Consider the following 57,671-nt stretch of genomic DNA (forward strand, 5'->3'; position numbering starts at 1 on the left):
CATATAAATCGTTGAGAACGAATTGATTTCAGCAAAATCGGAATGCTTTTATTCCAATGATTGCAGTGTCATAGTGGGGTGTTTAACGGTAAATGGCGCTCTTTGCGGGCTGGAGAGTACCCATAATTCACGTTGACCATTCTTCACTAATCAATCAATAGCTCTGCTACTCGGCATGCAGGGCTACGGCGGGTTGTACGGTAGCGGCCTGCCGGCTGGGAAATAAGGCGCAGAGCGTAACCAGCAGGTAGATAACCGCTACCGACACCCCGATAGCCGTCAGGTATACCGACGACTTGAGGTTGAACACGTTCAGCAGCGGAAACTGCCCGGCCAGTAGCAGCCCCAACACCAGCGCAAAAGTAGCCAGTACCCACATCTCCCCCACAAATTGCCGTGAAATACGACGCTCCGTAGCCCCCAGCGCCCGACGCAGCCCGATTTCGCCCCGGCGTTTGGCAATGCTCACGTTCAGCACGCCGAACAGACCCAGCGCTACGTTGATGAGCAGAAAACCACTTACGATCAGGAAGATAATAACGGGTACCAGCGCGATATTGTGCTGATTGGTCCGCTGGTTTTCGAGGTAGGAGACTTCTATGGGCCAGCCTTTGGTGAGCAGACCCAGATCGCGGGTCAGTTTTGCCTCGAAGCCGGCATCGGTGCCGGGCTTTACTTTCAGCAACATAGACCGGGTATAGTTCCGATCCGGGCCTTTGTTCATCTGAAAAAGACCCGGCAGGTTTTCCTGGTACTCACCCCGGGGTTTGAAGTTGCCGACAATGCCCACAATCGTGAAGTAGTCAGCAGATTTGCGCTTATCATCAACCCCGCCGAAGGCAATCTTCTTCCCCAGAGCGGGCTCGTCGCCGAAGAGTGCTTTCTTCAGGGGCGTGTTGATAACCAGCGTGCGGGCGTCGGGCAGCTCGTCTGACTTATCGAACCAACGGCCTTCCAGCACCGACACGCCGAGGGTTCGGGGCATGTCCAGATCGGTCCGGAACTGCTGAGCCAGCGTAGTTGCCTTGTTGTTGGTCACATCGCCATTCGATGAGTTCATGGTAAAAGGGATATTGTTGCTGAACATCGTAGCAGCTTCTACCTGCGGATACGACAACACCCGGCTCTTGATCTGCTGCATGATGTCACCAACGGTTGAGTCGGCCTCTCCGCGGGAATCGAACCCCAGCGACCATCGGTTTTTGTACTCGAAACCAATCGGTTCCCGGTAGTTCTGAAGATTATACACAATCAGGCTGGTAACGCCGAACAGAACCAGAAACGAAGCCAGAATCTCTACGATAATCAGCAGATGGCTTCCTTTCTTATTCCACATAAGTCGGATGATATGACGTAACATAGGAATGAGCGATTGAGTGAATGAGTGACTGAGCGATTGAGTGAATGAGTGGTTGGTGATTGAGCGAATGGGCGATTGAGTGGTAGATTCACTAACTCAACCACGCATTCACTCAATCACTCATTATACTTTTAACGCGTCGGCGATGGGGAGTCGGGACATGCGGAAGGCGGGGGCTACCCCCGACAGTAAACCGAAGATCAGACAGATCAGGATGCTTACGGCAAAAACGGTGAGGTTGAGCGTCAGATCGGCCCTGGCAATCCACCCACTCTGGTTGATGTAGGCAATAATCAGCGTCGACAGCATCAGTGCAATGGCTCCGCCGATGAACGTAATGAACAGGTTCTCGACAATGAACTGCCCGACCAGCGTTCTGACGGGCGCGCCGAACGCTTTTCGGATACCGATCTCAGAGGCCCGCTCCATGATCCGGCTCACGTTCAGGTTGACCAGGTTAATGGCCGGCAAGGCCATGAACAGGAGCATGAACAACCCCACTACGGCGTAGAAAATACCGCTGACCGACCGGTCGAAGAAGTTACGGAGCCAGGTACCCAGATACGTTTCGGCGCCGGTTTCGATGATGCTGAACCGGAAACCGTTCGATTCGTTCGGCAGCGGAATCTGGCGGATCGCCTGATCGTATTCGGCCTGAATGGTCGACATATCGGCCGGGTCGCGGGCCAGGATCAGGGCCGAATAACCTCCTGAAAAGCCTTTGCTTAGATCGGGCCGGTGGGTGGCCGTAGCGGGCAGGTACAAGTCGGCCGACGTAACGGGCCGGGTGACGGGTACCCCCCGCACCACCCCGATAATTCTGAAATCGCGGCTGTCCAGGGTGAGGTATTTGCCTACCACGGGCTGGTCGGTTTCGCCGAAATACTGTTTCTTCAGGTTGTCGGTAATGACCATGACGTTGTCACCCCGTTTCAGGCTCTGTTCGTCATAGGGTTTACCTTCTACGAAATCGAAGTCAGTAACGGTCCAGAACTGGGCGTCGGTATGCTTGATGCGGAGTTCGATACGTTTGTTGTTCACATACGTATTGGCGAACTCGAACAGGGTAGTAAGCCCCACAGCCTCTGGCGTTTTCAGCGTTTTGACGTATCGCTGCATAAACTCGTAGCTACCCGGACTTTTGTTGTGCGACTGCTGGAGTGAATCGCTGAGCGAGATCATCTGGATATACAACAGCCGGTTGCGCCGGTTTTCGGGGTAGTGGCTCCCGATGAGATGATCCAGAAACGAGGTGATCACCATCAGCACGGTCAGCGTCAGGCTGATACCAAAGAGCGTGATGAAGGTATAGAACGGGTGGCGCAGCAGGACCTTCCAGGCTATTTTTATGTAGTTCGTGAACATGGCTTTTTTTGAGAACTGGTACGTGATAACCGATGAGCAGTGCGGTGCGTGTTTATCGGCCCTCGTTCACCATCAGCAGACTATCGCCGACCATGGCCCCGTCGAAAAGCCGGACGAGCCGGTGGGTTCGTTTGGCCATGCTTTCATCGTGGGTAACCATGACGATGGTGCTGCCATCGGCGTTCAGTTGCTGCAGAATGGACATGATCTCATTGCCCATGGCGCTGTCGAGATTACCGGTCGGTTCGTCGGCCAGAATGATGGCCGGCTGACCAACAATAGCCCGCGCAATAGCGACCCGCTGTTTCTGTCCGCCCGACAGCTGGCTCGGAAAATGCTTCATCCGGTTGCTGAGCCCTACTTTTTCCAGGGCTTGCCGGGCCAGCTCCCGACGCGACGGGCCGGTTTCGTCGCCTTTCCGGTACAGCAGCGGAATCTCTACATTGTCGAGCACCGACAGATCGTTGATCAGGTGGAAGCTTTGAAAAATGAACCCGATCTTCTGATTCCGAAGGCGAGCCAGGTCCACATCGCGGTACTGGGTTACGGGCTGTCCGCCAATTTCGACCTGCCCCGTGCTGGGTGCATCGAGCAATCCCATCAGGTTCAGCAGCGTCGATTTTCCGCAGCCGCTGGGCCCCATGATCGACAAAAACTCACCCGCCCGAACGGTCAGGTTGATGTTGGTGAGGGCCAGCGTCTCGATCGTGCTGGTGCGGTACACTTTTTCGATGTTCTTGAGGGCAATCATGGGCTTTGGTGTTTATTGAATTTTGTGTCCAGCTTCAAAGTCGTACAGCGTAAGCAGCCGCAGCGTGTAATAGGCCTGCCAGTAGTCGCGCAGGGCCAGGATGGCATCGCGCCGGGCCCGGTCTTTATCCTGAATGGCAATGCCCAAGTCCGTAACCGTGAGGTCGCTCAGCTTGAACCGTTCCTGCGCAATCTGGTAGCGGCTTTGCGCAATCTGATCGGCTTCGGCGGTTAGTTTGACCTGTTGGCGGAGCATGTCCAGCAGGGTTACCTGGGTGTAAATCTGTTGTTCGAAGGTACGTTTGGCCTGCTCAACCGTTTGTAGGGTCAGCTCCTGATTGGCACGGGCGGTTTCAGTACGGGCGCGGGCCCGCCCCCACGTCATGACAGGCACCGTAAACTGAATCTCGACGAACTGGCGGTCCTGAGGCCGCACGTAGACATCGCCGGGCCGGTTACCCCGATTGGTCAGACCGAAATCGGCGTTCAGCGTGGCGTTCAGGCCGTTTTCTTTCCGGGCCTTCTCCATATCGCGCTCGGCTTCCAGCAGCTTACGCCTGAAAGCAATGGCATCGGAGCGGTTGCTGAACGCCTGCTTCAGCGCCAGTTGCAGGTCTACCGTAAAATCACGCACCTCAGTGGGTATCACCAGCTCGAACGGACGGGGCCGACCCGCCATAGCCGGGCCGTTTTCTTCTTCCCGGCTGTTCATCAGCGTCCGCAGTTTCAGCGACGCAACTTCGGCCGTTTGTCGGGCCGAAGCCAGATCTTTCCGGGCGTTCAGCACGCTCAGCTGCAGCTGCAGCAGGTCATTGCGCGATATTTTGCCAAGCTCAAGCTTGTGGCGGGCAATGGTGTAGAGGGTATCGTTGTTGGCCCGGTTGGTTTCGGCAATCTGCAGGTTTACCTGCGCTACCAGCAAATCGAAATACAGGCTGGTTGCATCGAGGGCTACCTGCTCCAGGGCTTCAATATATTGCTGGTTGCTTTCGGCATAGCGCAGCGGCTCGGTCCGGCGGTCCCACTTCATGAGGTTGAAACGAAAGAGCGGCTGGCTCAGACCGATGGCGAACGGTATGCCGTTGTAGAGGGTCCTTCGGTTCAGAAAATCATCGAACCGCTGAAACTGCTGTTGCACATAAATCGATCCGCCTGTAAACGGAATGTTCTGACTCAGCGACAGGTTAAGCAGCGAGTTATTGTTCGATACAGGCTGGAAAGCAATGGTACCATCGGGCTGTACGACCTGAACAAACGAACGGGTAAAACTCGGCAGCGACCCATCCAGGCTCAGCTGAGGCCGAAAATCGGCCAGAAACGACCGGTATTTCCAGTAGTTGGTTTTTTGCTGCGTGATGGCCTGTTTGCTGGCTATCGACTGATCCCGGGCTATCGTCACCACCTCACCCAACGTTAATTTCAGCGGCTGTGCAGCGCCCCCCGTGACTGCTATCACCAGCATAAGCAGGGTAAGCTGCACAAGCCGGCATACCCGCAAAGCCTCTGCGTACAGGCCATACACACCGTGGTCTGTACCTATTCCTTCACCATGGTCCGTGTCCTCACGGACCACTCGTGCGACAGCAACAAATTCATCCGGGCGAGTGGTCCGTGAGGAACGCAATGACAATCGGGGTGCCAACCGTACAGACCTGCCTCCTCCCGCTGAAACAAAGGTAGTTTTCATGATCAGTTGGTAGCGGGGTTGATGGTTAGCTGCTCCACGTGTTCGTACTCGCTCAGGTCGGTGATGATAACCCGTTCGCCGGGGCGCAGGCCGCTCTTGATCTCGACCCAGTCGAAGTTGGTTAGCCCGATTTCGACGTCACGTCGGCGCGCCAGCTGGTTTTCGTCCAGCACGTAGACGTACTGCCGGCGTTTGCCTTTGAAAGCCGGTCCATTGGCCACACGCACAGCCCGGGCGCTTCGGTTGGTGACGATAAATATGTCTACCTTCTGATTGGGGCGAAGGGATGCGTGGCGGTTGTCATCGAGCGCGACCGCAAACCGAACCGCATCGTTCTGAACCGACGGCTTGATCTGAGTGATCACGCCCCGCAGACTCAGTTCGTTGATACGCACGATAACCGGCAACCCTACCTGAAGCTGATCGGCATAAGCGTCGGAGCAGGAACCCTCGACCCGAAAGCTACCCAGATCGGCCAGCTTGGCCAGCATATCCCCTTCGTTGACCGACGACCCTATCGTTTCATTGACCCAGGTCAGCACCCCGGCCCGGTCGGCCACGATGTCGGCCTGCCGCAACTTCTGCGACAGAACTTTCAGGTTGGTAGCCTCGATGCTGGCCTGTAGCTGCGACTCCCGCAGGCTGGCGCTCATCGACCGGCGGTTATAGGCCAGGTCGTTTTCCAGCTGTTTCTTTTCCAGCTGAGCAATGCGCAGTGCGTTTTCGGCGCGGGTAACGTCTTCCGGCGTGCGGCCACCTACTTTCAGTAACCGCCGGGCATCGTCTACCTCCGCACTGAGCCGGTTAATGTTGAGTGATTTGATCTGGTCGTTGATATCCGCATCGTACAGGTTTTTGTCCAGCTTCATCCGTAGCTGATCGATGCCATTCTGCTTCAGCGACAGCTGATCCTGCAGCTTTTCGTATTCGATCTGCGTCAGTGACTTGTCGAGTTCAATGATAGGCTGGCCGGGCCGCACCCGCGCGCCGGGCGTCAGCAGCACCCGCCGAATGCCGGCCCGGATGGGGCTGGTAATGATTTGTTCATAAGCCGGAATAATCTCGCCGGTAGCGTTCAGCGTATTTTCGACCGGGCCTGTCTGCACAACCGCCGTCCGAATCCGGGCCGCATCGACCGATGTTTTAAGCAGCGCGCGCATGCCGATTACCCCCCCCGTCAGACCAGCAGCAACCGCGAGGCCAAGCAACCAGTTTTTTCGGCGGGAACGGGCAACGACGTCAGAGGCTAAAGCGCGGTCCATAGAATAAGCGTACAAGAGTTCGCTCTTTGTACTACCAACGCCGTGCCATCAACTAATTTCCTAACAAACAGCTATTTATCTAAAATTCAACCAAACCAATCCGTGCGATTTCGCACAGGTTGTGCGGTCTGTCAAAGCCTGCTGGCTAGTGGCGCTGGTTTGCCGTCCAGTAGCCGTTGCTTCAGCCGCCACGCCAGTCGTTCGGGCCAGGTAAAGCGCTGCCAGCGAACAGCCTGAAAAGGTGTATCTACCGCACCAAAACTCCGGTAAAAATCCACTATAGCTGGTTTTTCGGGACTTTCGAAGTCGAACCAGCCCGGCGAAGCCTCTCCGGCATAGTACCGGATGACCCGATCGATCAGCAGGGTCCGGGCGTTGCCGCGCCGACCTACCGGGCTAGCTGCGTTGAACAGGTAGATAACCCTGTTACCCTCCCGAACAAAGAGCGCTCCCGCTTCTACATGTCCATCGAGCTGCGCGTAGTACAGCTGGGCGAGCTGACGAGCCCGGAGTGAGTCGTAGAGTGCACCCAGAAGAGCATACGCCCAATCGCCGACCCCACCCGCTATAGTATCGGCATGGTAGGTTCGGAACAGCCGCAGCAACGGCTCCAGGTCTGTTGAGCGGGCGATTGTCCAGTTCATCTCTTCGGCCCGACGCAGATTCCGCCGACGGTCTCGGTTGTAGCGGCTGTAGATCGTTTCGTAACCGGCCGACAAATCGAGCAAATGTGTGGTCAGCAGGCGGATCGGCTCGGTAGGCCCGGGCCAGGTAGCCCCTACCCAAACATGCAGCCCTGAATTATACCGAAACTGCTCGTAAACCGCCCGGTAGAAGGGTGTCGGATCAACCGTCGGGTCGGCGCTGAACAGGCCCAGCAGCTGGCAGAATAGCGGCTGGTGCAGTACCCAGCGGCCGTATTTCCGACGCTGCGGCACCGGCAGCACCGCCCGGTAACGGCCTTCTTCGCCCGGCAGTACCCATCCGTCCCACCGCCAGTCGGGGCCGGGCAGTACCGCATCCAGATACCACGAGTACCCGTACACAATCCGCTGGGCCGACGCCATGACGCAGGCATCCCACGCCCGGGTATCGAGCTGATGGCGACGATAAAATTGAGGATACGGCGTAGTCAAGGCGGCACAGGCTAGCGACCGGGTCGCAGAAGCGACCGACCTATATCAACCCCCAACTTACGAATGATTACTTAAACTGCGCCTTCAGCTTCTCAACCACGTCGCGGTGTTCGGCATGTTTGGCTACCAGATCGCTGATGGTCTGAACGGCGTGGATGACGGTGCTGTGGTCGCGACCGCCAAAGTGGTACCCGATGGACTTGAGCGAAAGATCCGTTTTCTCCTTGGCCAGGTACATGGCCACCTGCCGCGGATGCACCAGTTCGCGCTTGCGGCTTTTGGCTTTCAGATCGGCAATGGTGACGTTGAAATAATCGGCTACGGCCTCCTGAACGGTATCGATGGTAACCTCGCGCTCCGAGTCGACCACGATGTTGCGGAGAGTTTTCTTGGCCAGTTCAAGATCGATTTCCCGGCGGTTCAGCGACGCCTGCGCCATCAGGGATACGATGACCCCCTCCAGTTCCCGAACGTTGGTATTGACGCTATGGGCCAGGTACTCGATAACGGCATCGTCGATATAGATCCCTTCGGCCTGGAGTTTCTTCTGGATAATGGCGATGCGGGTTTCCAGGTCGGGCGTTTGCAGATCGGCGGAGAGGCCCCACTTGAACCGCGACAGCAGCCGGTCTTCCAGCCCATCGAGCGCACGCGGAGCCCGGTCTGAGGTCATGATGATCTGCTTGCCCGACTGATGGAGGTGGTTGAAGATATGGAAAAAGATTTCCTGAGTTTTCTCCTTCTTCTGCAGAAACTGCACGTCGTCAATGACCAGTACATCGACCTGCATGTAAAACGCCGTGAAGTCGCGAATACCGTCTGACCGGACAGCGTTCAGAAACTGGTTCGTAAACTTCTCCGACGTAACGTACAGTACAAACTTGCTCTGGTTGTTATTCTTGATGTAGTTACCGATAGCCTGCACCAGATGAGTCTTCCCTAGTCCTACGCCCCCGTGAATCATCAGCGGGTTGAACGACGTGATGCCCGGCCGTTCGGCTACGGCATACCCCGCCTGCCGGGCCAGCCGGTTACAGTCGCCCTCTACGTAATTGTCGAAGGTATAGGTCGGGTTGAGGTACGAATCCAGCGTGAGCGAATCGAGGTCTTTAAGCTGGAACGGACTTTTGAGAATATCGGGGTTAACGTTGTCGGGCTTGGCCGTCTGGGGCGACTTGGTCGTCGGCACGTTCACCGTCAGCGGCCGGTTCTTTTCGTCGCCTTTGTCAACGATGATCGAGTACTCGAGCTGCCCGTCGCGACCGATGGCCGTGTCGAGGGCTTTCCGGAGGGCATGTACGAAGTTCTCTTCGATAAACTCGTAGAAGAACTCGCTGGGTACCTGAATGGTCAGCACGTTGCCGTTAAGCCGGAACGGAACAATCGGTTCAAACCAGGTATTGAAACTGTGTTCGGGCACGATCTCCCGAATGACGCTTAGACAGCGGTTCCAAACCGTTGTTAATTCGCGTTGCATATTAGGCTGGGTCGTTCCGTTCACGGGGTACTGACTGATTACGGTGGTGTCGCTCAAAAAAGGGAGACAAATGTAGGGATTTATCCGGCCGGATACCCCGCCCCCCGCTACGTTTTTTTCGTCGGCACACTCTGCCCCGCCAGCTCCCGCTCCTGTTCGTTAAGCTAAAGTTACGCTTTACCGCCAGAACGTCAACGGCATACGCTAATCCCTTTGAATAATGCAAACCCACGAGGCCGCTGGCCCCTATCAAAGCGGTTTTGCCCCCGAAAAGAGAAAGTGCTACTTTTACATCGTATCGTTATCGATTTTGTATGGAGCCGCTCCCTAGCCATGTATTCCCAGCCACCAGCAAAGCCGACTGGCTGGCCCAGGTTCGGAAAGAACTGAAAGACGAGTTCGCCGATGAGAGCCTGCGCTGGACCATCGACCCGGTGGCCCCAGACAACGGCCTCACAGTCGACGCGTATTATACCGCCGACGACCTGACCGGATTGCCGCTGGCTACCATTCAGGAGGCCCAGCACCAAACCAACCGCGTCGGCTGGCTCAACGCCCCCGAGTATCACATTACCGACCCAGCGAGCCAGTCGGTCACGCTCCGCGATGCGTTGACGCGCGGAGCCGATGCGCTGCTCCTGTCGCTGCCCGAAGACGTCAGCCAGACCGACGGGAACCTGGCCCGGTTGCTGCATGGCATCAAACTCAGCGATACGCCGGTTTATTTCCGGCTGTCGGGCAGTCCGGTTCCTTTCCTCAACAGCCTGCGTCCTATGGCGCCTTACCAGCTCAAAGGCGGACTACTAGCTACAGCCTCCGTTGAGGAAATTGTTGAAGCCACCCGACTGACGGCCGACTCGCCCCAGTTCAGAACCATCAGCATTGGCAGCCACGATTTTCATAATGCTGGGGCTTCCGCCGTTCAGGAGCTGGCTTTCACCCTGGCGCGGCTGGCCGATCAGTATAAGGCACTCCTGGCAGCGGGGTTATCCCTTGACCAGCTGGCGGCCCGGACGCTGCTCTCAGTATCGGTGGGCACCAGCTACTTTGTCGAAATAGCCAAGCTGCGGGCTTTGCGGGTACTTTGGCTCCGGCAAATGGCCACCTACGCCGACACCGGGTTTCCGGGTCCTCTGCTCCTGGCCCAGACATCTACCTTTTACGATGCGGCCGTTACGCCCTATACCAACCTGCTCAGGGCCACTACCGAAGCGATGGCGGCCGTCATTGGCGGCTGCAACGTGCTAACTGTTCATCCGTACGACACGGTTTTGAAGGCCCCGGGCGAGTTCAGCGAGCGAATTGCCCGCAACGTGTCGATTCTGCTGAAAGAAGAAAGTTACCTCGACCGGGTGGCCGATCCCGCTGCGGGTAGCTACTACATCGAGACCCTGACCCACCAGCTTGCCGGGCAGGCCTGGTCTTTATTCGGCCAGGTACAGGCCATGGGGGGCTTTCAGACAGCGATGGAAACCGGTTTCGTTCAGGCCGAAATTGATCGGGCGTATCAGGCTAAGGTCGAAGCCGTTCGTGGCGGTAAGGTGCTGGTGGGTGTAACGAAGTTTCGGTTCGACGACGATACGACCGCCGAAGCCGCTGCTCCCCCGGCTGGCCTTCCCCGTTCGACCGGACTGCCCGACCGCCGACTGGCCGCCGAGTTCGAGCAGCCATATCAGTAACCTTAACTAACCATGGCAAAACGCTGGACAGAACGCCTGGACTCTTTTACCCGCGCGGTTGGACAACTCCGCTCCGCAGCAGCAAAAAACGACTATACTGAACTTGAGCGCGCCGGTCTGATTCAGGTGTTTGAATACACCTTTGCGCTAGGCTGGAAGCTGATGCAGGATTACTGTCGGGAGCAGGGTTTCGAGGTTAACTCCCCGCGCGAAGCCATACAGACGGCACTGGTCGCCAGGCTGATTACAGAACCTGATGGCTACGAGTGGTTAGACGCCCTGAAGCAACGTAACTTACTGGCTCATACATATGATGAGCAGCGCAGTCTGGAAGCGGAAGCGCTCATCAAACAGCGGTATCTTGTCATCATCGAGCGTTTATACGAGACATGTCAGCAGCTATAACATTTGGGTTACGCGACTCGGATCTGGCCTATATGCGTGCGTTGTTTCAGCAACATACCGACATTGAGCAGGTATGGATCTATGGCTCCCGCGCCAAAGGGACCAACCGCCCAGGCTCCGATATCGATCTGGCCCTGACCGGACCGGCCTTACGACCCGAAACCGTCCGTCAGGTGCATTTTGAGCTGGAAGAAGACAGCCCCATGCCTTTCTTCTTCGATGTCGTACACTGGAATACAGTTGGCAACGAGAACCTAAAGAACGAAATTCAGCGAACGGCACAGCTTCTGTACCAACGTCCTTCCTAAGAATATGGAACCTACTCTCATCAACATACCGTCTTCAGCGTCACCGGCCAGCCCGCCAGCCTTCACTACGGCCGAAGGCATCCGGCTCAAGCCCCGCTTTACCGTTGCCGATATCGCCGGCCCCGATGGGCAACTGGCCGACCATTTGTCCTACGCAGCGGGTATACCGCCGTTTCTGCGGGGGCCCTATGCCAGCATGTACGTACGCCAGCCCTGGACCGTACGGCAATACGCCGGTTTCTCAACGGCCGAAGCCTCGAACGCCTTCTACCGCCGAAATCTGGCAGCTGGTCAGAAAGGGCTATCGGTCGCCTTCGACCTCGCCACCCACCGAGGCTACGACTCCGATCATCCACGCGTAGTCGGCGACGTCGGGAAGGCGGGTGTAGCCATCGATACGGTCGAGGACATGAAAATCCTGTTCGACCAGATACCGCTCGATCAGATGTCGGTCAGTATGACCATGAACGGCGCCGTGCTGCCGGTTATGGCGTTTTACATCGTAGCCGCCGAAGAGCAGGGGGTTCCGCCCGAAAAACTGTCGGGGACTATTCAGAACGACATCCTGAAGGAATTCATGGTGCGCAACACCTACATCTACCCGCCCGAGCCTTCGATGCGGATTGTGGGGGACATTTTTGCGTATACCAGCCGCCATATGCCCCGGTTCAACTCCATCAGCATCAGCGGCTACCACATGCACGAAGCGGGTGCCCCGGCGCATCTGGAGCTGGCCTATACCCTGGCCGACGGGCTGGAGTACATCCGCACGGGCCTGCGGGCCGGTATGGGAATCGACGAGTTTGCGCCCCGGCTCTCGTTCTTCTGGGGCATCGGCATGAACCACTTTATGGAGATTGCCAAACTACGGGCCGGGCGGCTTCTGTGGTCAAAAATCGTGAAACAGTTTGCGCCGAAGAACCCGAAGTCGCTGGCGTTGCGGACCCACTGCCAGACGTCGGGCTACAGCCTGACCGAGCAGGACCCGTTCAACAACGTAGCCCGCACGACGATTGAAGCCCTGGCGGCTGCACTGGGGGGTACCCAGAGTCTGCATACCAACTCGCTCGACGAAGCCATTGCGCTGCCAACCGATTTCTCGGCCCGGATTGCCCGGAACACCCAGCTCTACCTGCAGCACGAAACCGACATTACCCGCGCCGTTGACCCCTGGGGCGGGTCTTACTATGTAGAATACCTGACCAAAGAACTGGCCGAGCGAGCCTGGGCCCTCATCGAAGAGGTAGAGCAGCTGGGCGGCATGACCAAAGCGATCGAAACCGGTTTACCCAAGCTTCGCATCGAAGAGGCAGCCGCCCGCAAACAGGCCCGCATCGACGCCGGGAAAGACGTCATCGTGGGCGTAAACCGCTATCGGCCGGCTTCCGAAACCGAAATCGAACTGCTCGAAGTCGACAACAAGGCCGTTCGCGATGCGCAGATCAACCGGCTGAACCAGGTCAGGAGCAGCCGCAATAACGAGCAGGTCAGTGCCGCGCTGCAGGCCATTACCCGGGCCTGTCAGCCAGACGCCAGCCAGCCTGCCCAGACCGACACTAACCTGCTGGCCCTGGCCGTTGAAGCCGCCCGGCACCGGGCCACCCTGGGCGAAATATCAGACGCTATGGAAGACGCATTTGGCCGACACAAAGCCACGATCCGGGCTATATCGGGGGTTTACTCCGCCGAAGTTTCGGACGACGAGAATTTCCGGATGGCCCGCCAGATGGCCGATCAGTTTGCCGAACTCGACGGTCGGCGCCCCCGCATTCTGGTGGCGAAAATGGGGCAGGACGGCCACGACCGGGGCGCCAAGATCATTGCTACCAGCTTTGCCGATCTCGGCTTCGATGTCGACATGGGTCCGTTGTTTCAGACACCCGCCGAAGTAGCCCGGCAAGCGGCCGAAAACGATGTGCACCTGGTAGGGGTGTCGAGCCTGGCCGCTGGTCATAAAACCCTGGTCCCCCAGCTCATCGATGAACTCAGACAAATTGGCCGCGATGACATTATGGTCATTGCAGGCGGGGTCATTCCGGCGGCTGACTATCAGTACCTCTACGACGCGGGGGTCAAGGGTGTTTTCGGGCCGGGCACGGTTATCTCGGTAGCGGCCCAGAAAATTCTGACGGAGCTGATGGCTACGTAGCCGCTTCGTCGGCCGGCCAGTAAAGCGTGAAGGTAGCCCCGACGCCGGGCTGTCCGTCGGCGGTGATGATCCCACCGTGATGGTCCATGATACGCTGGCAAAGTGCGAGCCCCGTTCCGGTGCCGGCGGGGGTGTCGCCAGTACTGTTCAGCCGCTGAAACAGACCGAAAATCTTCTGGTTATAGACTGGATCGAAACCCATACCGTTATCGGCCACCGTAAGCCTGTGGCAGGTAGCCGACTTGATAGCGGCCTCTGTAGGCACCTCGCTGGACGAAACTTTGCCGTAGGTGATCTGAATCACCGGTTTTACGTCGGGTCGGGTATACGTAAGCGCGTTTCGGAGCAGGTTTTGCAGCAACTGCCCGAACATGAACTCCACGACCGATACAACAGGCAGCGGATCGGTTATAAGGGTTGCTTGCTGCTGCCCGATAGGCTCCTCCAGCTGGTTTTGAAGCTGAGTCAGTAACTGGTTCAAATCCACCAGCTGACGCGGGCGGACCACCAGATTGGTACGGGCGTAAGCAGCCAGGTTTTTGATCAGCGCCTGCATCCGTTCGGCGGACTGCATCGACCGGTTAAAATAGGTCTGCCCTTCTGTCGAGAGCCGATTTGCCTCGCGTTCCAGAATCAGGCTGTTGAACATCCGGATTTTACGCAGCGGCTCCTGCAGGTCGTGGCTGGCCGCAAAGGAAAAAGCACTCAGTTCGGCGTTGCGCTTCTCAAGCTCGCGGTTTTTTTCGGCCAGTTGGCGGTTCAGGTGCTCCAGATGCAGTTCCTGCTGCTTGCGGGCGGTGATGTTCATATCGATCCCGAACACGCCCAGCGGCTCACCCTTCTCATTATGAATAATACGCCCGATGGTGTGGATAAAGATTTCCCGGCCCAGTTTGTCGTAGCGCCGGTACTCCATCTCCAGATCCTCCCCGTTCAGCGCCCGCCCGATGGCACTCTGAAGAATAGGCAGGTCATCGACGTGGGTGGTCTGGGCCACACTGTCCAGGTCTACCTCTATCTCGCCAGGTTCGTAGCCCCAGAACAGATACATCTCGGGACTCCACCGAATCCGGGTATCGCCAAAGTACCACTCCCAGCTGGCCATACCAGCCATGCGCTGCGCCTGACTCAGCTGGGCCTCACGCAACAGCAGTTTCTCACGAATAGCGCGCTGCGATTCATCCGAATCAGTATCGGCGGGAACAGAATTAATGGGCATACTCTTCATACACAGCAACCGGCCATACACAGGCTCATCAAAAGTACTCCCTTTTCCGGCCGTGACTCCCAGTAATATCAAATAAAACTGGCTTAGCTAATTATCTACACAAAACTCACCAGTTGGTATGAAAAACAAGCCAGCCCGTAAACTGTTTACGCGTAGCCAGGCCGGGCGCAGGCAGCCATACGCTTACCGACGGCCCGTTTGCCTGGAGCCACAAAAAAAACTGGGTACCTGACCAGCGAACCGGTCTGATACCCAGCATATGTACAGCGACGAAACTTAGTACTTGTTCAGAATCGAGTCGGGCAGGGCTTTGACGTCAAGTCCGGTTGCTTTCATCAACGCGGCCCGGTTGTTCTGCCCGTCTACGTAAGCCGGGTTAACCACCATAGATCGGTTGTAGTAGTACGAAGCCAGCTCGAGTTTTTGCCGGTTGTTCTGCGCAAAACCTTCGCCCTGATAAATCACGCCCAGGTTATTATAGGCAGGAGCATAGGCATTGGCCGCCCGAATGGTCTGCTTGTAGTAATACTTGGCCGAGTCTACGTTAGGCGTAATTTTCTGGAAGACGTAAGCCATCGAGAAGTAAGCTTCGCCGAAGTTGGGGTAGATACGGGTCGACTCCTGCAGGTGGTCAAGCGCCCAGCGGCCGTGTTTGTTGGCCCGGGCAATGTTACTATCGATCAGGGCCTGTCCTTTTTTCACCTGCTCGAGCGTTGGCTTGGGCTTGATGCCGTTCACGGCATTGGCAATGGAGTCGGCCTTGGCCCGGTCTTTCAGTCCTTTCTCGATCCATTCGTTGGCCACGTGACGCTGTACCTGACAGCTGGTAGGCGCGTAAGGCAGGGCCGAGTTGAACAGCACGAAGTTATTCTCCCAGTCGCGGTTGCGCTCCACGGTTTTGAACGAATAAAGGCCGGCCACTACCGCCATGAGCCCCAGCAGGGACGCATAACGAACCGGTACGGGCTTGCCATCCGTTGGCTCAGCGCCAGCAGCCCCCCGCACCAGCAGTTTTTGCAGCGCCCATACCAGCACGAAGGCAAAGCCCATAACAGCCGCATAGGTAAACCGCTCGGCAAAAATGCCGCCCCGCATCCAGATAAAGCCGAGTCCGGGCGCCATGGTAACAAAGAACCAGAAGATACCGAACCCCCAGAGCGTGCGCTGAACGAAGCCGCGCCAGGCCAGCACCAGCAGACCGATCAGCGAGAAAAAGCCCGCCCAGGTCATTATATCGCCTTTGCTACCCGACGGAATTACGTTGAACGAATAGTCGTAGACCAGCGGATGCGGCAGCGCGAGCAGCCGGATGTAGTACAGCAGGAATTTGAACGTGGTCGATTTTTCGGTCTGCAGAATCTTGTAGGGGTAGTTGGCCCAGTCAACGGGGGGCGTACCGCTGAGCGTACCGATCATCTTCTGTTTCTGGTAGAAGAACAGAGCCGCCACGATCAGAAACGGCCACAAACTGATCAGCGACTGCCAAACGTTTCGGCGGGCAAACCAGTACTGCATGGCCGGAATCAGGGCCAGGCTTACGATAGACGACTCTTTGGAAAGGAACGCGAAATAGAGCGAGGCACAGGCCAGCCCCAGCCAGCTTCCGGACAGGGCGCCCATGATAATGACGCCCATGATACCGCCTGCCGTGCTGCCAAAGGTATTGACCATCAGACTACTGCCGATTACCCAGCCAGCAATCACCGAAAACAGGCCCAGCAAACCACCCAGCGGCCAGTCAGAAACAGGGCCTTTGAACCAGAGCGATTCGGTCGATTCGAGATGTTTCCAGTACGAGAGCAGCATCAGGCTGATGAACAGAAAGCTCAATATCTCGTCGCGACCTTTGATGTTGGCCACGATCTCCGTATGAATCGGATGCGCGATAAACACCAGCCCGATCAGGAACGCGATAATGGTTTTTCGGTCGAGCCATTTCTGTAGCAGCACGCCCAGCACCAGGCCGGTCAGCGCATAGAGCCCGGTATTGATCATATGGCTGATGTTCGGATCGTCTTTGAAATACTGCTGCTCAAGCGCGAACGTTATCAGCGACAGCGGGCGGTAGTAGCCAAGGGATATGTTGCTGAAGTGCCAGAACTCGGTCCGGAGCAGGTCCGGAATACCGGCAAAGCCTTTTTTCACGAACAGGTTCTGCCCGATAGCGGCAATATCATCGAGCGCGTACTGATGACCGAAGGTATTTACGTAAAGAACCCCACCAAGCAGGGCCAGCAGGACGGGCGGCCACCAGGCTACCCGACGTTTACTGATTGGCAGATCGGAAGTCGACGACTCGGCCAGACGCGTGGCAGCTGGCCGGACCGACGACTCGGCCGTCCGTACCGGTGCCGTCCGTATAGAACTGGTGGCGGGCGCTGGGGCTGGTTTGGGGGCCACCGGACGGGGGCCGATGGGTTGCTTTTTTTTGGCCATAACAGCAGGGTACTGTCTTTATTTTAGGTCAATTTTGCGGCTCCATAAATTTACTCGCTAGAGTAAGAAGAAACCGGTTACGTATATTCATTGTAAAGTTCCGCAAGAATGTCAGCAAAATCAATTCAGGTGATACATCAGCTCAGAACTATTGCGCTTCTGGTAAGCATAGCGGCTACCCTCAGCGCCTGTCGTGGCATTCGTACACCGGCTCCGCAGGCGGCTGATCTGCTCAGGGCCGACAACCTGGCCCTGGGCAACCCCAGCGCGGCCTCTACCGCCGACCCGGACAACTACCTGCTCGCCAAACGTCAGTACACTCTTTCGTATAGCCGCAGTCGGGGCATAGCGAACTGGGTAAGCTGGCACCTCAACCAGTCCTGGAAAGGAAATGTCCGCCGAACGGATGAGTTCAGACCCGACCCGACCCTGCCTGCTGGCTGGTATGCTGCCCGCCCGGCCGATTATACCAACACGGGCTTCGACCGGGGACACCTGTGCCCCTCCGACGATCGCGACGCGACCCCGGAAGATAATGCGGCTACCTTTCTCCTATCCAACATCGTGCCACAAGCCCCGCGCCACAATCGCGAAGTCTGGCGATCGCTCGAAGAATATGAACGGCAACTCATAGCCGACGGTAGCGATGTATATGTTCTGGCCGGTACCAGCGGCACCGGGGGCACCGGCAATAACGGGTATGCCAGCTCGCTGGCAGGTGGAAAGCTGACCGTTCCGGCCGCGCTCTGGAAAATTATCGTCGTGGTTCCGGCCGGGGCTGATAAAACATTTCAGCTTACCACGGCTACGCGGCTGATTGCCGTCACAATCCCCAACACCCAAACGGCAGCCGACAAACCCTGGCGCGCTTACCTGACCTCTGTCGATGCGCTGGAACGGCTGACCGGGTATGATTTTCTGTCGGCCGTACCGACCGATGTTCAACAGGTTATCGAAGCCCGAATCGATAGCGGAAGCCTCTAACAAAAAAGCCCGGCTACTCAGCCGGGCTTTTTTGTTACGCCAGTGTTGGCACTGCCGGCACCTCCTGCCGAAGCGGTATGCGCTGGGTTCTGTATTTGAGAAGCGCGATCGCGTCCTGATCATCGGCAAACGTATTGTTCAGGTTGACCATGTGCGCGGCCAGCACATCGTAGCGCCCCCGCATGAGCAGAAAGAAAATCTGCAGAAAATCGAGCCCGTCGAAAACGATGGCCCGGTGCTGAGCGTACTTATCGATTGTTTTCTGGAAAAAAGTCGGGTGTTCGGTCCAGTGCATGGCGGGCCGGACGTGGTGGCTGATGTGGTACCCATCGTTCCAGCATTTCTTGTTATACTTCACGTTGATGCAGGTAATGCTGTTTTTGTAGGCATTCCCCGGGTCCTGCCCGTCGACGAAGGCGTGCTGGGTCCAGTTGCCGAGCATGGCAATCAGCCGGTAGATCACCAGCGGCAGCAGGAAGACCATCACCGTTGCCGGCCAGTTGATAAAGCACAGTCCAATGCAGACGATCGCAAAAATAGTTTCGCCGATCAGTGCCCGCCTGGCCAGCTTCGGCCGGTTTTTCCAGCGCAGATAGGCCAGCAGGTCGTATACACCCCGCACGAAAAACTGTCCAAAATAGGCCAGAAAGCTCCGGAAGCTATCCCGCTGGAACATCATCGTGCTGCTTTCGTCATCCTCCAGGTTATTTTCCGGATGGTGCATGCCTATGTGGTGGCTGTAATAGGTTTCGGGGGTGTGGCCGAAGAAAGGCGCCACGATCCAGGGCAGGTAGTTATTGAGCCAGCCGTATTCCGGTTTGAAGAAAGGGCGGTGACTGGTGCAGTGGAGCATCAGCCCGAACGGCCCTTTGAACATGAAGTTACTGATAAAAAAATGGACCGCAGCGGCCGCCCACCACATCCAGCTGAAGAGCGGGAGCAGAAAAAGCGACACCGCCAGCGGAATGAGGGTAAAGGTGATGCGGAGGGTCAGGTAAATGAACGGCAGATCGCGTTCGTCTTTGATATACTGGAGAAAAAAACGATCGACCTGGTTGTAGGAACGGCTCGTAAAAACAGGGTCATAGATAGCGTTAAGAGTTTTCATCGAAGCGGTATAACGTACAAGATTACTACTTGTAAAAAAGAGCCTGACAGTTTCAATTGCTGTTACGACAATCGAAACTGCCCAGGCCCTCTGACAATTATAACGAAAAAATACTAATTAGATTGGACCAGGTCTATTTTTTTGCAACTGCGTGACCGCCAAACTCATTACGCAGGGCCGCCACTACTTTACCCGTGAAGGTATCATCCTGAAGCGACCGATACCGAGTGATGAGCGAGAGGGCGATAACGGGCGTTGGTACGCCGAGATCGAGCGCCGTTTCGAGGGTCCATTTTCCTTCACCCGATGAGAACATACGGCCCTGAATTTCGTCGAGCCGGGCGTCTTTCCGGAAGGCGTTTTCGGTTAGCTCCATCAGCCAGCCGCGAATCACCGACCCGTTGCTCCACATGCGGGCCACGGCCTCGAAGTCGAAGGGAAACTGGCTCTTCTCCAGCACTTCAAAACCCTCGGCTATGGATTGCATCATGCCATACTCGATCCCATTGTGGACCATCTTGGTAAAGTGTCCACTACCCGCCGGGCCGGTATACAGATAGCCATTATCGACCGAAATGTCGTTGAAAACGGGGTGGAGCGGTTCAATTACGTCAGCATCGCCCCCGACCATAGTACAGGCTCCGTTGAGTGCGCCGTTGATTCCGCCACTGGTACCACAATCCAGATACCCGATGCCTTTTTCTTTCAGATAGGCATGCCGCCGGATCGAGTCCTTGTAGTGCGAATTGCCACCATCAATGACCGTATCACCGGCCTGCATGACAGCCAGTAGCTGCTCAATCACATTGTCGATCAGGGGACCGGCCGGAATCATCATCCATAAGACGCGCTTTTCAGGCAGGGCGTTATAAAGGTCCTGAAGGGAGGTAACCCCCTGCGCTCCAACCGTCGTGATCGCTTTTGCCAGGTCCTCGTTGATATCATAGCCGACAACCGTATGTCCGTGTTTCACTAAGTTACTGACGAGATTAAATCCCATCTTGCCTAAGCCAATGAATCCAATATGCATAACTACCAATGGTTTGAGCGGTCAAATTGGCGATTTTTTCCCAGAGTATGGCCCCAACTACCGACAGTTTTATGCAATCAACTCCTGAGCAGTCTTAGTTTAACCCATAGTCTAATCTATTCACTATATCTGCACTCCCATTTTTATATACTATAAATAAATAAAAGTATATTTATTCGATAAAATAACATAAAACTAATTTTTAATATAAATAATGCAACTAGTAGTAATTATTTACTATCTAGGTTACAAAAACAGCAATAATCATACCTATTCCAGAATGTTTCTAATTAGATTTGTTGGACAATTTCTCTGATTACTAGCCCATTTAAATGTTTATGAGGTATCTTTTCCTACTTTGTACTATTTGTTCCTTTACGCTATGTGCATCATCAACAAACGCCCAGCAAACGGCGGCAGATTTCTTCAACGAAGGTGTTACCAAGAGTAATGCTAAGGATTACACGGGTGCGTTACAGGCGTTCACGTCGGCCATTATTCTCAATCCTGAAAATGCTCCCAGTTATTACAACAGAGCATTGGCCAAAATCAGCCTGAACGACATCCAAGGCTCTAACCTTGACCTCGACATAGCGCTGGACCTCAATCCCAGCGATGCCAATGCGTATCTCTACCGCGGCCTTAATCGGACCCGTCAGGAGGATTTCCGGGGCGCTATGCAGGATTTTAACCGGGCTATTGAGCTGAGTCCCAACGATGCGCTGCTCTACTACCAGCGGGGTCTTTGCCGCCTGCAGATCAATTATATCAACAGCGCCCTGTCTGACTTTAACAAAGCGGCCGCCCTGGCGCCTACCGACGTCAATATCCTGACGGCGCGGGGCAACTGTAAGATGCAGCTCAACGACAATAAAGGCGCCCTAGCCGATTATAGTCTGGCCCTCGAGAAGTCACCCAACAAGACACAAGCACTGGCTGGACGCGGTTACGCCCGTTACAAAATCGATGACCTCAAAGGAGCCATGAACGATTTTAACCGGGCGCTGGAAATCAGTAAGGACGATGCTGAACTCTACTATCGGCGCGGTCTTGTCAAAGGTAGATTGGGTGATTTCGCTAATGCGGTTCTCGATTTTGACAAAACAATCTCGCTGGCTCCCAATCATTTTAAAGCACTGTTTAGCCGGGGTTTTTGCAAGAGTCGGCTCGACAGCCCCAAGCAGGCAGTAGCTGATATTGACAAGTCGATCGAGATGGGCAATCTGACAACCCAGACCAAAGCCTATTACAGCGAATTTATCACAGCCAGTACGCTGCCTCTGCTGAACTCAGTCGTGCAGGATCGCTACAAAGTCACCGAGCTGGCTGAAGACCGCTCCGATGCGTATCTGGTTAGAGGTATCTTACGTAACTCAACGGGTGAAGGGAAATCGGCACTGCAGGACCTTAACCGGGCGGTTGAACTCAGCCCAACCAACGCTGAAGCCTATTTTGTACGGGGAGTTGTCCGCTCTTCGCTCGGTGATCAGAGAGGTTCTTTGATCGACTGTAACAGCACGATCAAACTGAACCCGCGCCATCCTGAAGCGTACTACCTGCGGGGAGTTATTCGGTATGACTCGGGCGATGAGCAAAACGCCTGTGTTGACCTGAGCCGCGCCGGTGAACTGGGCTATGTTCAGGCTTACAAGATCATCACCGAAAAATGTAATACGCAACGCCCCACGGCTATGCGTTGACCCGGTCACCTGATTCAAGCTACTAAAGCCGTGACAGGGTCACGGCTTTAGTAGCTTTAGCACGAGCCAGGCCAGGCCTACGCCAAGAACCGTTCCGACGGCGTCGGCCAGCGCGTCGTAGAGGTCATATGACCGATGAATGAAAGGCATCAGCCCCTGATACACTTCGATCAGGTACCCATAGGCAATGCCCGCCATGATGACCCAACCGGACGATCGGCCCGAGAGTCGCCACAACAGGCCGAAGCCGACAAAAACACCCGCGTGTATCCATTTATCCTTGTTGGTCAGATCAGGAATGCCATTCCCCGGTAATGAGCAGCCAATAAATATGGCCAGGCTCCAGCCGAGCGCCAGAAACTGCATGATCCGGTAGCGATTGAGTACAACATTCATCGGGACAGACGATTGACGGTCAATAAGAGGAATAAGCCAATCAGGCTAAGCAGGTATACTACGTTGCGCGAATCGATCAGCCCCCGGCCCAGAGCCCGGTACTGTTCGTCGAGTGCAAAATAAGACAGATAATAAGACAGGCCGCCCAACACCGACAGACCCGCCAGCGCCGATAGGCCGACGTACAGCAGGAAGCAGAAGAAAACCCCCAGCACAAACGCCACAACCTGGTTGTCGTTGAGCGACGAAGCCCACACCCCTACCGCCACAAACACACCACCCAGCAACAGCAGCCCGATATACGACCCGAACACGCCCGCCGAATCGATATTCCCCACCGGCGCCCCAAGCTGGTACAGGGTTACGTAATACAACAGGGTCGGGAGCAACGTCAGCGCAACCAGTAGCCAGCTCGCCAGGAATTTACCGCCAACCACACCCCAGCGGCTCACCGGTTTGGTTAGTAGCCACTCCAGGGTACCGCCCCGCACCTCGTCGGCAATCGAGCGCATGGTTATGGCCGGCACCATAAACAGCATCACGTAGGGCGTCAGGTTGAAAAACGTACCCAGGTCAGCATAGCCGCTTTCGAGCAGACTCGTGTCCGGAAAAACCCACAACAGCAGGCCAATAGCCGCCAGAAAAACGCCCATGATGATATAAGCGATCGGCGACGAGAAGAATTGATTTATTTCTTTGCGAAATATGGCCAGCATGGCGGGTTACTCAAACGGATTTGCCTTGTTCCGGCGGATGAAGGCAGCAATGATCAGTGACAGGATAAAACCCAGTACGACTGACCCGATAATCCCGAAAACAAACGTCAGACCGGGACTCTGAAACATTTGCATGAACTCCATCTGCTGATCGATCTGATCGTCAGACAGGCCGCTGTCTTCCAGTCGTTCGCGGGCCTGGTCCATCATCCGCTCCATAACGCCCGAATCGATTACTGTGGTATAAAAAACCGAAAACAGGCTCGATAGCAAGCCCGATACGGCCGCGGTCAGCGTGCCCACGCTTAGCCCTTCGCCGTAGCTCATGAAACCGCCGTTCAGCGTTCTAAAATCGCGCATGGCCAGCGTGATACCGACAATACTCAGCAGGTAGGTGATAGCACCCAGTCCGGTGTTTCCGATGTTATCGGTCAAGAACAGAAAGAGCGAATACAGAATCAGGGCAATACCGAGTAGGCCACCCCATTTAAGGGCCACGCGGGCGGGTGATGGTTGATCAGTCATGGTGTTATGGTTTAAGGATTCAGAACGCTATAGTCCTGTTTGCGGAAGATAAGCGAAATGATCAGCACGGGCAGCACCGCCAGCGCAGTTTTCTTGGTTAGCTCGTCGGGCAGCAGGACGCCGGGCTGCATGGACGTTACTTTAGCCCACTGTTCGTTGAACGTTTCGGGGCCAAACTGATCGACAATCTGCTTCTTGCCTTCGAGCAGCAGTTTTCTGGAATTGGCGACGTACTCGACCCATACCGCCGGATCAACGTAGCTCACGAACAGGTAAATCAGCCAGCCCGTCAGCAGGGCAGCGGCTGTATTCAGCACGTAGCCGATGGTCAGCCCTTCCCAGAGGTGCATATGGCCCTGACCGATATTTTTCCGGTAGTACCAGACCGTTCCGACCAGCATGATGATATGAATACCGTAATCCAACACCCGAACGTTGCCCAGCGCCGGTACTCCCAGTGCGTACAGAGCCAGAAAATACACAAAGCACAACACACCTGTTATCAGTCCGGCCAGAAGCGGGATTTTCAGGAGCGGATGGCTGAAATAAGCGAGAATGCTTTTCATAAGATGGAATGGATCAGGCCTTGGTAAACAGACCCTGATGAACGATACCAACCACCCGACTGGCGAAGGTATGTCCAAAGAACGGCGAATTTCTTGATTTTGAGTGCGTTTGGTCGTACGTCCAGGCACCGGATGGGTCAAAGAGCGTCAGGCTGGCGGGTTGCCCTTCGTCGATCCGCAGGGGCTGAAGCCGCAAAATCTGCCGGGGCCGGGTAGTCAGCTTGTCGATGATCTGTTCGATGGACAGGCCCCGCTTCTGCGAAAGGACCGATACTACGGCCGTTTCGAGCCCGATGATACCAAAGTCAGCCTGGTCGAACTCCAGGTTCTTGCTCTCCGCATCCTGCGGAGTATGATCCGATACAATGGCATCGATGGTACCGTCGGCCAGGCCAGCCCAGAGAGCGGCTACATCATCGGCCGGGCGGAAGGGTGGATTCACTTTCAGATTGGTATCGAAACCAGCCAGGGCCGAATCGTCGAACAGCAGCTGGTGGGCGGCTACGTCGCAGCTGATGCGTGCCCCCTGCGCCTTGGCCTGCCGGATCAGCTCCACCGACCGGGCCGTTGAGATGGTCGAGAAATGCAGTACAGGCGGCAGGGACCCGGCCTCATCGGTCGCAGGTTCGGTGGCCATTACGTAATCCAGCAGCCGCAAATCGCGCTCGATCATCAGTTCTTCGGCCAGGGCCGGTATGCCCTTCAGGCCCAGCAGGGTACTCTGAATGCCTTCGTGCATCTGCCCGAACCGGGTCAGCATCGTTTCTTCGGGCCGGTTCATGAGTAACCCGTCAATGGGCTGCAGGTACTGGAGGGTCTTGAGCAGCAGATCCGGGTTCTGCAAGGGATGATGCCCGTCAGAAAACGCAACCGCTCCCGCATGGTGCAGGTCGAGCATGTCGGTAAAGTCCTCGCCGGCTGCTTTTTTGGTAATCGCGGCAATCACATGAACGCTCACCGGCTGCCCCTCGGCCATGCGCCGAACGTAGCCCAGAGTTCCTTTGCTATCTATAGCGGGCTGGGTGTTGGGCAGTAGCGCAATGTCAGTGAAGCCACCGGCGGCTGCCGCCCGGCAAACGCTGGTCAAGTCTTCTTTATGCTCGAAACCGGGATCCTGAGCCAGTACGCGCAGGTCGACCCAGCCGGTCGATACGTGCAGGTTATCGGCTTCCAGTACACGTACACCGTCCTGGGCCTCCAGGTTTTCGCCGATTTGCCGAATCAGGCCGTTTTCGATCTGAATATCGCGCAGCTGGCCATGAAAAGGTGAGGCTGCATCAACAATACGGGCGGAACGAATGAGAAGTTGCATACAATGTCCCCTTGCCAGTTTTAACGGAAGGGGCCGGGGAGAGAGATAAAAAAGCTATAAAAAAGGCTCCACGGGCGCGTTGCCTGTTGGAGCCTTGTTCATGTTCCAGAAAAGGAATCAGGCACCAACCAGTTCCTGATAGGCGCCGACCGTCAGCAGACCGTCTTTCTGCCCGGCATCGACGGGTTTGAGCCGGATCAGCCAGCCTTCGCCGTACGGGTCGGTATTGACCAGCTCGGGCGACTTTTCGACGGCCGGGTTCAGCTCCAGCACTTCGCCATCGATCGGTAAAAACAGATCCGATACCGTTTTAACGGCTTCCACCGATCCGAATACGTCACCCTGCCTGAGCGACTGACCAAGTGCCGTAATGTCGACGAAAACAATGTCGCCCAGTTCGTGCTGCGCGAAATCTGTAATTCCGATAACGGCCGTACCGTCCTCGTCAATCCGAACCCATTCGTGATCTTGTGTGTAACTCAGTTCTGCGGGGAAATTCATGCGGAGGGTGATGATTTATATAGCCACAAAATACGGTAGCGGGTGCCGGATTTGCAAACACCCTATTTGGCCACGGCCGACTGGGTGGGGTTGAAAACGCCGAGCCGGTCGTTGCTTTGGCGCGCAATCATCCACTGCGGATAGGGCTTGGGACGCGCGCTGACGGCGTCGAGCTGTTCGAGCTGTTCGGTGGTCAGACTCACCTCGGTAGCGCTAATATTATCGTTGAGCTGCTCGGTGTTTTTGGCCCCGATGATGACACTCGTCACGCCCGGTTTGGCCAGCACCCAGGCCAGGGCAATTCGCGCTACCGATACGCCGTGGGCTGCGCCAATCTCCTGCATCACCTCGATAATATCATACGCCCGTTCCTGATCTACCGGCGGGAAATCAAAACCCAGTCGGCGCGAATCGCCTTCGGGTTTGTTGTCACGCGTGTATTTCCCCGACAGGAAACCGCCCGCCAGCGGACTCCACGGCAGTATAGCCATCTGCTGATCCTGCACCATGGGTACGATTTCGTTTTCGAGGTCGCGCCCGGCAATGGAGTAGTAGTTCTGGGTCGATATAAACTTGGTCCAGCCATATTTGTCGGCAATGCCGTTGGCTTTCATGACCTGCCAGGCCGCCAGGTTCGAGCAGCCGATGTAGCGCACTTTGCCGCTCCGGACTACGTCTTCGAGACCACGCATGGTTTCTTCGAGGGGCGTTATGGGATCAAATCCGTGAATCTGGTACAGATCGACATGATCGACCTGCAATCGCTTCAGGCTATCGTCGAGCTGCTGCATGATCTGTAGCCGCCCCAGCCCGACCTGGTTTTTGCCCTCGCCCATGCGCCCCCGCACTTTGGTAGCGATAATCAGTTCATGACGCGGCAGTCCCAGCGTCCTGATCGACTGACCGAGCAGCGTTTCCGACTGGCCGAACGAGTAGACATTGGCCGTATCGATGAAATTGATTCCCTGATCGAAGGATGTCCTGACGATGTCGTTAACGGCGTCCTGCTGGAGGGTACCCATAGCCTGCCAGTAGCCACTTCCGCCAAATGTCATCGTACCCAGACAAAGCTCGGACACCAGCACACCCGTGTTTCCCAGTTGATTGTAGTTCATGTTGTTGTTGGTCTATAGTTCAGTTTTGGGTCTGCCATATCACGTCATGGCCGTTAAAATGCTTCGCCGAGCGAAAAATACAGGCCCGTACCTTCGCGGGTAACCCCGAGGTCGGCGCGCAGGTAAACATCTTTCTTCTGAAAGAACAGGAACCGCACCCCGCCCCCGGCCGCCCACCGAAACCGGTCGACCTGCACCTGGCTGAGCGTCGGCGCTACGGTCCCAATGGCCGCAAAAAGGGTACCGCCCCAGCGACGGCTGAAGCCAAACGGCAGCCAGCGCAGCTCGGTCTGGGCAGCCAGCAGGTTTTTGTCCCGATACCGGCCAAGGTAATAGCCCCGCATGGTACTTTCGCCCCCCAGCAGCGCGAGGTTATTGAATGGCACCTCGCCACTCATAAACGTGCCGGTAGCCTGAAACGCCAGCACCCGGTTTCGCCGACCCAGCGGCCGGTACAGGCGCCCGTCGAAGAGCAGCCGCTGAAACCGGAAGTTGCTGCCAAAGGCCGGAACACTACGGAGCGCAGCAGCCTCGAAAAAAGCACCTTTCCGCACATTCAATACGTTTCGCCGGTCATCGTATACCAGGGTCCCCCCCAGTTCCAGGGTGGTCGAGCCGGTGCCGCCCGCGGGCAGTTCGAACGAACCAGGGTCGACCCGATCGAACGATACCCGCTGCAGGTTTTGAAAATCGACCTCGACTCCGGCGTACCAGTTTTCTATGATCCGGCGCATACCACGCTGCCTGATCTGTATATAGCTCGAGTTGACCAGGGCCGGGTCGTTGGGATCGGTATCGGGTCCGATGCCGTAATACAGCAGCGGAAACTGCTGGTACCGGGCCCGCCCCAGCAGGTAATAGGTGTTCTTGTCGGAATAAATGGCGTTTTCGAGCTGCGCACCGAACTGCCCCCGCAAGGTGACGAATCCGTACAGAACAAGTTCGCTCAGGCGATTTACGAGGGTATCGTTTTTGGCATAGTACAGCGAGAAGACCCGCACCCCAAGCTCCAGGCTGGTCTCCGGCGAAAAGCCCGCCGTCGGGAAAGCCAGTATCTTCGACGAAGCCGCCGATGAGGTATCGTTGAGCGTATTGTAGATAAACCGGCCAACACCCCGCTGGGCTATTTTAGGAACGCGCTGCTGGGCTATCAGCGGTATTGCCGTGAGCAGCCCCAGCACCAGGCCCGCTAGTAGTTTTGAGTGAATCAATGGGTACTTGCTTTTAAATAAGAAACGGTTTTAAGCGATCTATGTTCCAGAAACGGGGGTGCAAAACAGAGTTGGTAACAGTCAGTTAGTCCGACACAAACGTAGACTCGCTTTGTCGACCGGTTAGCCAACCAAAACCCCTACGCAGCGGGTGAGTGGCCGGACCTTCTCTCCGCTTCGTTACCAACCGCCAGGCCAGAGCGTGGCATACCAGTCTCCCGACGGTTTGGTCTGATAACGGTTCTTTACGCGTCATTCGTTGCAACAAGCCTCCTCATTTTACTATTCTTTGCAAGAATTACTTCTGTTAGTATATGTATGCCCGGCATCGTAGAACTATTTCACCCGTTCTTATATATTCACTTTACAAAATGAGGCTATAGCTAAAACTGCTGTTTTCCTGGATCCACACTCCTGCCCCCAATCCACACCCTGTATGCTCCGGCTGTCTTTACGTCTCCTGATGGTTACCGCCCTCCTTTCTCTCCTGACGTCAATAGCGCAACCGATTAGTCAGCGGGAGACAGGCGCCGTTCAGCAACGCAGCCGTATCGATGAAAACACCCGCATTGTTGACCAAACGACCGGGAAACCGATCTCCTATACTGAGTATATGGCCCTGATAAAACGTTATGCGAACGCCTGTTACATGAAGCCGATGCCTGATGAATATGGTGAATTCCGCGCCTATAAAATCAGGCTAAAAACGGCCGAGGAGCGGGCCACTGGTCAACTCAACATGCGCGATCCTGTGCAGCAGCCTAAAATTGGGATGCCTATAGAAGAGCCAGCAAGGCCGGCCGCATTGTATGGTGTATCATGTGCGGTGGGTTTGGCAGAAAGCCTTTGATTACCAAACTTTTTCGTCATTTCACAGCCACAACTACCTGATTACAATCACAGTACGTTCCTGTTCGGCTGTTTTTGCCCTGCTGACGCAGGAAGCTGCTCTACTCAGCCAGATTGAATTTGACCTGCACCCCGCCCGAGGTAGTCGCCCGCCGGAACGAGTTCGATACAAGCGGGTCGTTGAACGTCCGGTCGAAATAGAAGTTGACGTTCAGTCGTCGGCTAACGATATAGCTGACCTGTGGCCGCAGCTGGAAGTTGACATTACCCGCCGTCAGAATCTGCTCCGCATCGATTTTGCGCTGGATAGCCCGGGTGTCGCGCAGGGTCAGGTTGGCCGAGAACGTCAGGTCGTTTTTCAGGCGCTTGTAAGCCCCGTTGATCCGGAACGGAATCCGGATGTTCTGCCGCGTGAACCCAATGGAGGCTGTCAGGTCTTTGTTGCTCAGCTCGGCGACCTGAATATTGGACAGGTTCAGCGCAATATCACGACTCTGGTTGTATTCGAGTCGGCCGCTGATTCGGCTTTTGGTCTGGAACTGCACCCCGATCATCGGCGCAAACTTCTCCGACATGGTGATGGTACTCATGGCAAAGACCGGTACGTACTGCCCCAGCTGGTTCACTGCAGCGCCCAGTGGGTACCCCTGCACGGCCAGGTTCACGAAGGCGGCTCCGTACTCCAGGTTGGAGATAAAGTTACCCACGCTGTAGTTGGAGGTGTAGCTGTGCGTGATGGTAAAGGCACTGAACCGCTTCCGGATGAAGTCGAGCCCCGACAGTCCGTTGTAGTCGATGCGCCAGTTGGGCAGCGGGAAACTATAGAACGGCGACAGCTTTGCTTTTTCGATCGGCTGCCCGCTGTAAGCCGCGAAGAAGGCCGGAATCAGCACATCCTGCGAGGTAGCCGTATAGATGCCCTGTCGGTCCGGATTCGCCTGGGTCAGCTTATCGATGAAGTACTGCCGGTAGCTTTCGAACCGGTCGAAGATGGGCGAGGTGTTGTCGCCACGCAGTCCGATAAAAGCCGTCCGGAACGACCAGAACGACATCGAGAACTGCCCGTTACGCACCGGCGACTGGGTTTCGAAAGGACCACCCTGCGAGCCCGGCCGGAAAAACTCCTGGTACGCGTCGGTCCGGTCCAGCCGCCACTCTACCTGCATCCGGAAATCCTTGAAGGGCTCGAGCGTGGTGCGGGCGTTGAATTTTTTGGTCAGGTTCTGCTGGAAGGCCGTATTCTGCACCGTACTCGGAGCCAGCCAGCCGCGTTCGGCCGCCCGGTACTGAATGGACCTGTCCTGACTGCCCAGTACAAACCCCAGTCCCGGCGCGTTGTTCTGGTCGACACCGAAATACCTCGGCGTCGGCAAAAAGCCCGGCAGGATGGTCGATTCTTGCACTGTGTACTGGAAATTGATCCCCCGCACGGTCAGCAGCGCCCGCGTGAAATTCTTGAGCACCCGGCTCTCGCTCCGCTGTATCTCTTCAATATCGCCGGGGTTACGGGCAAAGTTCTTCCGCACCGGCGCCGGGGTGTTGGCAAAACGCAGATAGCGGATTTTGTTGTAGAGCCGGATCAGATCGACCCGTCCCGTAATGCCCCGCTCGCGGTTGTTTCTGACGACGTTACCAAACGGCACCCCCAGCGTATCGGCAATCCCGAACGAGTTAGCCTGAAACTGATACCCGACCCCATATACGGCATCGGCGGCAATCCAGTCGAGCAGCGGAATTTTGTCGAGGGGCAGCCGGTAGGTGGCGCGGATGTCCTGCACGAAGTTCTTCAGTCGGCCCAGTCGTTTGAGGCTGTTGAAGATCGAGTCACGCTTGGCCTGGCTGTTGATGTCGCCCGCGGGTTCGTCGATGATCGAGTTGGCCTGCGACCGGTAGGTCAGCACCAGACTCCGGGTCAGGTTCCAGGTCAGGTCGTAATAGCGGTTGAACAGGAAATACTTCTCGAACTGGGCCGGAATTCCGTTCGTAGTCAGGTCGGACGAGCGCAGCTGGGTTTTCACGAAACTACGATCCAGGTCGGACCGGATACTGACCAGCGAAGGCAGCAGCGTCAGGTTAAAATCTTTAAGCCAGCGCAGGTAGGGCGCTTCAAAACTGGCTTTGTTCCGGAACGGCTCAAACGCTTTCGGCTGTCCGCTGAAGGTGTAGGCGATACCACCCCGCTGCTGCCGCTGCAGAAACTCGTCGGTCAGAATGTTGCTGCGCTTGGTATCGTTGAAGGCGTAGGTAAACGCAAAGTTCTCGACATCCCAGAAATGCGTTTTGGCGTTCGGGCTGGTCTTTACTTTTCTGACGTTCGAGAAGTTCAGCCCCCGGCGGGTGGTATTGTCCTGCACCATGCGTCGGTAGCTGTCGCGCACCAGTCCTTCGGGCAGGGTCGAGAGCGAGTTGTCGAGCGGCACGTCGGGGTCGAGCGGATCGAAATGCGGATCTACGTTCCGGTAGTCGTAGTTGACGTACATCGGAATACGCAGCCCCCAGTTGGCGGGCAGGAACTTATCGACCGAAACGGCCGACGAAAGGCCAAACTCTTTGGTTGTTTCGCGGGCCCGTTCGCCGATGCGCGTCTGCACACCGCCAAAACCGAAGGTAGTAATCCGGCCCGAAGCCGTTACCGTGGCCAGATCGGCCAGCTTCATATTCACAGACCCTATTGCGGCCATACCCGCCTGCTGGTCGTAGCCGTTGGCGCGCAGTTCGTTGACCCAGATCGTAAAGGTTTTGGGTCCTTCGCCATCGCCGGGCTGGCGGGGGTTGCGCACCCCGATCATCACCGACTGTACGGAACTCAGGTCCGGGTTGCCGACCACCGTCAGTATGTACCGGCCCGTCGACGAAGGCAGAGTGAAGGGCAAAGAGGTTCGGCGGGTGAGCTGGCGGTTGCGCTCCGTTTTCAGATTGGTCAGCTCTTCCAGCGCGATATCGAGTTCGTTAGCCGATGGCCATACAACCTCGGGCGACTGGAGGCCTTCGGGCGTTGCCTGCAGGCGGGGAATCTCGATTTCGTAATAGTTATCGGTATAATCGGTACCAAGCCGGACGAAGGCCGATACCTGTTCATTTACGTTTTCATTCCCATCGCCGTGCATGTGAATGAACATCTTGAGCTGCTTACGGAACAGCAGGTCGAAATTTACGTTCCGGAACGCCCCGCGTGAGTCGCCGTCGCGGAGGTTGGTTACGCTCAGCCGCATCGACTGCTCGTTCAGCTCAACGGTGTTCACCTGCGTATAATCGCGGTCGCGCTGGTAGCCCGGCGGCACCGAGTACACGTATTTATTGCCCCCTGCCTGCGTAGCCAGGGCGCTGCTGTTTTCTTCTACGTTCACCGTCGAGACGGTAAAGTTGGCATCGTAGGGTTCGGGTACTTCCTGCAGGCCGCGCTGGTTCAGGTCGCCCAGGTATTTGCGGTACTGATTGGCTTCCATCTGCAACTGCGCAAACCGAAGCACGACCGGCTGATCAAAATCGGTCAGGTACATCCGCGCAAACCGGATTGATTTGAAGCCGTTGATGTTACCCACCTTCCGCAGATACTCGCGGATCGGAATCCGGTACTGATACCAGGTAACCGTACCGACGCCATCGGTCGGCACTGTCACTTTGTCGACAATATAGCCTCGCCCTACCTCGAGCTGGTCGGGCCGCAGATTCACTTCGTATTCGTAATAGGCTTCGTTATCGTTGATGGTATTATCGGCGTTGAGGTCTTCGATATCGGGCAGGGTCGTCGACGCGGGGGTCAGAAACTGGTTGGTGGAGGTATTCTCGGGCGAGTTGTTCTCCATACCCATGTAGTACTTATACCGGGCCACGATGTATTTCTGCCGGTCGGCCTCTTCGCCCAGGTAGAATCGGAAATCATCGCCCGAGGGGTCCTGTTCGATCGACGCGCGGGCCTCCGGGTCGGTAACCCGTGGCAACACCGCATCGAGGTAGCTTTTGAAAAACTGCTGTTCCGCTACCACACCCGGGGTCGAATTGGGGCGGCTGGTCAGGCCGTCGAGGCCGATATCCTGATTGTCGCGACCACCACTCTGGAACGCATTGGTCACAAACTGCTGCTTGGGCGCCCGGCCCCAGGGAGTCGACTCTACGGTACCGTTGCGGGTGCTGTCCAGGCTACCGTTGGCCGGGAAACCGTTCTCAAACGTATACCGGCTATCCTTAACGACATCTTCCGAAATATCGCCGAGGTTGAAGACCAACCTTCCACCCGTGCTGTTGGGCTGGTTTTTACTATCGTCAGCGCTGCCCCTTACTTTTCCGTTCTCTCCCTGTACGAACGGGTCCATGAGCCAGAACGTGAGGTTCTCTACGTTGGCATTGTCGAAGTCGTTGTCCGAGGCAATAGCCCGCGTTACGGCGCCGAAGTTGCGCCGGGGATCGTTGTTGAGCGTACCGTCGGGTTTCAGGTTCGGGTTGTAGTTGTACATACCCCGCTCGCTGGGGAAGTAAGCCACGTCCAGAATACTCTCGGGCAGCTGTACCGGCCGGGGCGACCGACCCGGAAACAGATCGGTGGGCAGGAAGTACCGCTCGTATACGTAGTTCTTCACCTCGTCGGGATCGACGTTCGATACGGCGCCCTGCAAACCGGGGGTGTACAGACTCGGGTCTACGGAATAAACCGAAATACGGGCGCGGTTGTAGGCCGACTCCAGCGGGTTCTGGAACGACCCCTGCGGAAACTGCTGCGGGGTAGCCCCCAGGCGCCAGCGGGTGGGCTGGCGGGTCAGGTCAAAAATGGTTCGGGCGGCTTCGAAATCGTCGAGGTAGCTATCGCCCCGGGCGCGGGGGTTGGTTCCCGGAAACAACTGCGCCACTTCGGCACTGGCCTGAATGGTCGATATTTCTTTGGTCTGCACCAGCGGCAGGCCATCGAGCAGGCGCGTCAGGCCGGGCGAGTCTTTGCGATAGTTGGCATGGAGCCCCAGAATAGAGTTATTGACCGGTTCGTTCCCAATGGCCACGCGGGTCAGGAAACCGGCGGGGGTTTCGCGCATGTGCATGGCCGTCAGCCCGAAGTTAATATCGGGGGTGAGCAGGTAATCCAGCCGCGTACCGATCAGGGTTCGGATCTGGTTCTGGAACAGGTCGGGCTGCTCGAAGCTGATGCGGATTTCGCGGCCCGAGTTGGTCACGCTCTCGTTAATGATCCGCAGGCGCCCCGTCTGGCTTTCGAAGACATAATCGGCCCCCGGCATCATCGGCACGCCACCCGCCGTTACCTGTACCGACTGCTCGTTGACGCCATAGGGCAGTTGAACTTCGGCCCCATTGCCCGACTGAAACGAACCGCGCAGGAAGAACTTATTCCGGTCGGCCAGTTGCTGGGCATCGGCCAGGGTTGTCCGATACAGCTGATCGAAAACGTATTTGGAGCGCAGGTTATCTTCGTCGGCGTCGAACTGGCGGCTCAGGAACGACCCGAAGGGTTCCAGGACCGGGAATATGATCTTGCCATAGCGCGGATCGACGGTAATGTTCTCCACGTAATCGAAGTTACCGTCGGGCTGGGCGTCGAGCTGCTGGTTGAGCCGGTCCATGTTGAAAACCTGCACCAGCGGCCGGTTTTGCAGACGCCGGCCTTCCTGCAGGTTCGGGTTGTCGATACCGGTAACATCGTCTTTGTAAACAATACGCAGCTGAAAGCCCTGCCGGCTGATCTGGGCATTGTTGAGCGAATAGATGTTTTTCATCATCAGGTTCCACATCGGCAACTGGAGGTTGTTGCGCAGCGTGGCCGACTTCAGCAGCTTCAGCACCAGCACTTCGTCATTGCGCCGGGCCTGGTAGTCTTCCGTCAGTTCACCCACTTTATAGCGTCGGCCCTGGTAGGTATATTCGTAGGATACCGCCAGAATCTCGTCGTTGCGCAGGGGCGTCACGAGCGAGATATACCCCAGTTCGGGCTGTAGTTTGAACTCCCGGTCGGTCAGGCGTTTGGCACCCCGCAGCAGGTCGAAATCGGTGCCTTTGGTAAGCTGGTAATCCGTTACAAGCGCTTCGTTGGTCTGGTCAACCTGCCGCAGCCGGTTGTTGGCGTTACTCGTGAGCCGGTCAAACAGACCGTTGGCGCGGTTGTCGGACGGGGTGCGGGTGTTGCGCGAGAACGGTTGCAGGTTGGGGTTGTTCTGGCTGTAGGGATTGCCTTCGCCCAGGTCCTGAAAGCCGACAATGTTCCGCAGCGTCTCGGTGGTGTTGGTCCGGTTGGTGACGTACACCTCCACCCGGGTTACGTTGACGCCCGACGTTACCTGCGGCAGGGTCCTGAGCGAAGCTTCGTAGTTGGACCGGAAAAACTGCGACAGGAAGAAGTGTCGGTTCTCGTCGTACTGATCGGCCCGCAGTTCGAACGGCCGGTTCGAGGTGCCGCCCCGCAACACGATTTCACTCTTCCGCGACCGCTGCTGCGAAGCGACCACCGTAGCGTTCAGCTTGCCAAACCGGAGCTGGCTTTTGATACCAAACAGGTTCTGCACCCCCGGAATGAGCTGGCTGTTGACGGCCCAGCTGATATTACCCACCTCAAGCCCCTGCAGGATACTTTCGTTCTGCGGCTGAAAAGCGGGCAGACCCGGTGCCTGGCCATTGACGCCCGGCACACCGGGTAAGGTAGGCGCATTGGGCAAACCAGGCAGACTGGGCATTCCCGGTAGCCCCTGCCCCGTTCCGATGCCCGGCAGGCTTCCGCCGGGCCGGTAGTTGACCTTCAGCGCGTTCTCGAAATTAAAGCTGGCTTTGGTGTCGAAGTTGGCCATCACGCCCAGCTTCTCCCCGATCTTGCCGTTGAAGTTGATGCTGATCTGCTCGTTGAACAGGAAATTTCCGTTCCGGCGCTGTCGAACCGGCAAGACGGGGTTATCGATAAACTGGTACAGATAGCCAAAGTCGAGCGTAACGAAGCCGTTCGGCTTGAAATCGATCTGGCTCCCGCCAAACAGGCGATCGATGATAGGCGGCAGTTCGAGTTTGGGCACCAGGCCACGCCCACTCAGCGCGCTTTGGCCATCGCGCCGGGCGCCGTATTCGCGCCAGATGCTTTGCTCGACCCGCTGGTTCTGCAGCTGGTTATACGTCGAAAACGGAATCGTTTCGGCCGGGCGGTAGGGTAAGCCATACTGCGAGGGGGGCAGCGCCAGCCCCGGCACGGCCCCCGATACGCCCACACCCGGCGTCGTAGTAGCCGATGAAGGCGTTGATATGCCCGGCGCGGGGACGCCATCCGTACGGCCCTGCACCGAATTGGGCGCAGGCGCCCCCGAAAGCGACACCCCCGTCTGTACACGTTCGGTAACGGCCACGCGCCCGTCGGGACTCAGCCGAAAATCGGTCGATACCCCTTTGGGATCACGAAGAATGAAAGGCGATTTGGAAGGCCGCTCCGAGAAGCGGGTGGCCCGCCGGTCGGGCCAGTTGATGGTAGGTCGGCGGTTGGCCGAACGGGCCGCCCGTATACTGTCAGTCCGGTTCTGTACGGCCTGCTTAATGGAGTCGGCGCGGGCAATGGCCCGTCGGCGCGCATCGGCCCGGGCCGAGTCGGCAGCGGCCTGTTGCTGCCGTCGCCCCGCGCCCCCCCGACGAGCGGGCGCTGCCGCTGGCTGGTCCTGCCCGAAGATTGTTCCCATACCCAGCACCAGACAAAACACCAGCAAAATCCATTCGCGCGAAACGAACAGAAGGTGGCTAGCGGTCAAGAAACGGGTGCTGACAGTAAAGTTGTGAACAAAGTAAGGGTTCACCATTGGGGTACTAAGCGGTTCAAAAAGGATATCGTACGGTACGTACTTCTTTCAAACGGCCAAAATCGGGCCAATCGTCTAATGAAGGAATAGATTTTTTGAAGAATAGCTAACTATATGGTTTTAGTCGCTTTTGAATAAAATGATTCGTAAAGATACACTTCCTTCAGGGCTGACCTACTACATAGACGTAAATTAACACATCGGTAACTATAGCCCGTACGCAATCTATGGCGCTGGCAGCTTCGTGCGGCTATCTTTGCCCCATGTCTGCCATTCAATCTGACACCTACGACCTGCGCGGTTACGAATGCGACGCGCTGGGCCGCATCAGCATTCCGACGCTTATGAACTGGATGCAGGAGTCGGCCAACCGCAACGCCATCGCCTACGGAATCGGTATCGACGAGCTGGCCCGCCGGGATCTGGACCGCTCTCCGCTGGGCTGGATGCTCATGCGCTTCCGGCTTCGAATGCACCACTATCCGCTTTATGGCCAGTCGGTGCGGGTGGTTACCTATCCAACGTTCGTAGAGAAGTACTTCATTCACCGCGATTTTCGAGTGCTGGCCGAAGACGGTTCGCTGCTGGCCGAGGCTGGCAGTACCTGGCTGGTCTTCGATATGGACAAACGGACTATGGTGCCGCTGCCGGGTTTCATCCGAACGCTCACCCCGCCTGCCGACATCGAGCCGCTGCCCACGCTGCCCCTCAAGCCGCCGTTTCAGAACCAGACCTGGGAACCCACCCGGCAGACCGACGTACCGGTTGGCTGGTTCAGCATCGACCAGAACCAACACGTCAACAACGTAGCCTACATCCAATGGCTGCTCGAAGCGATGGACCAACAGACGCTGGAGACGGCAGCTTTGGCTGAACTTGATGTGGTGTACCGAACCGAAAGCCACTGGCAGGATCAGCTGCTCATTCAGTCGACGCCCGACACAACCGATGCCCACCTTCACCGCATCGTTCAGGCCAGTTCAGGCCGCGATGTCCTGCTGGCCCGGACTCAGTGGCGCCCCAACCCTTCATAATTTGTCGAAAGGTTTTCCTGGCTGGCGCCGACCGCACGGACCACTTGCCCGGATGGTTTGTTGCTGACGCATAAGTGGTCCGTGCGGACACGGACCACGGAGCAGGTAGATACGGATTCAGTGTAGCGTTTATACCGCTGGGGCATTACAGCATTCGAACGATTAGCCGTATTTTTGGTTATTCAGGCCTATATTTGGCCAGGCCCGACTCGGGCCGAACCGATAGTAAACCCTATTGATTATGACCACTTCACCCAACATAACCAACACCCTGAACGGCGTTTTACAGGGGCTGATGCGCCGATACAGCGAACGCGTACCCGACGTGAAAACCATCATCGATGCCATGATCGAAGACGGCATCATCACGTTGGCCGGGGAAATCGAGAATGACCATATTGCCTTCCGGACCATGGGAGTTCCGCATCTGGGGCTGGCGTCATTCGAGAAGATCTTTACGCATTACGGTTACGAAAAACGGGATCGCTACGACTTTACCGAGAAAAAACTGACGGCCTACTGGTACAGTCCGCCCGCTGGTACCAACGCGAACCTGCCCCGTATCTTCGTCAGCGAACTGCGCGTGCATGAACTGTCGGCCGAGGCCCAGCGTATCATTCATCGGTATACCGACACCGTTACCAGCGACCCGGTCGATGCGCTCGATCTCGACGATGCTGCGGCTGTCGACGCTTTTCTGCACCGGCCGCTCTGGCAAACCCCTACCCTATCCGATTACCAGACGTTGCTGGCCGAGAGCGAATACGCAGCCTGGGTCATATACAACCGTTACTACCTCAATCACTTCACCATCAGCGTTCATAACCTCAAGGAAGGCTACAATACCATCGATGAGTTTGTTGCCTTTCTCCAGGCTAAAGGGCTCCGGCTCAACTCGGCGGGTGGTACTATTAAAGTCAGCCCGGACGGTGCGCTTCGGCAGGCCTCGACGGTAGCTCAGCTCATCGATGCGGAGTTTGCCGGGGGCGATGTGTTCCGGATTGCCGGTTCATACGTAGAGTTTGCCGAACGGCGCGTACTTCCCTCGTTCACCCACCTTTCGCCTGATCAGATCGGGCGGGAACACCGGCGCGAAGGCTTCGAGGCTGGTAATGCCGACAAGATTTTCGAAAGCACCTTTACGACGCAGACAAATCGGTAGAAAGTATAGTAGTTGCGGCTTATGCCATGCAGCTGGCCGGTCTGGTTCCTAAGCCGGACCGGCCAGCCCGTACGCCGTATCGTATAATCAGCCAACCATGAACCGAATCATCCTTGTCGCGCTGTTAGTGAGCAGCTTATCCACCCTGGCGCAGAAAGCCGCTCCCGTAGGTATTCAGCTGTACAGTTTCCGGGATCAGTTTGCCAAAGACGTGCCGGGTACTATGGCCAAAGTCAAACAGATGGGATTCCGACAGGCCGAAATTGCCGGCACCTACGGATTGAGCCTGACCGACTTCCGCCAGCTGCTCGACCGGAACAACATCAAAGCCATCAGCACCGGAGCCAGCTTTGAAGACCTCGACAACAACGTGCCGAAAGTGCTGGCTGAAGCCAAAGGCCTGGGAGCCAAATACGTGGTCTGCGCCTGGATACCGCATCCGGGCGATACGTTTATGATTCAGGATGCCGACCGGGCTATCGATGTCTTCAACACCGCCGGTCGGTTGCTGGCCGACAACGGTATTCAGCTGTGCTACCATACCCATGGCTACGAATTTCAGACCTATCAGGACGGCACCTTTTTCGACTACCTGGCCGAGAATTTCGATCCGAAGGCCGTGAACTTCGAGATGGATGTGTACTGGGTTAAGTCGCCGGGCTACAATCCGGTAGCCCTCCTGCAGAAGTACCCCAAGCGGTTTCCGCTGATGCACCTCAAAGACCGCAAGCCCGGCACCCCCGACAGCATGAGCGGCCACGCCGACGTAGAGTCGAACGTAACCCTCGGCACAGGCGACGTGGGCATTGCCGACATCATGAAGCAGGCTAAAAAATCGGGCGTCAAATACTTCTTCATCGAAGACGAATCGTCGCGCTCCATGCAGCAAGTGCCCGAAAGCATCTCCTTTCTGCTGGGACTGAAATAAAGAGTGTACCGATGCGCAGGGCGTTCACTCAATACCACTCCCGAGGGTAAAGTCGTAGACCGCGCGGGCCAGGGCCTGGATGTCGTCGAAGGTGTGAAAAGCACTGATAATGACCCGTGTGTTGGGATTATCGGCGGGCGTAGGGTACGCGAAGGAATAGATAAACATACCGCGCTCCAGCAGAAAAGGGTATAACTCGTTCTGCTCCGTAAAAAATACCGGATAGCCCCTAGCGTGTTGGAAGAGGCCAGTCCGGTCGAGCAGGGCTTCGGCCAGGGTTATATTCTCCCGCAGGATAGCCCGCTGTTCGGCGTAGAGCGCATCGGCCCGGGTCAGCACATCCATGTAGGCGGGTGGCATGGGCGAACAGGCTCCAAAGAAAGCGGTTTTGCGCAGTTCAGCCAGTACGTCGGCATCGCCCAGCACCACGCCCCCCGGCACCCCCATAGCCTTTGCCAGCGAGGCCGTTACCAGCAGACGAACCGAGTCCAGGCGCGGAATCTGGGGCCAGATACCCCAGCCGGGACCCAGCAAACCATCGGCGCGGGGCAGGTCGTTGAGAATCCCGATCCCGTGCGAATCGTCGACCACCAGCGTGATGGCCCGATCAGCTGGCAGCGCATCGACCCAGTCGAACGGGTAATAGCCGGAATGGGCCGCGTCGAGCGCGTTGAGCAGGATGGCGACGGGACCGGGTGGCAACGCCCGCACCTGGTCGGGTAGCTGAGCCACCCAATCGCTGAACGGCAGGCCGGGCAGCGCCACCGCCGGATCGTGCCAGAGCGCCGGATGCGCCTGCGGGCCATAGAGAAACGAAGCCTGCTGCGCCCGCAGGTACTGGACAACGACCTGGCCAGCCATCATACCCGACGATACCGTCAGGGCCGCTTCGGCTCCCGACCAGCTGGCCAGCCGGGATTCGGCTTCGTCGTAGATGCCCAGTTGCAGATTACCATTGCGGGAGCTGCCGAAAGCCGTTCCGTAGCGGCCAATGGCGCTGGTCAGCAGCTGCTGAAAGCCGGGGTGCTGTGGCATACCCAGATACGCCGTGCCGCTAAAAAACAGATAGTCCTGGTCGCCATACCGGATGGTACGGCCCGGTAGCTGATCGATGGTAAACGGATGGATGGGTTGTTGACTCACTCGTTCGTTGGTTAAAGCATGAGCCGGGCGCCGGTGCCGTTTTCGCTGGCGTAGATAACCCGGCCGTTGTTGAAGGTAACCCCCGTAGCGGGATCGTTGGCAATGAGCAGCGACCCATCCAGGTCGGCGTAATCGAGCAGCGGCAGCAGCTGGGCAATGGCCGAAATACCCACACTCGACTCGGTCATGCAGCCAACCATCACGCGTAACCCCAGCGAGCGGGCGGTAGCGATCATTCGCCGGGCGGGCGTCAGGCCCCCGCACTTGGTCAGCTTGATATTGACCCCGTGAAAATAACCGGCGCAACGGGTTACATCGCTTTCTACGATGCAGCTCTCGTCGGCAATGATCGGCAGGGGCGACTGATCAGCGAGTTGCCGGGCTCCGCTCCAGTCGGTGGCCAGGAGGGGCTGTTCAATGAACTCAACCCCCAGCTCGGCCAGCTCGGGCGCAAAAGCCAGTGTTTGTTCGGCAGTCCAGCCGCAGTTGGCGTCGACCCGAAAGCGGGCGCTGGTATGAGCCCGAAGCGCCCGCATCACGTCCAGATCGGTATCGGGTCGGCCAAGCTTAACTTTATACAACGGCCAGGGCCATTCCAGGAGCTTGCTCACCATCCGGTCGGGGGTGTCGAGCCCGATTGTATAATTCGTCAGCGGACTTCGGGAGGGGTCGAGGTTCCAGCACGCATAGAGCGGCTTTTGCTGCCGCTTGGCCCACAGATCCCAGGCAGCCTGATCGAGGGCGCAGAGCGCAAATGGGTTACTGGCCAGGTAGGGCTGCATTTCGGCCCAGAACACGGCCGGGTCGGCTAGCTCGTGGGCTTCGATCCGATCGCGAAGCTGTTCGATGGCCTCCACCATCCCATCGATGGTAATGCCGTAGTAGCGCGTAGCGGTCGCTTCCCCGTACCCACTCAACTCGCCATCGCGCAGTTCGACGAGCAGCGACGGTTGCACATCGCGGCTGTCGTGGGCAATGGTAAACGTATGTTTCAGACGGAGATCAACCCGGTGAAAAATCAATTGCATGAAGCAAATATAGCACCTTACAGCTCGACGAGCCCACAGCGGACGGCAACGATCACCATCCCAACCCGCGTACGAACGCCCATTTTCTGGAAAACTGTTTCGCGATAGCCATCTACCGTACGGGGGCTGACGCACATCCGATCGGCTATATCGTTATAGGTCAACTCGCTACAGGCCAGTTTCAAAAAATCCGACTCCCGGTTGTTCAGCCCGAACATGGGCTTGCTGGCAATCAGGTCGGTTGTGCTGAGGCTACGAACAAGCCGGTGGGTCAGAAAATCGGAATAATAATACCCTTTCTCCATCACGTCATCGAGCGCCTGTCGTAGTTCCGTTGATCGACATCCTTTAAGCAAATAGCCGCGGGCCCCGTTGCGGAGCATGCGCACGATATGTTCTTCCCGGTCGGTCATGGAAAGCGCCATAACCCGCACCGATGGGTAAAGCTGCCGGAGCTGCACTGCCGTTTCGAAGCCATCCATCTCGGGCATATTCAGATCGACCAGCGCAATATCAGGTAGTGGTCCCCGCTGGAGCCGCGTTAGCAGATCACGGCCGTTTTCGGCAATGAACAGCACTTCGTAGCGATCAAATTTTTGAATTAGATCAGCCAGCGCTTCGGCCAGCAGGTGATGATCGTCGGCAATAGCGATTGAGGTTGACATGGGGCGTAAGAGAGGATAATTATCTTCCTGAAATATAGACAGTTATACAACAAGCCGCTAAACAAAGCCCGCAAACAGCAACCAAAATGAATATGAATGTATTATACGGTATTCCCGCCGACCGCTACCGGGTGTAATTGCGCGGTAGTAGTACGGTAACGGTTGTGCCGGCACCCAAACGGCTCTGAACGCTGAGCGTACCGCCGAGTAGTTCGGCCCGGCGGTGCAGGTTGCTCATGCCTGACCCGGACTCGTTGATTGGGCGGGCTGCCACATCGTCCTGGCTGAACCCCTGCCCATCATCGGCAACCGTAAGCGTAAGTCGATCAGGCTGATAATCGACCGACACCGTTACGGTACGGGCGCGGGCATGTTTCAATACGTTGTTGAGCAACTCCTGACTCATTCGCAACAGGACAATATCGACCTGCTGCCCCAGCGGGTACACCTCCCCCGATTCGATAAACCGGGTTTGTATGCGGCCCGTTCGCTGAATACGGTCCAACTCCAGCGACAGACTCGGCAGCAACCCGAACCGCTGAACCGTGTTCTGGTCCAGGGTCTTTGCCAACGCCCGCACGTCAGTAATGATGGTACTGACAACGTCGCGCGTTTGCCGAACCGACTGCTGCACCGCGGCATCTATACTGTCATCTTCGAGCTGGTTCAGCCGCATAGCCGCTACCGTCAGTAACTGCCCGATATGATCGTGTAATTCTTCGGCAATCTGCTGAAGAGTCTGGTTCTGAATTTCTAGTTGAGATTGTAATAATTCGCGCTGGTATTTTTCCTGCATTTCTTTTCGTTCACGAATTACTTCTCTGCGCCGACGCCGGTGAAAAATAATGAAACTGGCGCTAAACAAAGCCATGATCACGAGTACAATACTTCCTACAACGAAGGCAACAAATACAGCATTGGCTGACTCGCTATTCATGATTCGGCAATGAAGAAGGAAGCAAACAGACCACCCCAATTGTCACATACAGTATATAATTAAAAGGAAAGCTGGCATAGTATATAAAAGTAGCCAGTTTTTGATTACTGATGATGAAATAATCGATCAGGCCAATGGTAAAAAAAGTACCCGCAAAGTAGATCAGAATAGCCACAAACAGCCAGAACAGGCCATCTCGTTCCGGTACATACAGATCCTGCCGATCAAGCAGTGTCCGAAAAAAAACAAAGCACCAGTATATCACTAACCCGCTCTCGATCATGTAGGTAATCGAGTTGTTATGCTCCGGCGACTGCCAGAAAATAGTGCTGATCACAACAATAACAATGTACCCAATTATGGAGCCGATGACTCGCTTTCGATGTTTTTCGGATGGTAAGGCAAGGTAAAAAATGGCGCCCAGGCAGGCATATTCTATGGGTGCATACAGATGATAGATGAATAGGTTATTTCCGTTGGTGGTTACTTTGATATAATCAGACCAAAGCTCGACCAGTAAATTACTGATAACCAGCAGTAACAGCGGACGTAGCGTACTGTCCATCCGCGTAAAATTTATGAGTATGATTATAACATTGATGGCCAGCAGACCCAGGTATATTTTATTGGGTGTAGAGACCAAAAGTAGCCATTCCATATCGTCCGTTGAAAGTATGAGCCACTCCGCCGGCGGAGTGGCTCATTGCTCTTATTCTTTATACCCATCGGGCAACAGCTTACTCCCTGCGTATGGGCGCAGACAGGGCGGATTTCTACACAAAAAATTTGTAACCAGTCCGCTTTTTAACGGCTCCTGGTCATCACTGATCAAATCCGTATACGTATTGGTTTCGTCTGGATGACTTACCGGCACCAGTAATGGCCAGATATCATTCTCGACCCCCGAATCAAAGACAGTATCCTTAGTCAGGTAAATCCGTATGCCACCGCAGTTCGGGTTGCTGGCAATGATCTTCAGTAAGGTATCGATACGTACTGTTGCGGCCAGAAACACATCATCTGGGTCGACACCCCGACTTTTTACCATGTAGTCGATGTAGTTTTTCACCTGATTCTGTAGGGTTTCTATGTCAACCGGTTTGGCCTCGCTGGAGGTCGGATCGAGTTCGCAACTGGCTTCTACAAATCTGAATCGATTGGCGGGTGTGTGTGAAATGAGGAGGGGCATAGGTTTTGGGGGTTGATTTGTACGTCAAATTATACAGCTCAGACGTAAAAAGTGATGCGGTTCAATCGCCCGCCTAAAAGGCTAAAAACAAATCACTGATTATCAGTAGACTACAAATAAATTATAGGCCTTTCACCCTGTAAATACGGGAAATTCCCCGTATTGAACACTGGCATTTCCAGCGCCTGTTTTGGGTTAATTTCTCCTTGCCTCGCGCTTGTCAGACAATCACCTTTGTACAGTATTTCTATCCACTCCATAATCGTATCGCTGACGAGCGTCAGTACCCAGCCGCCCCCGGGCAGCTGGGTATTTTTTTGAAACAGCAAGCGGGCATATATACGTACACAACTAAGTCATCTTTTCTGATTATCAATTTATTAGCAAGTAATTTTTATTCTGTTAAATCTAAACAATGTTGTTAAACCGTATGTCTTCCCGTTGATCGATCACACTTCACTATCAGTTTACTTAAGACACAATTTATCAGAATGAAAACCTTAAAATTCTTTTTCGCACTGACTGCGCTGGTAGCGGTAAGTCAGGTTTCGTTTGCTCAGGAAAAAACCGTGACGGTAGGTGGCGCGCCCATGTACCCATCGAAAAATATCATTGAGAATGCTGTTAACTCGAAAGACCATACAACCCTGGTAGCGGCTGTCAAAGCGGCTGGGCTGGTTGAAACGCTGTCGGGTCCGGGCCCCTTCACGGTCTTCGCGCCAACCAACAAGGCGTTTGACAAACTGCCGAAAGGTACCGTTGAGACGCTGGTGAAGCCGGAAAGCAAAGAAACGCTGACCAGCATCCTGACCTATCACGTAGTACCGGGCAAGGTAAGCGCGGCCGATCTGGTGAAACAGATCAAAGACGGTAGTGGTAAAGCTACCCTGACAACGGTTGCGGGCGGTACGCTAACGGCCATGATGAGAGGTAAAAACGTGGTACTGACCGATGCCAAAGGCGGCACCTCAACCGTCACCATTGCGGACGTAAACCAGTCGAACGGCGTTATCCACGTTATCGACACGGTACTGATGCCGTAAGCAAACCACATCGGTGGAACAGAAAACCCGGCCAGGCGGCCGGGTTTTCTGTTTTTAGCCCAGTCTGAGATCGGGCAACCACTGAAAAAGAAGCCTGAACATCAGCCACCCGAGTCGGTTATCAACAACAAATACATATAGTTTCATAAAACCTGATCAACGTATGAAGAGTGCAGTAATAATGGTAGCCCTGCTGACCACGCTGGCTTCGGCAGGCAGCTTTGCCCAGTCGGGTAGTTCGGGCAAGAACAGTACAAAGCCCGGGTCGAGCAGTGGGCTGCAACAATCGGTTAAGGGTGGTGCTACGTCGGGCGGCCCCTCGAATGGAGCGGGTAGTATCGGCGCTCAAAAGGGGAGTACTACCCGGCAGGGATCGATGACCGCGACCACGAAGTCGACCAGCCGCAAAAAAACGGGTAGCCGGTAAGCCGCTATCAACGTTTTGATTTCCTAACAACAGCGCGCACCTGACCAGCCTGGTTGGATGCGCGCTGTTGTTGAATACCGAAGTGGCCGTTACGGGTAGCTGACGGTGTTTTGTTCTTATTCTTTAGGCGACTGTTGTTCGTGAAGGTAGTGTTAGCGACTAATACATACAAAAGCTGTAGCTTTTGTATGTATTAACCTTCTAAATCAGATAACCGATGAATCCGAACAAAGTACTGTGGGAGAAAGGCGACTTCACCCAAATTGCCCGAACCATGCGGGAAAGTGGTGAAAACCTGGTTGCCCAGCTTGGTATTACCCAGGGACTGGACGTTCTTGACCTGGGTTGTGGGGATGGAACTACCGCCCTGCCGGCAGCCAGACGCGGGGCTATCGTTTTAGGGGTCGACATTGCCCGTAATCTGGTTGAAGCAGGTAACAGTCGCGCCCGGGCTGAGGCACTCTCTACCTGTACGTTTCAGGAAGGGGACGCTACCGATCTGTCAGAGTTGGACGATCATCGGTTCGATCTGGTCGTAAGCATATTCGGCGCCATGTTTGCCCCGAAGCCGTTTGAAGTGGCGAGTGAAATGGTTCGCGTCACCCGACCGGGCGGGCGGATCATCATGGGCAACTGGATTCCGGGCGATCCTACGCTGGTGGCTCAGATTCTAAAAATCAGTTCGGCCTATACCCCGCCACCGCCCGACGGGTTCATAAGTCCTATGCTGTGGGGTATCGAGAGCCATGTCATCGAACGGTTCGGGAAAGCCGGGATAGCCCAATCGGCTATTTCATTCGTGAAAGATACGTTTACCTTCAACGCGCCCTATTCCCCCGCCGAATTTGTCAGCGTGTTCAAAACCTATTACGGGCCAACCATGAATGCATTCGAAGCCGCCGAAACGAACGGAAAGACGGCAGAGCTACAGACTGAGTTGGAAGCCTTATTCATCAGTCAGAACAAAAGCGCCGACCCGACCACCACCACGGTTGATGCCTCTTTCCTGCGGGTAACGGTTCAGTGCTGACTATATACTAGCCAGTTTGGGCTGGCTAGTATACCTTTTATTGTCTTATTATCGCAGTCGATTTGTCTCGTCAATAAGCCAGTTTACATCTGCTGTGTATGGGTTGGTCTTTAGGTAATTGACCCATAATTGTAGTATTGAAACAGACGGCGAGTTTGATTGTCTGAGCGCTCTGAATAGCTTCTGAAAGTTATCGGAATGAGGATCCCGATCTTCACTTTTCGATGTTTTAGAAATTTTTCTGAGTTTGTCAAAATCATGGGGTAACCCATACGTGGTTAATGAAATTTGAGCCTCATCGGCACAAAATATAATCCATCGTTCGACTGCCGGACATAAGTAGATAAGGAAGTGTGGTCTTGTACTGTGTTTCAGCAGTCTGAGGCAACCTTCTATATGATAAATCGAGTCAAAATTCTGTGCATATTCCCGGTCCTGCACATCTTCATCGACAATACCCAGGGCAAACTCATCAGCCAAGCTCTCCTTCATTATTTTCAGGACATTGGTACCTTTTTGATGATTATACTGACGTTTGGGTGGTACAAGTGCTTTGACCAGTTTCGTATCAATATAGCATTCAGGGAGCACATTCAGGTCCATCAGGATAAATAGGCTTCGCTGTTAAAAAATAAATCAACGCCATATTTTCTGACTTCGTAAACCTCTTCTGTTGTCAGTCCTCTCACGACGGTTTGTCCATCCTTAAAGTCGACCATGAATATGCCTAACTCATCGATGGCATCGGTCAGAAACTCCTCAACGATCAACGGGCTATGCGTTACTATGAAGAATTGATTAGTTAACGAACGGATTACTTCCTGCGTGAATTCGCTTATATAAGGTGGATAAGCGTGTGCTTCCGGCTCTTCAAATAAGAGCACTGAATTTTCATTGGAAGCAACAGCTGTTTTATAAAAAATAATACGTTGCAGGGTGTCTGCCACCGACGAATAGGGTAACTGAAAAACTTCATCTTCCCCTTTCTCTTTTTGTACTTTCAATGATTGACTGGCGGTATCCAGTACCAGCCGCAAACCGTACTGCCGAAACCACTGAGCATATAGCTTGCGAAGCTCAGGCATGAGTTCAAGAACGTACAAAATATTTTCCCCAAAAGGGGGAAGCAGATAAGATACCCTTCTCTCTAAGAACTTCACATCAGGCCTATACGCATATCGTTTTGTCTCTGGCTCAAAAATTTGGCTGTAACCTTTAGGCTTATGTACGCTAAAATTATCATTTACTGTATAGGCGTACTTTTGATTAGTGTGAACGTCATTGGGATCAAAGGTGTTAATACTTCTCGCTGCAATAAGTGTTTCTGAGGCAGATTTAAGAAATATAAGCTTACATACCTCTTCGTATTGCAAGTTTTTATCCCGCCTGATTTTTATTGAAACTTCTTGGTTTATATCTCCATTGAAATGGAGTTCCCTAAGATTCTCTACCCGGACAATATCTGTTAATTTCTCCCATGATGTATTCAATAGCGACAGCGCTTCTATAATATTTGATTTTCCTACGTTTGGCCTACCGATGAAGAGGTTGATGCGCCTGAAACCGTCAACCGTCAACTCCCGGATGGATTTAAAATTGGTGATTTCCAGTCGATCAATAAAATGATTCATATCTGATTACCGATTGCGCGTCTAAGTTAACAACAAAAAGACGGCTGTATGAGTAGCCGTCTTTTTGTTAGAAATATGTCTATTCAGACGGTATCAGTAGCCCAGCACCGGGCTTAGCCACCGCTCTACCTCGTCGACCGGCATGTCTTTGCGCATCGCGTAGTCGAGTACCTGGTCTTTGCTGATCTTACCCACCGCGAAATATTTCGATTCGGGGTGGCTGAAGTAAAAACCGCTCACCGACGAAGCCGGGTACATGGCGAAACTTTCGGTCAGCTCGATACCGATTTTGTTGGCGTCCAGCAGCTCGAACAGGGTCGCTTTTTCCGTATGGTCTGGGCAGGCCGGATAGCCCGGTGCCGGCCGGATACCCTGGTATTTTTCTTTGATCAGCTCGTCGTTGCTGAGCGTTTCGTTAGTCGCGTAGGGCCAGAACTCTTTCCGAACCCGCTCGTGCATCCGTTCCGCAAAGGCTTCGGCCAGTCGGTCGGCCAGCGCTTTCACCATGATGCTGTTATAGTCGTCGTGGTCGCGTTCGTATTTTTCCAGCAGTGCTTCAATACCAATACCCGCCGTTACCGCAAATCCGCCGATGTAGTCTTCACGGCCGCTGTCGAGCGGAGCCACAAAATCGGCCAGGCAGAAGTTGGGTAAGCCCGGTGCTTTCTGATTCTGCTGCCGCAGAAAATGCAGCACCGTACGGGTGTCGTAGACGAGGGTGCCGGCGTTGGAGACGCTTACCGCAGCCGCCGTTTCGGCCCGGCTGATTTTGTACTCGATGTGCCGGTGTGACCCGTGGCGTTCGCAGGCAATATCGCGGATTTCCTCTTCGAACTCATGCAGCAACACGTCGTCGTCGGTGGAGTTGGCCGGGTAGAAGCCGACTACGGCCTTCGCCCCCAGCAGCTTGCCGTCAATGATCTCCTGCAACAGCCGGTTGGCGTCGTCAAAAAGTCGACGAGCCTCGCTGCCCACGACGGCATCGTCAAAGATAGCCGGGTATTTGCCGCTTAGCTGCCAGGTCTGGAAGAAAGGCGTCCAGTCGATGTATTTGGCCAGTTCGGCGATATCGTACTCGTCGAAATAGCGATTGCCGAGAAACGCAGGTTTGGTGGGCTGGAAGGCCTGCCAGTCGATGGGCGTCCGGTTAGCGCGGGCCTTTTCGATACCCAGCAGATTCTTCTCTTTCTGCCGCTTGGCGTGGTCTTCGCGCAGCCGGGCGTACTCGGCTTTGATTTCGCGGAAAATTTCTTCTTTGGTGCCTTCGGTATCGCTGACCAGCCGACCGGCTACCGGTACGCTGCGGCTTGCGTCGAGCACATGAATAACCGGCCCCGAGTAGTGCGGGTCTATTTTCACGGCCGTATGCATCCGGGAGGTCGTAGCGCCCCCGATCAGCAGCGGGATCGTAAAGCCCTGCCGCTCCATCTCCTTTGCCACCCCGACCATCTCGTCGAGCGATGGGGTTATGAGCCCGCTCAGGCCAATGATGTCGACCTGGTGTTCGCGGGCCGCGTCCAGAATTTTCTGGGTCGGCACCATCACGCCCAGATCGATGATTTCGTAATTATTACAACCCAGCACCACGCCGACGATATTTTTGCCGATATCGTGCACATCACCTTTTACGGTGGCCAGCAGTATTTTACCGGCATTGGTCGAGGTATCTCCGCCTACCAGTTTCTCGGCTTCGATAAAGGGCGTCAGGTAGGCCACGGCTTTTTTCATGACCCGCGCCGACTTGACCACCTGCGGCAGAAACATTTTCCCTTCGCCAAACAGATCGCCTACGACGTTCATGCCGTCCATGAGCGGCCCCTCGATCACGTGCAGCGGCCGCTCGACCTGCTGCCGGGCTTCTTCTACGTCCTGATCGATGAAATCCGTAATGCCTTTGACAAGCGCGTGTTTGAGCCGCTCCCGAACGGGTTCACTCCGCCACGCATCGTCCTGTACAACGACTTTGCCTTTGGCTTTTACCGTTTCAGCAAACTCGACCAGGCGTTCGGTAGCGTCGGGCCGGCGGTTCAGCAGTACGTCTTCGCAGCGCTCGAGCAGGTCTTTGGGAATACTGTCATACACCTCCAGCTGACCGGCATTTACGATACCCATGTCGAGACCCGCCCGGATGGCGTGGTAGAGGAAAGCCGAGTGCATAGCTTCGCGTACCACATCGTTACCCCGGAACGAGAACGAAATATTCGACACGCCCCCGCTTACCTTCGCCAGCGGCAGGTTCTCCTTGATCCAGCGGGTGGCATTGATGAAATCGACGGCGTAGTTGTTGTGTTCTTCGATACCCGTTGCTACGGTCAGGATATTGGGGTCGAAGATGATATCCTGCGCGGGGAAGTTAACCTTGTCGACCAGAATCCGGTAGGCGCGTTCGCAGATTTCGATGCGCCGTTCGTAGGAATCGGCCTGCCCGTTCTCGTCGAAAGCCATCACCACCGCAGCGGCTCCGTAACGCTTAACGAGCTGGGCGCGCTCGATGAATGCCTCCTCCCCTTCTTTCAGTGAGATGGAGTTCACGATGGCTTTTCCCTGCACACATTTGAGACCGGCTTCGATCACCTCCCACTTTGACGAGTCGACCATGATCGGGACGCGGGCAATATCGGGTTCCGACGCAATCAGGTTCAGGAACGTGGTCATGGCCTCGACCGAGTCGAGCATACCTTCGTCCATGTTAACGTCAATCACCTGCGCGCCCCCTTCCACCTGGCCACGCGCAATGCTCAGCGCTTCGTCGTAGTTGCCTTCTTTGATCAGCCGCGCAAATTTCTTCGAGCCGGTCACGTTGGTTCGTTCGCCAACGTTCAGGAAGTTGGTTTGCTCGGTAATTTTGAGGGGTTCCAGCCCGCTCAGCTTCTGGTAAGGCTCAGGCGCCGGCAGCTGGCGGGGTGGGTATTTGGCCGCCACGTCGGCAATGGCCCGGATGTGGGCCGGGGTAGAGCCGCAGCACCCCCCCACGATATTGACAAACCCGTCGCGCACGAACCCTTCGATTTGTACGGCCATCAGCTCGGGCGTCTCGTCATACTCCCCGAAGGCGTTGGGCAATCCCGCGTTCGGATAGGCCGATGTAAAAAACGGCGCTTCTTTGGCAAGCGTCTGAATATAGGGGCGCATCGGTTCAGCCCCGAGCGCACAGTTCAGCCCCACGCTCAGCAGCGGCAGGTGCGAAACGGAGTACAAAAAGGCTTCCGTTGTCTGCCCCGACAGGGTTCGCCCGGAGGCATCGGTAATCGTGCCTGACACCATGATCGGCAGCGGAGACTGGGCTTCGGCCAGCTGACCGGCCTGTACCGCTACGCGCTTTCCGCCTTCTTTGAAGTACTTGTCGATGGCGAACAGGGCAGCTTTGGCGTTGAGCGTATCGAAAATGGTTTCGACCAGCAGCAAATCTGCCCCCCCGTCGACCAGCCCGGCTACCTGCTCATAGTAAGCAGCCACCAGATCATCGAACGTAACGGCGCGGTAGGCAGGGTTGTTGACATCGGGCGACAGGCTGGCGGTACGGTTAGTAGGGCCCATAGCACCGGCCACAAACCGGGGCTTGTCGGGGTTTTGCCGCGTAAACTCATCGGCCACTTCTTTAGCGATCCGGGCCGACTCGCGGTTCAGTTCGTAGGCCAGCGACTCCATATGGTAGTCGGCCATGGCGATACTGGTGCCGCTGAAGGTGTTCGTTTCGATAATGTCGGCACCGGCTTCCAGATACTGCCGGTGTATTTCCTGAATGACCTCAGGTTTGGTCAGCGACAGCAGGTCGTTGTTGCCTTTGAGATCGTGGGGCCAGTCGGCGAACCGCTCACCCCGGTAGTCGGCCTCGGTGAGTTGGTACTGCTGAATCATGGACCCCATCGCGCCGTCGAGGACGAGGATACGTTCCCGGAGAAGTTCGGTAATAGGCTTCAAAGGATGCAAATCGTTTTGGCTATATTCAGAATCAACATATAGTCAGCCCGGAATAATTCAAGTGCCGTGAAATAATGACTGACTGGTAACGGGTGTGGTGAAGTGCTTAGGGCTGGTAAAATTACGCAAAACAGTTGGTCAACGAAACGCTTCCCGGTCTATTGGGTATAAGCCCGTTCTGAACAGGAACCGTTCGTAACCAGTTTATTTCGCACGGGCCGGGCCTGCCGGTTGCTCCCATAGGGGCAGACCGGCGAGTTCAGGCCCGTACGCCACTGGTAGCAAAGCTCCCGGAAGTTGGTATCTTTGGCCGTTTTGTTCATTAAAATTAGCTCTTTTTGTTTTGAAACTGGCAGCTATTGATATCGGGTCGAACGCGGCTCGGATGCAGATTTCGACGGTTCTCCACAACGATGACCTCGTCAGTTTTAAGCGGGTCGAATACGTGCGGTTCCCGCTCCGCCTGGGTCACGACGTCTTTAATTTCGGCGAACTAACCCCCGAGTCCGAAGCCCGCACGACCAAGCTCATGCAGGTGTATAAACTCCTCATGGAGCTGCACGAGGTAGAAGGCTATATGGCCTGCGCTACCTCAGCCATGCGCGAAGCCAGTAACGGCCCCGATATAGCCCGGCGTATCGAAGCGGCAACCGGGGTAAAAATTCACATCATCGACGGCCAGAAAGAAGCCGAACTGATCAACAATGTGGTTGTTCAGGCCCTCGACGACCGGCAGTTTCTGCACATCGATGTGGGGGGTGGCAGCACCGAGCTTAACCTCTACGTGAACCGGCAGAAAGTCAATTCCAGATCGTTCAAGATCGGCTCGGTACGGCTGCTGGAAGGCAAAGAAACAAAAGGCGCCTGGCGAAAAATAGAAGACTGGGTCGAAGATAACGTCGACGCGTCCCGCGAGATAATTGCCGTTGGTACGGGTGGCAACATCAGCAAACTCTTCAACCTGGCGGCAAAAACCACCGAAGAAGGCACGACCCTGACCGAGATTGAGCGCATCCGTAACCACATTGCTACGTTTAGCCTGGACGACCGGATCAACAAACTCCGGCTCAACGCCGACCGGGCCGATGTGATCGTACCGGCCGCCGATATCTATATCTCGGTCATGAAATGGGCCCGAGCCAGCCAGATCATCGTGCCCGACCTCGGCCTCAAAGACGGAATCATCCAGCTGGTTTACTCCCAGCACATAAAAAAGCACAAAACGCACTGACCCGCGCTTGAGGGTTCATTCGTAACGGCCGGCACGCTCTCCAGGGGTGCCGGCCGTTACGTTTATCCGGTTCCTGCGTAAGGAAGGTATGCCTTACCGTATCGAACTCGACGCCGACCTGCACGCACCCACCCGATGGCCGTATGCGGAGGATGGCTTCTTTTTCAATACCCCTGAGCACGTTCGGCAGCAACATCCCGGCACGGGTCGTACGGTACTGGCCGTCAATACGCGCACCGGCCGGGCCGAAGCGCGCTGTACGTTTTTCGTCGATGGCAACCAGGCCCGTAGCCCCGCGGCCGCTCCGTTCGGCTCGGTCGAGTTTACCGATACGCTGCCCGACACAGCACTCGGCGACTTTCTGGATACGTTACTGGCGGTGGTCTCTGCCAGTGGGGTGAGCCGCTTCCGGCTGGTCAACTACCCCCACGATTACGCTCCCCGGCAGGCGCAGCAGCTCACGGAGCAACTCACCCGGCGCGGGTTCGGCATCGTGTCGACAACGGCGAGTTACCTACTACCCATTACCGACGACCCTTTCGACACCCGCATCGATGCCTCCGAACGGCGACGGCTTCAGAAATGCAGGAACGCCGGTTTCCGGTTCGAGCACTGGCCTAATCCCGACATCGACCGCGTTACCGCTTTTCTGGTCAGCACCCGGCAGCAGCAGGGCTACGCGCTCAGCCTGCCCCCCGAGCAGTTAGGCCAGTTGCTCCGAACCTTCCCGAATCAGTTTCTGGTCTTTGTGGTCAGCGACACAGGTGCGGTAGCTGCGCTGACCATAGCCGTACGCGTCCGGGCCGACATTCTGTACAGTTTCCTGCCCGCATCCAGCCCCGACTATCATACGTTCAGTCCCATGGTACTACTCATTGACGGGCTGGTCGGTTACTGCCGGCAGCAGCAGATTCGGCTGCTCGATCTGGGCGTATCGCTCGACGGCGATCACCAGCCCAAACCCAGTCTGAGCCGCTTCAAACGCCGACTTGGCGCTCAGGAATCGCCCAGGCTCACCTTCGAGAAACAGTTTTAGTTTGCTTCGTCTTTATAAATATCGAGCGAATGCTGCTTGGGGAAACAATCGACCAGGCCCTGCTGGTTGAGGTTGACGATCGGGTAGCCTTTGAACTTTTCGAGGTCTTTGAACAGGAAGTGGTGGGAGTACAACAACTCGCCTACGCTGCCCGCGTTGGTGTTGCGCACCTTCGACGGCGGATCGCCCGACTTGTCGTAGAAATGCCGATCGATGTAGTACATATCGTTATTCTCGTCTACGACCAGGTTGAGGAAATAATCGTTATCGAAGCCACAGATGTAGATTTCGCGGTAGCCCATGTAGCAGGCCGCAGCCAGGGCTTTGTAGGCCGTCATGGAAATATAGCTCCGGGGGCCGGTAAGGGTGATCCGGTTCAGAAATACGTTTCCCCGGTCGTAGTAGCCGTATTTTTTCTGGAAAGGCGATGCAGTAACGTGTTCCAGCGGTACGAAGCAGGTGATGTTGCGTTCGGTCAGCAGGGCCATGTCTCGTTTGAGCCGTTCGGTCAGGTGCGGGTATTTCTCGGGAAAGAAAAAAGCCGGATCACTCAGCAGGTAATAGTCGGGGACAACGACATCGGCCAGGGGCGAACTAATGTACGAGTTCACCGCAAACACGTCGAAGTGCTGCGCCTGCTGCAGCCGGGTGATCTTGTCGGGGTCGAGCCGCCCGACCGACGGTCCGTTAGCCAGTACCAGGGCCTTCCGGCCCGACATACTTCCTTTAAGCCTACGGGTTTTCTGCAAATGACCATAGTTACGACTCACCACCTTCAGGCGGTAAAACCAGTTACGGGCCACCGTATCGAACCAGAAACCAAGAATGCGGGGTATGCTCAGACCAAGATAATTCATCAACGAATGTCGGGCGGTAGTAACAGCCCGCAAAACTACTACGAATCCGGCAAATGGCCGGACGGGGCCGCTCAGCTTGGCCAGCCAGCATTTATTTGCTACTTTTGACCTATCTCGAACACGCCACCGTGGATGAAAAAAAAAGTATTAGTTACCGGCGCTGACGGTTTTATCGGCAGCCACCTGGTTGAAAAATTGCTGGACGACGGGTACGCGGTAAAAGCCTTTGTGTATTACAACTCGTTCAACAGCTGGGGCTGGCTCGACACCCTCCCGAACGAAAAACTGCAGGACATCGAAATTTTTGCCGGCGACGTGCGCGACCCGAACGGCGTCCGGACCGCCATGAACGATGTCAGCATCGTCTTTCACCTGGCCGCGCTCATTGCTATCCCCTATAGCTACCACTCGCCCGATAGTTACGTCGATACCAACATAAAAGGTACGCTCAATATTCTCCAGGCCGCCCGCGACCTGGCCGTTGACAAGGTGCTCGTCACCTCGACGTCGGAAGTGTACGGCACGGCCCTATCAGTGCCCATCGACGAAGCCCACCCCCGGCAGGGACAGTCGCCCTACTCGGCTACCAAGATCGGCGCCGACTCGATGGCCGATGCGTATTTCCGCAGCTTCAACCTGCCCGTCGTTACGGTGCGGCCCTTCAACACCTACGGCCCCCGACAGTCGGCCCGGGCGGTTATTCCGACCATCATTACCCAGCTGCTCAACGGCTACCGGGAGATAAAATTAGGCTCGCTCCACCCGACCCGTGATCTGGTATTCGTTAAAGATACGGTAAGCGGATTTGCGGAGATAGCCCGACACGATGCGCTGATCGGTCAGGAAGTGAATATTGCCACCAATACCGAGATCAGTATCGGCGACCTGGCCCACAAAATCATCGATCTGATGGGCGTTGAGGCCAGCATCCGCTCGGACGACCAGCGGCTACGCCCCGAAAAGAGCGAAGTAGAGCGGCTGCTCGGTTCCAACCAGAAGATTACGTCGACAACCGCCTGGCGCCCGCAGTATAGTTTTGACCAGGGCCTTCAGGAGACCATAGCGTGGTTCAGCAATCCGGAGAACCTTACACAGTATAAGGCGCATATCTATAATGTTTGACCTGTTTGTTCAGTTCGTCCGCGATACCTTCAACGACAGCGACGGTTTCATCCCCCTGCACGAGCCCCGCTTTACGGGGAATGAAAAGAAGTATGTCAACGACGCCATAGACTCCACCTTCGTGTCGTCGGTGGGGCAGTATGTGGATCGGTTCGAAGAGCAGATCCGCACTTATACCGGTTCGTCCTACGCCATCGCCACCGTGAACGGAACCGCAGCCCTGCACATGGCCCTGATTCTGGCGGGCGTTCAGCGCGACGATCTGG

The 57,671-nt window shown here is 55.8% G+C and carries 49 protein-coding genes (2 of these 49 cut by a window edge); 17 read left to right on the top strand and 32 right to left on the bottom strand.

Annotated features, from left to right (window positions below; all coding sequences use genetic code 11):
- The 8 genes from EQG79_RS07170 to dnaA all read right to left on the bottom strand — a co-directional run.
- On the bottom strand, positions 1 to 3 hold the beginning of the coding sequence (locus tag EQG79_RS07170) for a sigma-54-dependent transcriptional regulator (protein WP_129600913.1). It extends 1,395 nt beyond the left edge of the window; the window shows 3 of its 1,398 coding nt (coding positions 1-3); the start codon lies at positions 1 to 3; the stop codon falls past the left edge of the window.
- A 163-nt stretch (positions 4 to 166) separates the two neighbouring features.
- Positions 167 to 1,360, bottom strand: a complete 1,194-nt coding sequence (locus tag EQG79_RS07175; RefSeq protein ID WP_129600915.1) for an ABC transporter permease — start codon at positions 1,358 to 1,360, stop codon at positions 167 to 169.
- Between the two features lie 123 nt (positions 1,361 to 1,483).
- Positions 1,484 to 2,725, bottom strand: a complete 1,242-nt coding sequence (locus EQG79_RS07180; protein WP_129600917.1) for an ABC transporter permease — start codon at positions 2,723 to 2,725, stop codon at positions 1,484 to 1,486.
- A gap of 52 nt (positions 2,726 to 2,777) precedes the next feature.
- Positions 2,778 to 3,476: an ABC transporter ATP-binding protein gene (locus EQG79_RS07185; RefSeq protein WP_077920776.1), complete on the bottom strand. Its 699-nt coding sequence runs from the start codon at positions 3,474 to 3,476 to the stop codon at positions 2,778 to 2,780.
- Positions 3,477 to 3,488: 12 nt separating this feature from the next.
- On the bottom strand, positions 3,489 to 4,937 hold the full coding sequence (locus EQG79_RS07190; RefSeq protein WP_129600918.1) for a TolC family protein: 1,449 nt from the start codon (positions 4,935 to 4,937) through the stop codon (positions 3,489 to 3,491).
- Between the two features lie 227 nt (positions 4,938 to 5,164).
- Positions 5,165 to 6,424: an efflux RND transporter periplasmic adaptor subunit gene (locus EQG79_RS07195; protein WP_129600920.1), complete on the bottom strand. Its 1,260-nt coding sequence runs from the start codon at positions 6,422 to 6,424 to the stop codon at positions 5,165 to 5,167.
- A gap of 131 nt (positions 6,425 to 6,555) precedes the next feature.
- Complete coding sequence (locus EQG79_RS07200; RefSeq protein ID WP_240699293.1) at positions 6,556 to 7,560, bottom strand: GNAT family N-acetyltransferase; 1,005 nt, start codon at positions 7,558 to 7,560, stop codon at positions 6,556 to 6,558.
- Positions 7,561 to 7,627: 67 nt separating this feature from the next.
- Positions 7,628 to 9,037 (bottom strand): chromosomal replication initiator protein DnaA, encoded by a 1,410-nt coding sequence (dnaA, locus tag EQG79_RS07205; RefSeq protein WP_077920913.1) that lies wholly within the window; start codon positions 9,035 to 9,037, stop codon positions 7,628 to 7,630.
- 314 nt (positions 9,038 to 9,351) lie between these two features.
- On the opposite strand from dnaA, the gene EQG79_RS07210 reads away from it, so the two are divergent.
- From EQG79_RS07210 to scpA, 4 genes are read left to right on the top strand one after another with little or no spacing between them, the layout of a single operon-like run.
- Positions 9,352 to 10,716 (top strand): methylmalonyl-CoA mutase family protein, encoded by a 1,365-nt coding sequence (locus tag EQG79_RS07210; protein ID WP_129600922.1) that lies wholly within the window; start codon positions 9,352 to 9,354, stop codon positions 10,714 to 10,716.
- Positions 10,717 to 10,728: 12 nt separating this feature from the next.
- Entirely contained in the window at positions 10,729 to 11,121 is a 393-nt protein-coding gene (locus EQG79_RS07215; RefSeq protein ID WP_129600924.1) for an HI0074 family nucleotidyltransferase substrate-binding subunit, read from the top strand.
- The gene (locus EQG79_RS07220; RefSeq protein WP_077920770.1) at positions 11,106 to 11,429 is read left to right on the top strand and encodes a nucleotidyltransferase domain-containing protein; all 324 of its coding nucleotides are present in this window, start codon (positions 11,106 to 11,108) and stop codon (positions 11,427 to 11,429) included. The genes EQG79_RS07215 and EQG79_RS07220 overlap by 16 nt, the downstream gene beginning before the upstream one ends.
- A 4-nt stretch (positions 11,430 to 11,433) precedes the next feature.
- Complete coding sequence (gene scpA / locus EQG79_RS07225; RefSeq protein WP_129600926.1) at positions 11,434 to 13,578, top strand: methylmalonyl-CoA mutase; 2,145 nt, start codon at positions 11,434 to 11,436, stop codon at positions 13,576 to 13,578.
- Here the strand turns inward: scpA and EQG79_RS07230 are convergent.
- Complete coding sequence (locus tag EQG79_RS07230; protein ID WP_165358846.1) at positions 13,571 to 14,797, bottom strand: sensor histidine kinase; 1,227 nt, start codon at positions 14,795 to 14,797, stop codon at positions 13,571 to 13,573. The genes scpA and EQG79_RS07230 overlap by 8 nt on opposite strands.
- A gap of 285 nt (positions 14,798 to 15,082) precedes the next feature.
- Complete coding sequence (locus tag EQG79_RS07235; RefSeq protein ID WP_077920767.1) at positions 15,083 to 17,242, bottom strand: tetratricopeptide repeat protein; 2,160 nt, start codon at positions 17,240 to 17,242, stop codon at positions 15,083 to 15,085.
- A gap of 108 nt (positions 17,243 to 17,350) precedes the next feature.
- Between EQG79_RS07235 and EQG79_RS07240 the strand changes: the two genes are divergently transcribed.
- Positions 17,351 to 18,226 carry a DNA/RNA non-specific endonuclease gene (locus EQG79_RS07240; protein WP_129600930.1) on the top strand — a complete coding sequence of 292 codons (876 nt, stop codon included), beginning with the start codon at positions 17,351 to 17,353 and terminating at the stop codon, positions 18,224 to 18,226.
- 34 nt (positions 18,227 to 18,260) lie between these two features.
- Here the strand turns inward: EQG79_RS07240 and EQG79_RS07245 are convergent, their stop codons facing one another.
- Together EQG79_RS07245 and gnd are read right to left on the bottom strand one after the other, a co-directional pair.
- A complete protein-coding gene (locus EQG79_RS07245) occupies positions 18,261 to 19,334 on the bottom strand; it encodes a fatty acid desaturase family protein (protein ID WP_129600932.1) in 1,074 nt (357 codons plus the stop codon).
- 133 nt (positions 19,335 to 19,467) lie between these two features.
- Positions 19,468 to 20,364: a phosphogluconate dehydrogenase (NAD(+)-dependent, decarboxylating) gene (gene gnd / locus EQG79_RS07250; RefSeq protein WP_077920764.1), complete on the bottom strand. Its 897-nt coding sequence runs from the start codon at positions 20,362 to 20,364 to the stop codon at positions 19,468 to 19,470.
- Between the two features lie 338 nt (positions 20,365 to 20,702).
- Here gnd and EQG79_RS07255 point away from each other — a divergent pair, with 338 nt between their 5' ends.
- A complete protein-coding gene (locus tag EQG79_RS07255; RefSeq protein WP_129600934.1) occupies positions 20,703 to 22,064 on the top strand; it encodes a tetratricopeptide repeat protein in 1,362 nt (453 codons plus the stop codon).
- A gap of 39 nt (positions 22,065 to 22,103) precedes the next feature.
- On the opposite strand, the gene EQG79_RS07260 is transcribed toward EQG79_RS07255, so the two are convergent.
- The 8 genes from EQG79_RS07260 to EQG79_RS07295 form a co-directional block, all read right to left on the bottom strand.
- Positions 22,104 to 22,460 carry a VanZ family protein gene (locus EQG79_RS07260; protein ID WP_077920762.1) on the bottom strand — a complete coding sequence of 119 codons (357 nt, stop codon included), beginning with the start codon at positions 22,458 to 22,460 and terminating at the stop codon, positions 22,104 to 22,106.
- The gene (gene gldF / locus EQG79_RS07265) at positions 22,457 to 23,176 is read right to left on the bottom strand and encodes a gliding motility-associated ABC transporter permease subunit GldF (RefSeq protein ID WP_077920761.1); all 720 of its coding nucleotides are present in this window, start codon (positions 23,174 to 23,176) and stop codon (positions 22,457 to 22,459) included. Before gldF ends, EQG79_RS07260 begins: the two co-directional genes overlap by 4 nt.
- Before the next feature lie 6 nt (positions 23,177 to 23,182).
- Positions 23,183 to 23,701, bottom strand: coding sequence for a DUF4199 domain-containing protein (locus EQG79_RS07270; protein WP_077920760.1), 519 nt, complete (start codon positions 23,699 to 23,701; stop codon positions 23,183 to 23,185).
- An 11-nt stretch (positions 23,702 to 23,712) separates the two neighbouring features.
- Positions 23,713 to 24,267: a DUF4199 domain-containing protein gene (locus tag EQG79_RS07275; protein WP_077920759.1), complete on the bottom strand. Its 555-nt coding sequence runs from the start codon at positions 24,265 to 24,267 to the stop codon at positions 23,713 to 23,715.
- A gap of 13 nt (positions 24,268 to 24,280) precedes the next feature.
- Entirely contained in the window at positions 24,281 to 25,579 is a 1,299-nt protein-coding gene (locus EQG79_RS07280) for a dihydroorotase (protein ID WP_077920758.1), read from the bottom strand.
- A gap of 117 nt (positions 25,580 to 25,696) precedes the next feature.
- Entirely contained in the window at positions 25,697 to 26,080 is a 384-nt protein-coding gene (gene gcvH / locus EQG79_RS07285; RefSeq protein ID WP_077920757.1) for a glycine cleavage system protein GcvH, read from the bottom strand.
- 62 nt (positions 26,081 to 26,142) lie between these two features.
- On the bottom strand, positions 26,143 to 27,195 hold the full coding sequence (locus EQG79_RS07290; RefSeq protein WP_129600936.1) for an aldo/keto reductase: 1,053 nt from the start codon (positions 27,193 to 27,195) through the stop codon (positions 26,143 to 26,145).
- Positions 27,196 to 27,248: 53 nt separating this feature from the next.
- Positions 27,249 to 28,406: a BamA/TamA family outer membrane protein gene (locus EQG79_RS07295; protein ID WP_240699294.1), complete on the bottom strand. Its 1,158-nt coding sequence runs from the start codon at positions 28,404 to 28,406 to the stop codon at positions 27,249 to 27,251.
- A 436-nt stretch (positions 28,407 to 28,842) separates the two neighbouring features.
- On the opposite strand from EQG79_RS07295, the gene EQG79_RS07300 reads away from it, so the two are divergent.
- Complete coding sequence (locus tag EQG79_RS07300; RefSeq protein ID WP_129600938.1) at positions 28,843 to 29,256, top strand: hypothetical protein; 414 nt, start codon at positions 28,843 to 28,845, stop codon at positions 29,254 to 29,256.
- A gap of 100 nt (positions 29,257 to 29,356) precedes the next feature.
- Here EQG79_RS07300 and sov read toward each other — a convergent pair whose 3' ends face one another.
- Positions 29,357 to 37,021 carry a T9SS outer membrane translocon Sov/SprA gene (gene sov, locus EQG79_RS07305; protein WP_129600940.1) on the bottom strand — a complete coding sequence of 2,555 codons (7,665 nt, stop codon included), beginning with the start codon at positions 37,019 to 37,021 and terminating at the stop codon, positions 29,357 to 29,359.
- A gap of 263 nt (positions 37,022 to 37,284) precedes the next feature.
- Here sov and EQG79_RS07310 point away from each other — a divergent pair, with 263 nt between their 5' ends.
- The 3 genes from EQG79_RS07310 to EQG79_RS07320 all read left to right on the top strand — a co-directional run bounded on the left by EQG79_RS07310 (position 37,285) and on the right by EQG79_RS07320 (position 40,145).
- Positions 37,285 to 38,055, top strand: a complete 771-nt coding sequence (locus EQG79_RS07310) for an acyl-[acyl-carrier-protein] thioesterase (RefSeq protein WP_129600942.1) — start codon at positions 37,285 to 37,287, stop codon at positions 38,053 to 38,055.
- A gap of 241 nt (positions 38,056 to 38,296) precedes the next feature.
- A complete protein-coding gene (locus EQG79_RS07315; protein ID WP_129600945.1) occupies positions 38,297 to 39,217 on the top strand; it encodes a DUF1338 domain-containing protein in 921 nt (306 codons plus the stop codon).
- Between the two features lie 97 nt (positions 39,218 to 39,314).
- On the top strand, positions 39,315 to 40,145 hold the full coding sequence (locus EQG79_RS07320; protein ID WP_129600947.1) for a sugar phosphate isomerase/epimerase family protein: 831 nt from the start codon (positions 39,315 to 39,317) through the stop codon (positions 40,143 to 40,145).
- A gap of 24 nt (positions 40,146 to 40,169) precedes the next feature.
- Here EQG79_RS07320 and EQG79_RS07325 read toward each other — a convergent pair whose 3' ends face one another.
- From EQG79_RS07325 to EQG79_RS07350, 6 genes are all read right to left on the bottom strand, one after another.
- A complete protein-coding gene (locus EQG79_RS07325) occupies positions 40,170 to 41,288 on the bottom strand; it encodes an aminotransferase class I/II-fold pyridoxal phosphate-dependent enzyme (RefSeq protein ID WP_240699295.1) in 1,119 nt (372 codons plus the stop codon).
- 11 nt (positions 41,289 to 41,299) lie between these two features.
- Entirely contained in the window at positions 41,300 to 42,316 is a 1,017-nt protein-coding gene (locus EQG79_RS07330) for a dipeptide epimerase (RefSeq protein WP_129600949.1), read from the bottom strand.
- Between the two features lie 17 nt (positions 42,317 to 42,333).
- The gene (locus tag EQG79_RS07335) at positions 42,334 to 42,981 is read right to left on the bottom strand and encodes a response regulator transcription factor (protein ID WP_077920750.1); all 648 of its coding nucleotides are present in this window, start codon (positions 42,979 to 42,981) and stop codon (positions 42,334 to 42,336) included.
- 124 nt (positions 42,982 to 43,105) lie between these two features.
- Complete coding sequence (locus EQG79_RS07340; RefSeq protein WP_077920749.1) at positions 43,106 to 43,918, bottom strand: sensor histidine kinase; 813 nt, start codon at positions 43,916 to 43,918, stop codon at positions 43,106 to 43,108.
- Positions 43,911 to 44,483, bottom strand: coding sequence for a hypothetical protein (locus tag EQG79_RS07345; protein ID WP_129600951.1), 573 nt, complete (start codon positions 44,481 to 44,483; stop codon positions 43,911 to 43,913). Before EQG79_RS07345 ends, EQG79_RS07340 begins: the two co-directional genes overlap by 8 nt.
- Positions 44,484 to 44,627: 144 nt before the next feature.
- Positions 44,628 to 45,107: a hypothetical protein gene (locus EQG79_RS07350; RefSeq protein ID WP_077920747.1), complete on the bottom strand. Its 480-nt coding sequence runs from the start codon at positions 45,105 to 45,107 to the stop codon at positions 44,628 to 44,630.
- Positions 45,108 to 45,598: 491 nt separating this feature from the next.
- Between EQG79_RS07350 and EQG79_RS07355 the strand changes: the two genes are divergently transcribed.
- From EQG79_RS07355 to EQG79_RS07365, 3 genes are all read left to right on the top strand, one after another.
- Positions 45,599 to 46,150: a fasciclin domain-containing protein gene (locus EQG79_RS07355; protein ID WP_077920745.1), complete on the top strand. Its 552-nt coding sequence runs from the start codon at positions 45,599 to 45,601 to the stop codon at positions 46,148 to 46,150.
- A gap of 163 nt (positions 46,151 to 46,313) precedes the next feature.
- On the top strand, positions 46,314 to 46,577 hold the full coding sequence (locus tag EQG79_RS07360) for a hypothetical protein (RefSeq protein WP_129600953.1): 264 nt from the start codon (positions 46,314 to 46,316) through the stop codon (positions 46,575 to 46,577).
- Between the two features lie 217 nt (positions 46,578 to 46,794).
- Positions 46,795 to 47,607 (top strand): class I SAM-dependent methyltransferase, encoded by an 813-nt coding sequence (locus EQG79_RS07365; protein WP_077920743.1) that lies wholly within the window; start codon positions 46,795 to 46,797, stop codon positions 47,605 to 47,607.
- A gap of 48 nt (positions 47,608 to 47,655) precedes the next feature.
- Here EQG79_RS07365 and EQG79_RS07370 read toward each other — a convergent pair whose 3' ends face one another.
- The 4 genes from EQG79_RS07370 to EQG79_RS30935 all read right to left on the bottom strand — a co-directional run bounded on the left by EQG79_RS07370 (position 47,656) and on the right by EQG79_RS30935 (position 53,482).
- A complete protein-coding gene (locus EQG79_RS07370; protein ID WP_129600955.1) occupies positions 47,656 to 48,210 on the bottom strand; it encodes a hypothetical protein in 555 nt (184 codons plus the stop codon).
- Positions 48,210 to 49,238 (bottom strand): AAA family ATPase, encoded by a 1,029-nt coding sequence (locus EQG79_RS07375; RefSeq protein WP_129600957.1) that lies wholly within the window; start codon positions 49,236 to 49,238, stop codon positions 48,210 to 48,212. The genes EQG79_RS07370 and EQG79_RS07375 overlap by 1 nt, the downstream gene beginning before the upstream one ends.
- A 93-nt stretch (positions 49,239 to 49,331) precedes the next feature.
- A complete protein-coding gene (gene metH, locus EQG79_RS07380) occupies positions 49,332 to 53,159 on the bottom strand; it encodes a methionine synthase (RefSeq protein ID WP_129600959.1) in 3,828 nt (1,275 codons plus the stop codon).
- Positions 53,160 to 53,317: 158 nt separating this feature from the next.
- Complete coding sequence (locus tag EQG79_RS30935; RefSeq protein ID WP_161492743.1) at positions 53,318 to 53,482, bottom strand: hypothetical protein; 165 nt, start codon at positions 53,480 to 53,482, stop codon at positions 53,318 to 53,320.
- A gap of 20 nt (positions 53,483 to 53,502) precedes the next feature.
- Between EQG79_RS30935 and EQG79_RS07385 the strand changes: the two genes are divergently transcribed.
- Positions 53,503 to 54,390 carry a Ppx/GppA phosphatase family protein gene (locus tag EQG79_RS07385; RefSeq protein ID WP_077920739.1) on the top strand — a complete coding sequence of 296 codons (888 nt, stop codon included), beginning with the start codon at positions 53,503 to 53,505 and terminating at the stop codon, positions 54,388 to 54,390.
- 88 nt (positions 54,391 to 54,478) lie between these two features.
- Entirely contained in the window at positions 54,479 to 55,426 is a 948-nt protein-coding gene (locus EQG79_RS07390; protein ID WP_129600961.1) for a GNAT family N-acetyltransferase, read from the top strand.
- Here the strand turns inward: EQG79_RS07390 and EQG79_RS07395 are convergent.
- Positions 55,423 to 56,283, bottom strand: coding sequence for a hypothetical protein (locus EQG79_RS07395; protein WP_129600963.1), 861 nt, complete (start codon positions 56,281 to 56,283; stop codon positions 55,423 to 55,425). The genes EQG79_RS07390 and EQG79_RS07395 overlap by 4 nt on opposite strands.
- Before the next feature lie 132 nt (positions 56,284 to 56,415).
- Between EQG79_RS07395 and EQG79_RS07400 the strand changes: the two genes are divergently transcribed.
- The gene (locus EQG79_RS07400) at positions 56,416 to 57,405 is read left to right on the top strand and encodes an NAD-dependent 4,6-dehydratase LegB (protein WP_129600965.1); all 990 of its coding nucleotides are present in this window, start codon (positions 56,416 to 56,418) and stop codon (positions 57,403 to 57,405) included.
- Positions 57,398 to 57,671, top strand: partial view of a LegC family aminotransferase gene (locus tag EQG79_RS07405; RefSeq protein ID WP_129600967.1) — the 5' end (the start) only. Its footprint extends 872 nt past the window's final position; only the first 274 of its 1,146 coding nucleotides appear in the window; its start codon is at positions 57,398 to 57,400; its stop codon lies off the right edge, out of view. The genes EQG79_RS07400 and EQG79_RS07405 overlap by 8 nt, the downstream gene beginning before the upstream one ends.

It is taken from the genome of Spirosoma sordidisoli (genome assembly GCF_004138325.1).
Taxonomy (GTDB): Bacteria; Bacteroidota; Bacteroidia; order Cytophagales; family Spirosomataceae; genus Spirosoma; species Spirosoma sordidisoli.

What these genes read in the sequence shown, in the direction of transcription:
- EQG79_RS07175 (WP_129600915.1), bottom strand. Translation starts at nt 1,360, where the DNA reads ATGTTACGTCATATCATCCGACTTATGTGGAATAAGAAAGGAAGCCAT.
- EQG79_RS07180 (WP_129600917.1), bottom strand. Translation starts at nt 2,725, where the DNA reads ATGTTCACGAACTACATAAAAATAGCCTGGAAGGTCCTGCTGCGCCAC.
- EQG79_RS07185 (WP_077920776.1), bottom strand. Translation starts at nt 3,476, where the DNA reads ATGATTGCCCTCAAGAACATCGAAAAAGTGTACCGCACCAGCACGATC.
- EQG79_RS07190 (WP_129600918.1), bottom strand. Translation starts at nt 4,937, where the DNA reads ATGCTGGTGATAGCAGTCACGGGGGGCGCTGCACAGCCGCTGAAATTA.
- EQG79_RS07195 (WP_129600920.1), bottom strand. Translation starts at nt 6,424, where the DNA reads ATGGACCGCGCTTTAGCCTCTGACGTCGTTGCCCGTTCCCGCCGAAAA.
- dnaA (WP_077920913.1), bottom strand. Translation starts at nt 9,037, where the DNA reads ATGCAACGCGAATTAACAACGGTTTGGAACCGCTGTCTAAGCGTCATT.
- EQG79_RS07210 (WP_129600922.1), top strand. Translation starts at nt 9,352, where the DNA reads ATGGAGCCGCTCCCTAGCCATGTATTCCCAGCCACCAGCAAAGCCGAC.
- EQG79_RS07215 (WP_129600924.1), top strand. Translation starts at nt 10,729, where the DNA reads ATGGCAAAACGCTGGACAGAACGCCTGGACTCTTTTACCCGCGCGGTT.
- EQG79_RS07220 (WP_077920770.1), top strand. Translation starts at nt 11,106, where the DNA reads ATGTCAGCAGCTATAACATTTGGGTTACGCGACTCGGATCTGGCCTAT.
- scpA (WP_129600926.1), top strand. Translation starts at nt 11,434, where the DNA reads ATGGAACCTACTCTCATCAACATACCGTCTTCAGCGTCACCGGCCAGC.
- EQG79_RS07230 (WP_165358846.1), bottom strand. Translation starts at nt 14,797, where the DNA reads ATGCCCATTAATTCTGTTCCCGCCGATACTGATTCGGATGAATCGCAG.
- EQG79_RS07235 (WP_077920767.1), bottom strand. Translation starts at nt 17,242, where the DNA reads ATGGCCAAAAAAAAGCAACCCATCGGCCCCCGTCCGGTGGCCCCCAAA.
- EQG79_RS07240 (WP_129600930.1), top strand. Translation starts at nt 17,351, where the DNA reads ATGTCAGCAAAATCAATTCAGGTGATACATCAGCTCAGAACTATTGCG.
- EQG79_RS07245 (WP_129600932.1), bottom strand. Translation starts at nt 19,334, where the DNA reads ATGAAAACTCTTAACGCTATCTATGACCCTGTTTTTACGAGCCGTTCC.
- gnd (WP_077920764.1), bottom strand. Translation starts at nt 20,364, where the DNA reads ATGCATATTGGATTCATTGGCTTAGGCAAGATGGGATTTAATCTCGTC.
- EQG79_RS07255 (WP_129600934.1), top strand. Translation starts at nt 20,703, where the DNA reads ATGAGGTATCTTTTCCTACTTTGTACTATTTGTTCCTTTACGCTATGT.
- EQG79_RS07260 (WP_077920762.1), bottom strand. Translation starts at nt 22,460, where the DNA reads ATGAATGTTGTACTCAATCGCTACCGGATCATGCAGTTTCTGGCGCTC.
- gldF (WP_077920761.1), bottom strand. Translation starts at nt 23,176, where the DNA reads ATGCTGGCCATATTTCGCAAAGAAATAAATCAATTCTTCTCGTCGCCG.
- EQG79_RS07270 (WP_077920760.1), bottom strand. Translation starts at nt 23,701, where the DNA reads ATGACTGATCAACCATCACCCGCCCGCGTGGCCCTTAAATGGGGTGGC.
- EQG79_RS07275 (WP_077920759.1), bottom strand. Translation starts at nt 24,267, where the DNA reads ATGAAAAGCATTCTCGCTTATTTCAGCCATCCGCTCCTGAAAATCCCG.
- EQG79_RS07280 (WP_077920758.1), bottom strand. Translation starts at nt 25,579, where the DNA reads ATGCAACTTCTCATTCGTTCCGCCCGTATTGTTGATGCAGCCTCACCT.
- gcvH (WP_077920757.1), bottom strand. Translation starts at nt 26,080, where the DNA reads ATGAATTTCCCCGCAGAACTGAGTTACACACAAGATCACGAATGGGTT.
- EQG79_RS07290 (WP_129600936.1), bottom strand. Translation starts at nt 27,195, where the DNA reads ATGAACTACAATCAACTGGGAAACACGGGTGTGCTGGTGTCCGAGCTT.
- EQG79_RS07300 (WP_129600938.1), top strand. Translation starts at nt 28,843, where the DNA reads ATGCTCCGGCTGTCTTTACGTCTCCTGATGGTTACCGCCCTCCTTTCT.
- sov (WP_129600940.1), bottom strand. Translation starts at nt 37,021, where the DNA reads ATGGTGAACCCTTACTTTGTTCACAACTTTACTGTCAGCACCCGTTTC.
- EQG79_RS07310 (WP_129600942.1), top strand. Translation starts at nt 37,285, where the DNA reads ATGTCTGCCATTCAATCTGACACCTACGACCTGCGCGGTTACGAATGC.
- EQG79_RS07315 (WP_129600945.1), top strand. Translation starts at nt 38,297, where the DNA reads ATGACCACTTCACCCAACATAACCAACACCCTGAACGGCGTTTTACAG.
- EQG79_RS07320 (WP_129600947.1), top strand. Translation starts at nt 39,315, where the DNA reads ATGAACCGAATCATCCTTGTCGCGCTGTTAGTGAGCAGCTTATCCACC.
- EQG79_RS07330 (WP_129600949.1), bottom strand. Translation starts at nt 42,316, where the DNA reads ATGCAATTGATTTTTCACCGGGTTGATCTCCGTCTGAAACATACGTTT.
- EQG79_RS07335 (WP_077920750.1), bottom strand. Translation starts at nt 42,981, where the DNA reads ATGTCAACCTCAATCGCTATTGCCGACGATCATCACCTGCTGGCCGAA.
- EQG79_RS07340 (WP_077920749.1), bottom strand. Translation starts at nt 43,918, where the DNA reads ATGAATAGCGAGTCAGCCAATGCTGTATTTGTTGCCTTCGTTGTAGGA.
- EQG79_RS07345 (WP_129600951.1), bottom strand. Translation starts at nt 44,483, where the DNA reads ATGGACAGTACGCTACGTCCGCTGTTACTGCTGGTTATCAGTAATTTA.
- EQG79_RS07350 (WP_077920747.1), bottom strand. Translation starts at nt 45,107, where the DNA reads ATGCCCCTCCTCATTTCACACACACCCGCCAATCGATTCAGATTTGTA.
- EQG79_RS07355 (WP_077920745.1), top strand. Translation starts at nt 45,599, where the DNA reads ATGAAAACCTTAAAATTCTTTTTCGCACTGACTGCGCTGGTAGCGGTA.
- EQG79_RS07360 (WP_129600953.1), top strand. Translation starts at nt 46,314, where the DNA reads ATGAAGAGTGCAGTAATAATGGTAGCCCTGCTGACCACGCTGGCTTCG.
- EQG79_RS07365 (WP_077920743.1), top strand. Translation starts at nt 46,795, where the DNA reads ATGAATCCGAACAAAGTACTGTGGGAGAAAGGCGACTTCACCCAAATT.
- EQG79_RS07370 (WP_129600955.1), bottom strand. Translation starts at nt 48,210, where the DNA reads ATGGACCTGAATGTGCTCCCTGAATGCTATATTGATACGAAACTGGTC.
- EQG79_RS07375 (WP_129600957.1), bottom strand. Translation starts at nt 49,238, where the DNA reads ATGAATCATTTTATTGATCGACTGGAAATCACCAATTTTAAATCCATC.
- EQG79_RS30935 (WP_161492743.1), bottom strand. Translation starts at nt 53,482, where the DNA reads ATGAACAAAACGGCCAAAGATACCAACTTCCGGGAGCTTTGCTACCAG.
- EQG79_RS07390 (WP_129600961.1), top strand. Translation starts at nt 54,479, where the DNA reads ATGCCTTACCGTATCGAACTCGACGCCGACCTGCACGCACCCACCCGA.
- EQG79_RS07395 (WP_129600963.1), bottom strand. Translation starts at nt 56,283, where the DNA reads ATGAATTATCTTGGTCTGAGCATACCCCGCATTCTTGGTTTCTGGTTC.
- EQG79_RS07400 (WP_129600965.1), top strand. Translation starts at nt 56,416, where the DNA reads ATGAAAAAAAAAGTATTAGTTACCGGCGCTGACGGTTTTATCGGCAGC.